Origin of the sequence: Isoptericola hypogeus (genome assembly GCF_039531145.1) — a bacterium.
GTDB classification, from domain to species: Bacteria; Actinomycetota; Actinomycetes; order Actinomycetales; family Cellulomonadaceae; genus Isoptericola; species Isoptericola hypogeus.
Genome location: NZ_BAAAPM010000008.1, coordinates 363,370 through 419,040, shown reverse-complemented (window position 1 = coordinate 419,040; position 55,671 = coordinate 363,370). Strand labels below are relative to the sequence as shown.

The following is a 55,671-nucleotide window of genomic DNA, read 5'->3' as shown; positions in this document are numbered from 1 at the left end:
CAGCCAGGAGCGACGCGCGGCGATGGAGCCCTCGAGCTCGGACACCCGACGCGCGTCCCCCGCCTCCCGAGCGCGTGCGAGTTCGGCCTCCATACCCTCGATCGCGGACTCGAGCTGCGACGCAGCCCCCTCGGCGCGGGCCCGGGTCTCCGGGTTGGAGCGGTCCCACCGAGCCTGATCCGCGTCGCGGACGGCGGACTCGACCGCGCGCAGGCGCCCCTCGACCCGCTGCAGGTCGCCACGCGGCACCTTGCCGGCCTCCTCCCAGCGCTCCTGGATGTCCCGCAGCGCGCTCTTGGCGGCCTGCAGGTCGGAGACCGGGAGCAGCGCCTCTGCCTGGGCGAGGAGCTCCTCCTTGACCACGAGGTTCTGCGCGTATTCGGCGTCGATGACGGCGTTCTCGGCGTCCCGCGCCGCGAAGAACGCGTCCTGGGCGCCGCGGAACCGTGCCCAGAGCGCGTCGTCGTCCTTCCGGTTGGCGCGGCCCGCCGCCTTCCATCGCGCCATGAGGTCGCGGTATGCGGCCGCGGTCGCGCCCCAGTCGGTGCTGTGCTGCAGCGCCTCGGCCTCGGCCACGAGCTGCTCCTTGGCGGACTTCGCAGCGCTGTTGCGCTGCTCGAGCTCGGCGAAGAAGTGGCGGCGCTCGCGGTCGAACGCCGTACGGGCGTGGCTGAACCGCTTCCAGAGCGACTCCTCCGTCGTCCGGTCGATGCGCGGCCCGTTCCGCTGGGACTCCTTCCACTGCTCGAGCAGGGAACGGAGCTCCTCCCCGGCGGGGCGCCACTGCATCTTGGCGGGGTCGGTCGCGGCGATCTTCTCCGCGGCCTCCACGACGGCGGTGCGTGCGGCGACGGCCTCGGCCTTCGCCGCGACGCGCTCCTGCTCGAGCGCGGACCGACGCTCGGCGGCCACCGAGCGCAGCCCCTCCACGCGCGTCCGCAGCGAGTCGAGGTCCCCGACGGCCGCGGGCTCGGCGGTCTCCTCGGAGAGCTTCGTGAGCGTCTGGTCGATCTCGCGGACCGACAGGTCCGCGGAGGACAACCGCGTCTCGAAGAGGGACACCTTGGCCGCGAGGTCGAGGTAGCGGCGCACGTACAGGCTCATCGCCTCCGCCGTCGGCACCCCCGGGAACTGGCCGACGGCACGCTCACCGGCGGCCTCGCGGACGTACACCGTGCCGTCGTCGTCGACCCGGCCGAAGGCCTCGGCGGCTGCCGCGTCCGCGGCGTCGTGCAGGACGGGCGCGACCGGGGCCACGGGCGCCGCGGCGGCGGGCTCCACGCCGGGCTTCGGCGCCTCCGCCGCCTTCGCGGGGCGTCGGACGGCCGACGGCTTGGGCGTGCCGGCGAGCGCCGACGGCTTCGGGGCCCCCGGCTTCGGGGCGCCAGGCCCGGGCGCGCCGGGCTTCGGCGCTGCCGGGACAGCGGGCGCGGCCGTCTCGGGCGTGGCCGTCGCTGTGGTCTCGTCCGGCGTCGTCTCGTCCGTCGCTGTGGCCTCGTCCGTCGCTGTGGCCTCGTCCGGCGTCGTCTCGTCCGTCGCTGTGGCCTCGCCCGACGTCGTGTCGTCCGACGTCGAGTCGTCAGTCGTCGTCTCGACCGTGGTTGCGGCGTCGGAGGTCGCTGCGCCCGTCTCGGTGGCGTCCGTCGCCGGCGCCTGTGGCGCCGGGGCGGCCGCGGCCGCGGCCGCGGCGTCGTCCGTCGTGTCGCCGGCGGGCTCGGTCCCGGCAGGCGCGGGGGCCTGGTCGTTCTCGGGGGTCGGAGTCTCGGCCTGCTCGGTCTCGACGGCCTCGGGCTGCTCGGGGCCGGTCGAGCCGGGGGTGCTCTCGCTCACTGGGTCTCCACTCCTTCGATGATGACGGGGGTGGCGGGGGAGACTTGGTCCTCCGCCAGGCCCGCGTCAGCGACTGCCTGGACGGCGTCCAGGCCGGACGTCACGGTGCCGAGCACCGTGTACCCACCCGCGGCGTCGGCCGGGATGGTCGAATCCTGGTACACGATGAAGAACTGCGAGCCCATCGACTCGCCGTCGTCGCCCACGCGGGCCATCGCGACCGTGCCCGCGGGGTACACGTCGTCGGCGGGGGCGTTCTCGACCGGGCCGTACGAGTAGCCGGGGTCGCCGGAGCCCGTGCCGGTGGGGTCGCCGCACTGCAGCACGTAGATGCCCGAGGTGGTGAGGCGGTGGCAGGCGGTGCCGTCGTAGTACCCCGCGTCCGCCAGCGACACGAAGCTGGCCACGGCCTGCGGCGCCGCCGCGCCGTCGAGCTCGATCACGACGGGCGACTCGACTCCTCCGGCGCACAGGTCGAGGGTCGCGGTCCAGGTGCGGTCCTCCGCGGCGGACGGGTCCGGCAGCGCGGGGCCGGTGCGGGCCTCCGTCGACGCGGCGGGGCAGTCGCCGGCGGCCTGCGGGCTCGCGGAGGGCGCGTCGTCCGACGGCGAGGCGCCGCCCAGGCCGGAGACCACCAGGGTGCCGCCGACCAGCGCGAGGACGGCGAAGATCGCCACGATCGCCCACGTCCGCCGCCGGCGCGCCCTCGTCTGCGCCCGCCGCGCCTCCCACTTCTCCTGCCGCTTGCGCGCCTGCTCGCGCTCGCGCTTGGTGGCCGCCACCGTCGGGGGCACCTCCTTGGTCGTCCGGTCACCGCACGTCGGATCCGCGTGCGCAGCACAGTCTAGGCGCCGGGGCGCAGGTCACACCCCCGAGCGTCCGGCGCGGGCCGCTAGCGTGTCCACCGTGCAGATCCACCCGGTCCAGATCCACGTGGTCGTCGCCCCCGTCTTCGGCACCAACTGCTGCGTCGTCGCCGTGGGAGGGCCCACCGCCGACGACGGAGCGCCCCGCGACTGCGTGGTGGTGGACGCGGGCGCCGGGGTGGCCGACGACGTGTCGCGTCTCGTGGACGCGCACGGCCTGCGGCCGCGCGCGGTGCTCGCCACGCACGGTCACGTGGACCACACGTGGGACGCCGCGGAGCTGTGCGACCGGTACGACGTGCCGATGCGCCTGGCCGCCGCCGACGCCTACCGGCTCGCCGACCCGTTCGGCACGCTGGGCCTCGTCGCCGCGGGTGGCGGAGCGGGCGGTCACGCGGGCGTGGGGGTCTCCGGCGCCCTGACCGCGGCGCTCGCGGCTGCGGGACGGCGACCGGAGGACTACCGCGCCCCCGGCCGCGTCGAGACCTTCGGGCCGGAACCCGCGACCGGCGAGGTCGAGCTCGCCGCCGGCGCGGTGCGCCTGCACGCCGTCGCCGCCCCCGGGCACACCGAGGGGTCGACCCTGTACGTCCTGGGCGCTGACGACACGGGGCGTGACGCGCCGCGCGGCGGGCCCGGCGCGACGGGGTCGGGCGTCGTCCTCGTCGGCGACGTGCTCTTCGCCGGCGGCGTCGGACGCACGGACCTCCCGGGCGGCGACCCGGCGGTGATGGCGCGCACGCTGCGCGACGTCGTCGCGCGGCTGGACCCCGGCCTCGCCGTCGTGCCCGGGCACGGTCCGGCGACCACCGTCGGCCGCGAGCTGGCCACCAACCCGTTCCTGCGCTGACACGATCGCGCGCCGCGGGGTGCGTGCGCGGGGCGCCGTCCGCGAGGCGGGAGCGGGTGCCGCCGCAGGCGCGTCGTCTGGGAAGATGGGGCGCATGGCACGCCCTACTCCTCTCTCCGGTTTCCCCGAATGGCTCCCCGACGGTCGCGCGGTCGAGCAGCACGTCCTCGACGTGCTGCGGCGCACCTTCGAGCTGCACGGGTTCGCCGGCATCGAGACCCGGGCGGTGGAGCCGCTGGACCAGCTGCTGCGCAAGGGGGAGACCTCGAAGGAGGTCTACGTGCTGCGTCGGCTCCAGGAGGAGGCCGACGGCGAGGAGACGCCGTCCGACCGCTCCGAGAAGCAACTGGGCCTGCACTTCGACCTCACCGTGCCGTTCGCGCGCTACGTGCTGGAGAACGCCGGCCGGCTCGCTTTCCCGTTCAAGCGCTACCAGATCCAGAAGGTGTGGCGCGGGGAGCGCCCGCAGGACGGCCGGTTCCGCGAGTTCGTGCAGGCGGACATCGACGTCGTGGGCGCCGGCGAGCTGCCGTACCACTTCGAGGTGGAGCTGCCGCTCGTCATGGCGGAGGCGCTCGGCGCGCTGCGTGACGTCGGCGTCCCCGAGGTCCGCATCCTCGTGAACAACCGCAAGGTGGCGGAGGGCTTCTACCGCGGCCTCGGGCTCGACGACGTCGAGGGCGTGCTGCGCCAGGTCGACAAGCTCGACAAGATCGGTCCCGAGGCCGTGGCCGACCTGCTGGTCGCCGAGCAGGGCGCCACCCCCGAGCAGGCCAAGGCCTGCCTCGAGCTCGCGGCGATCGCCGGCCAGGACGTCGCGGTCGTCGAGCGCGTGCGCTCGCTCGCGGCGTCCTACGACGCCGTCACCGAGCTGCTCGAGACCGGCCTGGGCGAGCTCGGGGCGCTGATCGAGGCGGCCGCCCGGCGCGCGCCCGGCGTCGTCGTCGCCGACCTCAAGATCGCGCGCGGCCTCGACTACTACACCGGCTCGGTGTACGAGACCGTCCTGGTGGGCCACGAGCAGCTCGGCTCGATCTGCTCGGGCGGCCGGTACGACACGCTCGCGTCCGACGGCAAGAACACCTACCCGGGCGTCGGCCTGTCGGTCGGCGTGTCCCGGCTGGTGTCGCGGCTGCTCGCGGCGGGCCTGGTCACGGCGACGCGCGGCGTCCCGACCGCCGTGCTCGTCGCGGTCGCCGACGAGGAGTCGCGCCCGCAGTCCGACGCCGTCGCCGCCGCCCTGCGCGGCCGCGGCGTCCCCGCCGACGTCGCGCCCTCCGCCGCGAAGTTCGGCAAGCAGATCAAGTACGCCGACCGTCGCGGCATCCCGTTCGTGTGGTTCCCCGCCGCGGCCGGCGAGGACGGTGAACCCGTCGCCGGCCCGCTGCTGGGGCAGGTCAAGGACATCCGGTCCGGCGACCAGGCCGACGCGGACGCGGCGTCGTGGGAGCCGCCCGCCCAGGACCTGTGGCCGAGGGTCGTGCCGGCGGGGGAATGAGGGGCGGGCGCTCCGGCTCAGCCCTGGATGAGGGCGAGCACGTTGCCCGCCGGGTCGCGGATCCAGCCGATGGTCGGGCCCTGCCGGGGGTCGTCGCTGCGCACGACACCGTCGGCGTCGTGCGCGAAGCCGGGGTAGCGCACGAGGTCCACGCCGCCGGTGTGCAGCGCGCTCGCCGCCTCGGCCACGTCCGGCACGACGAGGTTCAGGACGGTGTGGCCGGCGGGGACGTGCGCGTCGCCCTTGGGGTACACGAACACGGGCGTCCCGCCCGTGACGTCGAGCTCGAGGCCCATGGGCGTGCGCCGGACCGTCAACCCGACGGTGTCGCGATAGAACGCCTCGGCGGTGTCCAGGTCGTCGACGGAGTAGCTGCTGAACGCGCGCTGCACGGTGATCATGGTGTCTCCTTCGGACGTGGTCCCCGGGCCGGGGCCGGGTCTGTCCGGGTGGACCGGGGCACGCGGGCGAACTGAGCGGTGCGGAGGCGCGGCCGCGTCCGGACGCCCTCGGCGAGCGCCCGGCGACGTGTGCGACCGTGGACGGCATGCCGACGCGAGTTCACCTTCACGTGGGGGCGCCGAAGTCCGGCACGACCTACCTGCAGTCGCGCCTGTACGCCAACCGCCGCGCGCTGCGCCGGCACGACGTCTCCTACCCGGCCGGCCGGCTCGGTGACCCGCGGGCGCAGTACTGGGCGGCCCTCGAGGCGACCGCGGCCGACCACGGGGTCGACCAGCGGCGGGTCCGCGGCGCCTGGGCGCGCCTGGTGCGCGGGATCCGCCGGACGAGCGGCGACGTCGTCGTCAGCCACGAGGTGCTCGCCGCCGCGACGCCCCAGCAGGCGGACCGCGTCCTCGCCGACCTCGCGTCCACCGGGGCGGAGGTCCACCTGGTCCTCACGGCCCGCGACCTGGCGCGGGAGCTGACGAGCGGCTGGCAGGAGACGCTCAAGTTCGGCTCGAAGGCGTCGTTCGCGACCTACCTCGCGAACGCCCGCGACGGGAGGTCGGCGTTCATGGAGGGGTTCGACCCCGTCCGCGTGCTCACGACCTGGGGCGCGCGGCTGCCGGCCGAGCGGATCCACGTCGTGACCGCCCCGCCGGCGGGCGGGCCGCCGGACCTGTTGTGGCTCCGCTTCCTGGACGCGGTCGGCGTCCGGCCGTCGTGGGCGCCGCGCGAGGCGTCCCGGGCCAACGAGTCGGTCGGCGTCGCCGAGGCGCAGCTGCTGCGCCGGCTCAACCACCGGCTCGGGGATGGCGCGCGACGCGGGGGCGAGTACTCGCTGCTGGTCGACGGCATCGTGGTGGGCGAGGCGCTCGCGCCGCGGGCGTCGGCGCGGATCACGCTCGGCCCCGAGGACCATCCGTGGGTCGCCGCGCGCAGCGACGAGTGGATCCGCTGGCTGCGCGAGCGGGAAGTGCAGGTGCACGGCGACCTGGACGACCTCCGCCCGGCGCCTCCCGACCCCGGCTGGACGGACCCGGACGCGCCCGTTCCCCGGCAGGTCGCGGACGCAGCAGTGGACGTCATGGAGACCCTCCTCGAGGAGGTGCGGCGGCGGCCCCGGCCGGTGCTGCAGCGCGCGCGACGTGCCCTGGCACGGCTCTGGCGCTGAGCAGGGCGCTCCCGCGTTGACTCCCAAGTCGTACACGTGTTCGAATGGGCGGGTGAGATGGGACGGTCAGGCGGTCGGGGCGGACGACGGCGCGCTGCCCGGGCTGGAGCGCGCGGGCCTGGCGCGGCTGGGCCTGGTACGCAGCGTGAAGACGCCCGAGTTCGCGGGGGTGACCTTCCACGAGGTCATGTCCAAGAGTGCCCTGTCGAAAGTGCCCGCGGCGTCGCGCATGCCCTTCGGCTGGACGGTGAACCCGTACCGCGGATGCAGTCATGCTTGCCGCTACTGCACTAGTCCCGACACCTTGGTCATGATGGCCGACGGGCGCCAGAAGCCGATCAGAGACCTTCGGGTGGGCGAACGGATCGTCGGCACCGAGTCGCGTGGCAAGTACCGCCGCTACGTCCAGACCGAGGTGCTCGCATGGTGGGCGACGCGTCGGCCCGCCCACCGCGTGACGCTGGCCGACGGAACCGAGATCGTCGCGAGCGGCGACCACCGCTTCCTCGTCAGCGGTCGGGGGTGGAAGCACGTCGCCAGCGCGCTGCCGGGCGACGCTCAGCGGCCCTACCTCACCACCAACAATTCCCTCATGGGGTTCGGGACCGGGCCGCGGCCGAGTGTCCTCGAGCTTCCGGAGAGCTCGCCCGAGTATCGCCGGGGATACCTGACCGGGATGATCCGGGGCGACGGCATGCTGTTCGAGAAGAACTACGAGCGGCCCGGCCGGACAGGGCGGGTGACGCATTTCCGCCTGGCGCTCGTTGACGCCGAGGCCCTGGAACGGTCGACGGAGTACCTCGCCCTGGAAGGCATCCGTGTCCATCGCCGACCGTTCAGCCCGGCCACACCGGCCCGGCGCCCCATGGACGCCATCCACACGGCACGGCGGGCGGACTACCGCGCGATCCGCTCGATCATCGACTGGCCGGTGAACCCGTCCGTCGAGTGGAAGCGAGGTTTCCTCGCAGGCATCTTCGATGCCGAGGGCTCGTGCTCGCGCGGCATCCTGCGCATCGCGAACAAGGACGAGGAGATCCTCTCCCGTACGAGCGGCGCGATGGACGCGCTCGGCATCTCGAACGTGCGGGAGCGCGCCCGCGAGGGCGGCGTCGCCACGATTCGCGTGATCGGCGGAATGTCAGCGCGTCAGCGGTTCTTCCGGACTACCCGGCCCGCGATCTCGCGCAAGCTCGGGATTCTCGGAACCGCCGTCAAGACGTCGTGCGACCTTCGGGTGGTGAGCGTGGAAGACCTGGGGTTCGAGCAGGAGATGATCGACATCACGACGGGCACCGGCGACTTCATCGCCAACGGCGTCGTCTCGCACAACTGCTTCGCGCGGCCCACGCACGAGTACCTCGACCTCGACGCGGGCAAGGACTTCGACTCCGAGGTCGTGGTCAAGATGAACGTCGACCAGGTCCTGCGCGCGGAGCTTGCGAAGCCGTCCTGGCGGCGCGAGCCCGTCGCGCTGGGCACGAACACCGACCCGTACCAACGGGCCGAGGGGCGCTACCGGCTCATGCCGGGGATCATCGGGGCGCTCGCGGACTCCGGCACGCCGTTCTCGATCCTCACCAAGGGCACCCTCCTTCGCCGGGACCTGCCGCTGATCGCCGAGGCCGCGCAGCGGGTCGAGGTCGGGCTGGGGGTCTCGCTGGCCTTCGTCGACGATGAGCTGCAGCAGGCCGTGGAACCGGGGACGCCGACGCCGCGGGCCCGGCTCGACCTGATTCGGGCCGTCCGGGCCGCGGGGCTGCCGTGCGGCGTCATGGTGGCGCCCGTGCTGCCGTGGCTGACCGACTCGCGGGACCACCTGCGCCGGCTCCTCGACGCGGTCGCGGACGCCGGCGCGACCGGCGTCACCGTGGTGCCGCTCCACCTCAAGCCCGGCACGCGTGAGTGGTACCTGCAGTGGCTCGAGCGGGACCACCCGCGCGTCGTCGCGGGCTACGAGCGGGTGTTCGCCCGCGGCACCTACGCCCTGGAGGCCTACCGGCAGTGGTTGTGGGACCGGGTGCAGCCCCTGCTCGACGAGCGCGGCTTCGGCTCGTCGGGCCACCGGGCACGGTCGGGCGCGACCGGCCGCTTCCACGACGAGCTGCGGCCGCACGACGAGGGCGACTATCCCGCCGGCTCGATCGTGGAGCCGACGGGCGGCGCGCTCCCGGGCATGTCGCCCGACGGCGCGGGGCTGGAGGTGGCGGGTGCGGGCGTCGAGCAGGTGCTCTTCTGAGCGCCCCCCACGGTCAGCGCAGGAACGAGAACCAGAGGACGAAGCAGCAGATCAGGAACATCCCCGTCGCGTTGACGAAGAAGTTGCGCCCGAAGTCTCGGGCCCGCACGTGGAACGTGAGGGCGACGACGAAGTAGGCGACCAGCGCCACCGACGTGACCGCACCGAGCACGGGTATCCAGATGCCGGCGACGAGGCCGACCGCCGCGGCGGCCTTGAGCCAGGGCGTCACCCACCACCAGCGCTCGGGAAAGTTCACGTCGCGGAAGCACTGGGCGATGAACGCCACGGGCTTGACGCACAGGAGCGCGTCGCCGGCGCTGATGATCGCCAGGACGACGACCGGCCAGACGGGGTCGGGGAGCCACCGCATGCGGCAACCGTACCGGCGCTCGGCACGACGGACGACGCGTCAGCCGACCGGGCGCACCCGCAGGATCTCGGTACGGGAGATCGCGCGGTCGCGCACGTCGAGCCGAGCCTGCCGCTCGGGGTCGGCCAGGTAGTTCGCGAGCGCCTCCTCGTCGGGCATCTCGATGAGCTGCACCTCGGTGGGCTGCACCGCGCCGTGCGCCGCGTCGTCCGTGTGCGCGACGTTCGTCACGCGCTGCAGCACCCGGCCACCGTGCCGGGGGACGAGGGCGAGCACCTCGGTCTCGTAGTCCGCAAGGGCCGGGGCCTCGCCGTCCGCCGCCCACAGCAGCACGCACAGGGTGATCGCCATCGTTCGCCTCCCGTCGGAGGACCGGGCCGCCGTGGACCGGTCGTGGGCCCGATCCTGTCAGGCCTGCGCCAGCCGTGGGGGGAACCCGCCCGTGGCGACCGGTCCCCAGCGCTCGATCGTGACCTGCACGAGCGACTTGCCCTGGCGCACCATCGCCTCGCGGTACTCGTCCCAGTCGGGGTGCTCCTCGCCCGCGGCGACGCGGTAGTACTCGACGAGCGGCTCCACGGAGTCGGGCGCGTCCAGCACCTTCGCCGTGCCGTCGACCTGCACCCAGGCGTCGTCGAAGTCGTCGCCGAGGGCCAGGAACGACGCCTGCGGGCGGCGGCGCAGGTTCAGCGCCTTGGCCCGGTCGGGGTACGTGGAGATCACCACCCGCCCCTGGCCGTCGACGCCGTAGGTGACGGGGCTGAGCTGCGGCGTGCCGTCGCCGCGGGTCGTGACGAGCACGCCGTGCCGCCTCGCGCGCAGGAACTCCAGCAGCTCGTCGCGCTCGACACGCGTGGTGGTCGCGATCCGGGGGGCCATCGGCAGGCTCCTGTCGTTCGGGAGGCGGGACCGGTCCACCCTGGCACGAATCCGGTGGCGGGGCGGCCGGGCCCAGCGACTAGACTTCCCAGGGCGCGCGGCCCACCTGAGCGGGCGCGCGCACGACACCCGAACCCGAAAGGACTTCTCCGTGCTCCGCACCCATCCGGCCGGCTCCCTGCGGGCCGAGCACATCGGTCAGACCGTCACCCTCACGGGCTGGGTCGACCGGCGCCGGGATCACGGGGGAGTGGCCTTCATCGACCTGCGCGACGCCTCGGGCATCTCCCAGGTCGTCATCCGTGACGAGGCCGTCGCGCACCCGCTGCGCGCCGAGTTCGTCCTGCAGGTCACGGGCGAGGTGGGCGGGCGCCCGGAGGGCAACGCCAACCCGAACCTCGCCACCGGCGAGATCGAGGTCGTCGCCAAGGACGTCGTCGTGCTCAACGAGTCGGCCCCGCTGCCGTTCCAGGTCTCGACGGCGCTCGCGGACACCGAGACGATCGGCGAGGAGGCCAGGCTCAAGCACCGCTACCTCGACATCCGCCGCCCGGCGCAGGCGAACGCGCTGCGCCTGCGCTCGAAGGCCAACGCGGCCGCGCGCCGCGTGCTGGACGAGCACGACTTCGTCGAGGTCGAGACGCCCACGCTGACGCGCTCGACGCCGGAGGGCGCCCGCGACTTCCTCGTGCCCGCCCGCCTGGCGCCGGGCTCCTGGTACGCGCTGCCGCAGAGCCCGCAGCTGTTCAAGCAGCTCCTCATGGTCGGCGGCCTCGAGCGCTACTACCAGATCGCCCGCTGCTACCGCGACGAGGACTTCCGCGCCGACCGGCAGCCCGAGTTCACCCAGCTGGACGTCGAGCTGAGCTTCGTCGACCAGGACGACGTGATCGCGCTGGCCGAGCAGATCCTCGTCGCGCTCTGGAAGCTGATCGACGTCGAGATCCCGACGCCGATCGCGCGCATGACGTTCGCCGAGGCGATGCGCCTGTACGGGACGGACAAGCCCGACCTGCGCTTCGGCAACTCGCTCGTGGAGCTGACCGACTACTTCGCGCAGACGCCGTTCCGGGTCTTCCAGGCCGAGTACGTGGGCGCGGTCGTCATGACGGGCGGGGCGTCGCAGCCGCGCCGCCAGTTCGACGCGTGGCAGGAGTGGGCCAAGCAGCGCGGCGCCAAGGGTCTCGCGTACGTGACGTTCGCCGAGGACGGCACGCTGGGCGGCCCGGTCGCGAAGAACCTGTCCGACGCCGAGCGCGACGGCCTCGCCGCCGCGACGGGCGCCCAGCCGGGCGACGCGGTCTTCTTCGCCGCCGGCAGGACGGCAGCGAGCCGGGCCCTGCTCGGCGCGGCGCGCGTGGAGATCGCCGAGCGCACCGGCCAGATCGACGAGGACGCCTGGGCGTTCGTGTGGGTCGTGGACGCGCCGCTGTTCAAGCCGACCGGTGAGGACGACGACGTCGACCTGGGGCACTCCGCCTGGACGGCCGTGCACCACGCGTTCACGTCGCCCAAGCCGGAGTGGGTGGACAGCTTCGAGTCCGACCCCGCGAACGCACTGGCGTACGCCTACGACATCGTCTGCAACGGCAACGAGATCGGCGGCGGCTCGATCCGTATCCACCGCCGTGACGTGCAGGAGCGCGTCTTCGACGTCATGGGCATCGGCCACGACGAGGCGCAGGAGAAGTTCGGCTTCCTGCTCGACGCCTTCAAGTTCGGCGCCCCGCCGCACGGCGGCATCGCGTTCGGCTGGGACCGCATCGTCGCGCTGCTGACGAAGTCCCCGTCGATCCGCGACGTCATCGCGTTCCCGAAGTCGGGCGGCGGCTACGACCCGCTCACCGACGCGCCGGCGCCGATCACACCCGAGCAGCGCAAGGAGGCCGGGGTGGACGCCGAGCCTCCGGCCTCGCAGGAGTGACGCTCGCGCTCGACGCGCTCCACCCGCACGCGCTCGCCCCGGTCACGCAGGTGGCCGGGGTGCGCCTGTCTCCCCGCTGGGCAGCCCATCCCGTGGTCGTGGCCGAGCACGCGGCCGACGGGTGGGTCGCCAGCCACGCCTGGTGCGACGCCGACGCGTTCGTCGTGCGCCTGCGCTGGCGCGAACGCATCGACGGCGGGCGCCCGTTCGCCGTCGAGCACGACGCGTCCGGCGTCAGCGTCCTGGCCGTGGGCAGCGCCGAGGGTGCGGCGCGCCTCCTGATCGCTGCCGACGCGGGGCTGCAGGCCGCCGGCACGGCGCTGGGCCCGGTGGTGCGCGCGTCGGTGCCGCGAGGCACCCACGCCGTCCTGGCGGCCCAGGCACCGCCGGACGGCGGCGTCCCCGTCCCGTTCGACCGGCCCCCGTTCGACGCGTGGGACTGGTTCTGCGCGACCGCGCCGCCGGCCGCCCAGCCGGGTGAGGGCCGGGTCGCGGAGCTGGTCGGCCCGCAGGCGCGGGCGGAGGCGGCGGCGTGCCTGCGGGCCGCGAACCCGCACGGCGAGCTGCCCGTCGACGAGCCGCGCTCGCGCTGGTGGGGCTGGCGCGACCAGGACGGCGTGGTGCGCGGCGTTGCCGGGGCGTCGCGCCGGGTCCCGGGCCGGCCGTGGGTGCTCGGGTCGATCGGCACCGACCCGGCCTGGCGGGGCCGGGGGATCGCCGCCGCGGTGACGGCCGCGGCCACCCGCGCCGGCCTCGCCGAGGTGCCCATGGTCACCCTGGGCATGTACGCCCACAACGACGCCGCCCGCCGCGTCTACCAGCGGCTCGGCTTCGGGCTCGGGCAGGAGTTCGAGAGCTCCCGCCCCTGACGCCGGCGGCGTCGGTGGCGGGCATGGGCATCCTCTGGACCACCTCAAGTGGGTGTCGCCGTGGCGTCGGCCGACGTCATGATGGCCGTGCGACGACGACGTCGGGGGGCGTCGTCGCACGCCTGGAACCATGACGACGCGAGCAGAGGTGAGGACTTTCCCATGCGCATCCTGGTGACCGGGGGCGCGGGCTACCTGGGCTCGCACACGGTGGTGGCGCTGGTCGAGGCGGGCCACGACGTGGTCGTGGTCGACGACCTCTCCCGCGGGAACCCGGTGGCGGTGTCCCGGGCCGAGGTGCTCACGGGGCAGCGGATCCCGCTGCACGCCGTCGACGTCGCCGACATCGACGCCCTCGAGCGCATCTTCGACACCGAGCGGGTCGAGGCCGTCGTCCACCTCGCGGGCCGGCGGACGACCGGGTCGCGCGCGCAGGGGCCGCTGGACTTCTACGAGACGAACCTCGGCGCGACGTTCACGCTGCTGCGGTGCATGGTCTGGTACGGCGTCGACCGGCTCGTGGCGGCGTCGTCGGCGGCCGTGTACGGCGCCCGCGCTCGCGTGCCGTCCCGCGAGGACCAGACCGTGCGGACGGACTCCCCGTTCGGGCGGGCAGCCGGCATGACGGAACAGGTGCTGGCCGACGTGGCCCACGCGCAGCGCGGCCTGCGCGTCGGGATGCTGCGCTGCTTCACCACCGCGGGTGCCCACCCGTCCGGGACGATCGGCGAGCCCGCGGCCCGGGGCGAGGGGCTGCTCACGGCGATGGGGCAGGTGGCGCTCGGCCTGCGCGAGCGTCTGGACGTGCGCGGCGGTGACCACCCCACCCCGGACGGGACGCCGATGCGTGACGTCGTGCACGTCGACGACGTCGCGGCGGGGTTCGTGGCGGCGCTCGGTGCCCTCGACGAGACCGACGGGCCGTTCTCGGTCTGGAACGCGGGCTCCGGGCGGCCGGCGAGCGTCCTGGACGTGCTGCGCACGTTCGAGACCGTCACGGGGCACCGCGTGCCCTACCGCACGGTGGCCGCGCCGGCGGGCACGGCCGCGGTCTCCTACGCGGACCCCGCGCTGGCCGAGGACGAGCTGGGCTGGCGGCCCGTGCGCGACCTCGTCGACATCTGCGCCGACCACTGGCGCTGGCAGTCGCGGAACCCGGCGGGGTACCCCGGGTTGATCGGCGGCGAGCGGCCGTGGCGGGGTGGCGTGGGGCACCGCCTGCGGCTGGTGTCACCGTCCGCGCCGTGGGGCGCCTGACCCGCCCCCCGCGCCGTCGGCGGGTCAGCCCTTGGTCTCGCGGTAGTACTGCAGCGCGCCAGGGTGCAGCTCGACGGGCTCGGTGAAGATGGCGCGTGCCCGGTCGAGGTGCGCGGCGGCCGGTACGGTCTCGGCCACCTGTGACCGGGCGTCGAAGAGGGTCGCCACGAGCACGCGCGCCACCGGGTCCGGCATGTCGGCGCGCACCACCAGGAAGTTCGGCACGGCGAGGGTGGCGATCTCGCGCGTGGAGCCGTACATCCCCTGTGGCACGACGCCGTGCCGGTAGCCGCTGCCGTGCCGGTCGCGCACCTCCTCGACGAGGTCGCCGAGCGGGACGAGCCGGATCGGCTGCTCGTCCGCGAGCCCGTCGAGGCCCGGGGTGCGCAGCCCACCGGACCAGAAGAAGGCGTCGACGTCGCCGCTCCGCAGCGCGTCGATCGACTCGCCGAGCCCGAGCGCCCGGGCGTCCAGCGCGTCGCCGTCGACCCCGGCCGCGGTGAGCAGCCGATGGGCGATGAGGGCCGTCCCGGACTGCGACGCGCCGAGCGAGACGACGTGGCCCCGCAGGTCGTCGATCGTCCGGATGTCCGAGTCGGCGCGCACGACCAGGTGGACGAAGTCGTCGTACACGCGCGCCAGGGCACGCAGGGGCACCGGTTCGGGGAAGTCGCCGCGCCCGGCGACCGCGTCCGCGACCGCGTCCGCCGCGCTGAACCCCACCTGGGCGCTGCCGTCCGCCAGGCGCTGCAGGTTCTCGATCGAGCCGCCGGAGTCGAGCACCTCGACCGGCACGCCGTCCTGCTGGCTCAGGACGTCGCCGACGGCGGCGCCGTACCCGTGGTAGATCCCGGACGCGCCGCCCGTCGTGACCACGAGCGACGCGGGCCGTTCGCCCGCCCAGGGGTCGCCGCCGCGGCGACCCAGCGCGCCCCCGAGCACGAGCGCGGCCACCACCGCGACGAGGACGGCGACCACGGCGACGGTGACCGCCCGTCGCGACGCCCGCCGCCGGTCGGCCGTACCCGCTGCGGCCGGCGTCATCGGGATCATCCTCGGCACGCGATCACTCCTCGATCTCACGGTCGGCGACCCCACGGTCGGCGATCCCGTCGTCACCGGCGGGCTCGGGCGGCCCGTCGAGGCGGGGCAGCCGCAGCCGCACGCGCAGCCCGCCGCCGTCGGGCAGCTCGAGGCCGAGCGTCCCGTCCCCGGCGGCGAGCAGCTCGGCGGAGATCGCGAGGCCGAGGCCCGATCCGCGCACCCCGCCGTGCCCGGGGCTGCGCCAGAACCGTTCGGTGAGGTGGTCGAGCTGGTCGGCCGGGACGCCGGGCCCGTGGTCGCGGACCACGACCTCGACGGCGTCCGGCCGGGCCGCGACCGCGACCTCGACGGGCTCGCCGCGCGGCGCGAACTTCACGGCGTTGTCCAGCACCGCGTCGAAGGCGCACTCGAGCGCGGTGGCGTCCGCGCGCGCCCACGCCGGCCCACCGGGCAAATCGAGCACCACGGGCCGTCCCGGGGCGAGCGTCCGCCACGAGGAGACGCGCCGCTCCACCAGGCCGGCGACGTCGAGCGGGCGTACCCCGGTGCCGCGGTCGGCGTCGTCGGCCAAGAGCAGGAGCGCGTCGAGGATCTGCTTCATCCGGACCGCCTCGGCGCGGACGTGCGCGACCTCGTCGGCGTGCTCGGGCCCGGTGGTGAGGGCGAGGTCCTCGATCCGGAGCATGAGCGCGCCCAGGGGGTTGCGCAGCTCGTGCGAGGCGTTGGAGACGAACTCCTGCTGGCGGCCCATGAGGTGCTCGACGCGCGCAGCCATCTCGTTGAACCGGGTGACGACGGCCCGCAGCTCCGGCGGGCCGGTCGACGGCGGGATGCGGGCGTCGAGCCGCCCGGCGCCGATCTCGACCATCGCCCGGTCCACCGCCGCGACGGGTCGCAGCACCCACCCGGCCGTGCGGTGGGCGATCAGGGCCGCCAGCAGGCACAGGAGGAGCCCGCCGGCGGCGAGCATCCCCCAGCTCAGCCAGATGCCGCGCGACAGGTCGCGGGCGTCGGACACGGTGACGACGGCGCCGACCAGGTCACCGCCGTCGAACACCGGCTCGGCGACGACCACCTGGTCGACCGTCCACGGCAGCGGTCCGGTGCGCAGCTCGCTGCGTCGGCCCGCGAGGGCCGCCGCGCGCTCGTCGACGTCCGCGGCGTCGAGCCCGTTGGTCGCCCAGGTGGCGCCTGCCTGGTCGAGGACGGCGGCGTCGATCCCGTAGACGTCGCGGTAGCGCTCGAGGTCGCCGGCGACGATCGCGGGGTCGTCGGCGAGGAGCGACTGCCGTGCGGTGATGACGAGGTAGCCGGTGTCCGCGAGCCGGTCGAGGAAGACGGCCTGCTGGTCGGCGCGGGCGACGCTGGCGGCGTACGCCGTGCCGACGACGGCGAGCACGAGCAGCAGCGGGACGTACAGGATCACGGCGAGACGAGTGCGCACGGCGGCCTCAGGGACGGCCCGGCACGCGGTACCCGACGCCGCGCACGGTCTGCACGACGTCGACCGGGCTACCGGCGGCATCGGCGAGCTTGCGGCGCAGGGACGCCACGTGGACCTCCAGGGTGCGGCCGAGCCCCTTCCAGCTCGACCCCCACACCTCGCGCAGGATCTGCTCCCGGGGGAGGGCCACGCCCGCGTGCCGGGCCAGCAGCGCGAGCAGGTCGTACTCCTTGCGCGACAGCGGGACGGGCGCCCCGCGCGGGTCGCGGACCTCGTGGCCGGCGAGGTCGACGGTGAACCCGCCGACGTCGAGGCTCGGGGCCCGGGTGGGCTCGTCCCGCTCGCGGGCGCGGCTGCGGCGCAGCACGGCGTCGATGCGGGCGAGGACCTCGGGCACGTCGTAGGGCTTGGTCACGTAGTCGTCGGCGCCCAGGCGAAGGCCGCGCACGCGGGCGTCGAGCCGGGTGCGGGCGGTGACCATGATGACCGGCACGTCCGAGACGGCCCGGATGCGGCGGCAGACCTCGAAGCCGTCAATGTCGGGCAGGGTGAGGTCCAGGAGCACGAGGTCCGTGCCCGGCCCCAGGGCGCCGAGCGCGGCCGCGCCGTCCGGGGCGTGCACCACCTCGAAGCCGTGCCGGCGCAGGACGGACACGAGCGCCGCCGCGACGTGCTGGTCGTCCTCCACCACCAGCAGGCGCATGTGTCCCACCTCACTCCCGTCCGGCGTCCGAGGGTAGCGGAGCGGAGGCCGTCGCGGCGCCTCGCCCCAGATCCGTGCCGTCCGGGCCCGCGTGGCCGCGATCAGCGGGGACGCGCGTCGGCGAGGTAGCCGTCGGGGCGCACCAGCAGGGTGCTCGGCAGGCCGTCGGCGCGCACGACGACGACCCGGTCGGCGACGTCGGTCTCCCCGGGGGCGGCCGGCAGGTCCGTCGACGAGGCGACCCCGGGCCGTACGAGGACGAAGCGGCCCGCGCGGAGCGCCTCCGCCAGCCGGGTACCGGCGGTGCCGGCGGGGCCGCCGCGGCCGTCGGCGAGCGGGAGGTCGGGGACGCGGTGCCCGGCGCGGCGGTGCGCGCCCGGGGGAGCGTCGTACGCCACGCCGACGGCGGAGATCGTCGCGGCGGCGCGGCGCCGCGCCGCCGGGACCCGGGACAGGGCGGTCGTGAGCACGACGCGGGCGGCGGCGGCGAACGGGCCCGGGCGGGTGGCGAGCCGCAGGATGGTGCCGCTGGCCCGCAGCACCTGCGCGCCGACGGGATGCCGCTCGGACTGGTAGCCGTCGAGCAGCGCGGGCTCGGCGCCGCGGGTGACGGCGGCGAGCCGCCAGGAGAGGTTGGCCGCGTCCTGCAGGCCGGTGTTCATGCCCAGCCCGCCGGCGGGGCTGTGCGCGTGCGCGGCGTCGCCGGCGAGCAGGACCCGCCCCGCGCGGTAGGTCGGCGCCTGGCGCTCGTCGGCGGCGAACCGGTCGGCGAACCGCAGGTCGTGCATGCCGTGGTCGTCGCCCAGCGTCGCGCGGGCGACGGCGCGGACCTCGTCCAGCGTGACCGGCCGGTCGGGCTGCTCCTCGCCGGCCCAGCCGATGAACCGGTACCAGCCGTCGCCGAACGGTGCGAGGAAGCCGAGGGCGCCGCGCGCGGTCGCGACCGTCAGCACGTCGGGCGGGGGCGTCGCCAGGCGCACGTCGGCCAGGATCATCGCGCGGATCACCGTCTCGCCGGGGAACGGGATGCCGACCGCGTCGCGCACCGTGGAGCGCACGCCGTCCGTGCCGACGAGCCAGGGCGCGCGCAGGCTGACCGCGGACCCGCCCCGGCTCGTGGGCCCGGGCGCCGCGACCGCCTCGGCGGTGACCCCGCCGGCGTCCTGCGCGACGCCGGTCACGCGGACCTCGTGCCGGAACCGGACGCCGGCGTCCTCGGCGCGCCGACGCAGCAGCCTCTCCACCTCGTACTGTGGCGTGACGAGGACGAACGGGAACCGGCTCGGCAGCCCGTCCAGGCGCACCTCGAGCCGGTCGAAGAGCCGCACGGAGTCCACCCGCTGCCCGGTGGCCACGAGGGCGTCGGCCAGGCCGCGCGCGTCCAGCGTCTCGAGGCTGCGCGCGTGCACCGCGAACGCCCGCGTGAGGTTGCTCAGCCCGGCCGGCCGCCGGTCGACGACGACGGTGCGCACCCCCGCGGTCGCGAGGTCGCCCGCCAGCAGCAGCCCCGTCGGGCCCGCCCCGACGACGATCACGTCGGCGTCAGCCTCTCGGCCGCCGGAGGCAGGTCGGTCCCGGTCCACCCTGTCCACCTCTCGTCGCCCAGCCCTCTCGTCGGGCCCACTGTGGCGGCCGACGGCGGTCCTCGCCTGTCGGACGCGGTCCGTAGGCTGGGCGCATGGACCTGTTCGACGCGGTGACCACCGGAACCAAGGGGACCCCGGTGACCGCCCGGCCGGGCCCCGGCGCGCCCCTGGCGGTGCGGATGCGGCCCGCCACCCTCGACGAGGTCGCCGGCCAGGGGCACCTGCTCGTCGCGGGGTCGCCGCTGCGCCGGCTCGTGGAGCCGGTCGACGAGGCCGCGCGGCGGGCGGCGCCGGGCTCGGTGATCCTCTGGGGCCCGCCGGGCGTCGGCAAGACCACGCTCGCCTATCTGGTCGCGACCGTCTCTGGCCGCCGGTTCGTCGAGCTCTCCGCGGTGACGGCGGGCGTCAAGGACGTGCGCCAGGTGATCGAGGACGCGCGCCGCCGCCTCGTCGCGGGCGGCGAGGAGACGGTGCTGTTCATCGACGAGGTGCACCGGTTCTCCAAGACCCAGCAGGACGCGCTGCTGCCCAGCGTCGAGAACCGGTGGGTGACCCTGGTCGCCGCCACCACCGAGAACCCGTCGTTCTCCGTGAACTCCCCGCTGCTGAGCCGGTCGCTGCTGCTCACGCTCAGGCCGCTCACCGAGGACGACGTGCGGACGCTCGTGCGGCGCGCCGTGGCCGACGAGCGCGGGCTCGCCGGCACCGTCGAGCTCGCGGACGACGCCGAGACCCAGCTGCTGCGCATGGCGGGCGGCGACGCGCGCAAGGCCCTGACGATCCTCGAGGCCGCCGCGGGCGCGGCGCTCGCCGACGCCCCGGTCGCCGGCAGCGAGGCGGTGGTCGTCGACCTCGCGACCGTCGAACGGGCGGTCGACGTCGCCGCGGTGCGCTACGACCGCGACGGCGACCAGCACTACGACGTCGTCTCGGCGTTCATCAAGTCGATCCGCGGCTCCGACGTGGACGCGGCGCTGCACTACCTGGCCCGGATGGTCGCCGCGGGGGAGGACCCGCGGTTCATCGCTCGCCGGCTGGTGATCTCGGCCGCGGAGGACGTCGGCATGGCCGACCCGTCCGCGCTGCAGACGGCGGTCGCCGCGGCCCAGGCCGTCCAGCTCATCGGCATGCCCGAGGGCCGGATCGTGCTCGCCGAGGCGGTGGTGCACCTGGCGACGGCGCCCAAGTCGAACGCCGCGTACCTCGGCGTCGACGCGGCGCTCGCGGACGTGCGGGCCGGCCGGGCGGGCGTCGTGCCCCCGCACCTGCGCGACGCGCACTACGCCGGCGCGCAGGGGCTGGGGCACGGCAAGGGGTACCAGTACGCGCACGACGCGCCGCACGGCGTCGCCGCCCAGCAGTACCTGCCCGACGAGCTCGCCGGCGCCCGCTACTACACGCCCACTGACCGCGGCTTCGAGCGTCAGGTCACGGAGCGCCTGGACCGGATCCGGGAGATCCTCGGCGGCTGAACCGCGCCCAGGGCCTCACCGGGTCAGTTTCGCGCCTCGAGGTCGATGAGGGTGCGGGCCATGACCTGGTAGACGTCATTCCAGGCGGCCGCGACCTCCGGGGTCGCGGCGTCGCCCAGCACGTCGGCGATCGCGGCGAAGAGGTGCTCGTGCACGACGTCGTACTGCGGGGCCTGCACCCCGACGGCGCGGTGGCGACGCGCGACGGGGGCCAGGACCGTCGCGGGGTCGGCCGCGTCGTCGGCGACCAGCAGCGCCGCGCAGGAGGCGATCGCCGCGGCGAGGGCCCGCTGCTGGGTGCCGTCCGCGAGGCGCGCGGCGTCGAACATCTCGCGCACGAGGTCGGGGTGGGCCTCCTGGAGGGTGCGGTAGAACCGGTGGGTGATCTCGTCGATCGCACCGTCGACGGCGGGGAGGGTGGCGCGCACGACCTCGGCGGACGCGGGGGAGAGCATGGGGACGGACATCGGTGGAGACTCCTTCGTCGGTGATCGGCACACGGGCCGGCGGGGCCTTCGCCCCGGTGGCGCCCGAGGCTACCCGGGTCCGGATCGCCGGTGCCGGTGCGAGCTCGGGGCCGGCGTCGTCGGGCCCGCGTCGGGCGCCACCGCGATGCGTTAGGATGGTGCGGTTGCCGTTCGTCGGCGACCGCCTGGGACCTCGGCCCCGTGAGCGCCCCGTACGAGACGTGCGGGCGGCTCCATCGGCTGGTCCCGCACCCGACTCTCCCTCCTCGTGGGGGTCGCGTCGGGTGTGACCTCATCCATCACCACAGGACAGGAAGCAACCGTGACTGCTGTCACCAAGTCGCGCCGCCAGGTCCGCCTGAGCCGCAAGCTCGGCCTCGCGCTGACCCCCAAGGCCGTCAAGCACTTCGAGAAGCGCCCCTACCCCCCGGGCGAGCACGGCCGCGCCCGCCGCCGCACCGAGTCGGACTACGCGGTCCGCCTCCGCGAGAAGCAGCGCCTGCGCGCCCAGTACGCGCTGCGCGAGAAGCAGCTCGTCAAGGTGTACGAGACCGCCCGCAAGCACCCGGGCCTGACCGGTGAGGTCATGGTCGAGGACCTCGAGACGCGTCTCGACGCCCTCGTGCTGCGCGCCGGCTTCGGCCGCACCATGCTGCAGGCCCGCCAGGCCGTGACGCACCGTCACATCCTGGTCGACGGCAAGATCGTGGACCGCCCGTCGTTCCGCGTGAAGCCGGGCCAGACCATCCAGGTCAAGCCCAAGTCGCAGACCACGACGCCGTTCCAGGTCGCCGCCGCCGGCGCGCACCGCGACGTCCTGCCGGCCGTCCCGGGCTACCTGGAGGTCAGCCTGGAGAAGCTGTCGGCCACGCTGACCCGTGCGCCGAAGCGCGCCGAGGTCCCCGTGACCTGCGAGGTGCAGCTGGTCGTCGAGTTCTACGCTCGCTGACCCCAGCCTTGCCCGGACGCCCCGTCACCCGCCACGCGCGGGTGGCGGGGCGTCCGTCGTCCCGCCCCGGGATAGGGTGACGACCGTCTTGGGGTCCACAGTGCGAGGAGAGATCTGATGTCGGTGGGTGACGTGGCCGGGCTCATCGCGGCCGTCGCGTTCGTGCTGCTCGTGGGCCTGCTGGCAGTCCCGCTCGTCAAGCTCGGGCGCGTCTTCGACGAGGCGACCCGCAGCATCCGCGAGGTCACCGAGCACTCGGTGCCGATCCTCGACGAGGCGGCCACCACTGTCGCCTCGACGAACGACCAGCTCGTCAAGGTCGACACGATCACCACCGCGGCCGCGCAGGTGAGCGAGAACGTGTCGGCCCTCACCGGGTTGTACGCGGCCACGCTGGGCCGCCCGCTGGTGAAGGTCGCGGCGTTCTCCTACGGCGTGCGGCAGGCCTTCGCCGGAGCGACGCGCAAGGCGCGCGGCGGGGCCTCCGCCGGAGACGGCACGGGGACGAGCCGCTGATGCGCCGGCTGTTCTGGGTCGGCGTCGGCGTCGCCGTCACGGTCGTCGTGATCCGCCAGGGCAAGAAGGCGATCGCGCAGTACGCGCCCGAGGCCGTCGCCCAGCGGGTCGAGCGCGCGGCGCAGGACGCCGGGCGTCGCGCCGAGACGTTCGTGGGCACGTTCCGCAGCGAGTTCACGGTCGCCCGTGCCCGGCGCGAGGCCGAGCTGACGGCGGCGCTGCTCGCCGACGGGCAGCCCGACCCGCAGGTCGTGCGCGCCAGCGGCCTGCGCCCGGGCGACCTGCGCGTCGACCTGCACGGCGACCGGGGCCCCCACCCGCGGCACGCCGCCGGGCCGGCATCGGACGGCCGGGACGTGCCGACCGACGAGCAGGCCGACGCCGACGAGGCGGAGCTCGGCTACTCGTTCTGACAATTGAAGTTCCGACCATCTCCCGGCACGCGGGAGAATGGTCGCCGGGGTGGTGCTCGCCCGCCCCGACGACGCTCTGGCGTCACCACGGCCACACCTCGTCACACCACACGAAGGACACCATGCGCACCGCCGAGATCCGTCAGCGTTGGCTCGACTACTTCGGGTCGAAGGGGCACGAGATCGTGCCCAGCGTCCCGCTGGTGTCGCCTGACCCGTCGATCCTCTTCACCATCGCCGGCATGGTGCCGTTCATCCCCTACATCCTCGGCACCGAGGCCGCGCCGTGGCCGCGCGCCGCGAGCGTGCAGAAGTGCATCCGCACCAACGACATCGAGAACGTCGGGCGCACCACCCGCCACGGCACGTTCTTCCAGATGAACGGCAACTTCTCGTTCGGCGACTACTTCAAGCGCGAGGCCGTCGACTTCGCCTGGGAGCTGCTGACGACCTCCCAGGACGAGGGCGGCTACGGCCTCGACGGCGACCGGCTGTGGGTGACCATCTGGGAGAAGGACGCCGAGGCGTACGAGGCGCTCACCCGCGGCGTCGGGCTCGACCCGAAGCACATCGTGCGCCTGCCGCGCGAGGAGAACTTCTGGGACACGGGCCAGCCCGGCCCCGCCGGCCCGTGCGCGGAGTGGCACTACGACCGCGGCCCGGCCTACGGCCCCGACGCCGTCGGCGGCAACGTCGACCCGGGCGGCGACCGCTACCTCGAGATCTGGAACCTCGTCTTCGACGAGTTCGTCCGCGGCGAGGGGCAGGGCAAGGACTACCCGCTGCTCGGCGAGCTCGAGCACAAGAGCATCGACACCGGCGCCGGGCTGGAGCGCATCGCCTATCTGCTCCAGGGCAAGGAGAACCTGTACGAGATCGACGAGGTCTTCCCCGTCATCTCGCTCATGGAGGAGCTGAGCGGCAAGCGCTACGGCGCCGACGCCGAGGACGACGTGCGCCTGCGCGTCGTCGCCGACCACGTGCGCTCGTCGCTCATGGTCATCGGCGACGGGGTCCGCCCGTCGAACGAGGGCCGCGGCTACGTGCTGCGCCGCCTCATCCGCCGCGCCGTCCGCGCCGCCCGCCTGCTGGGCGTCGACGGCGTCACGCTGCCGGAGCTGCTGCCCGTCTCCAAGGACGCCATGAAGGCCTCCTACCCGGAGCTCGAGGCCGACTTCGGCCGGATCAGCGACGTGGCGTACGCCGAGGAGGACGCGTTCCGCCGCACCCTCGCGGCCGGCACCACGATCCTCGACACCGCCGTGGGCCGCGCCAAGTCCGGCACGTCCGCGGGCGCCACCCCCGTGCTCGGCGGCGCCGAGGCGTTCCAGCTCCACGACACCTACGGCTTCCCGATCGACCTCACCCTCGAGATGGCGGCCGAGCAGGGCGTGCAGGTCGACGAGAAGGCGTTCCGCGACCTCATGGCCACCCAGAAGCAGCGCGCCCGCGCCGACGCGCTGGCCAAGAAGACCGGCCACGCGGACCTGCGCGCCTACGAGACGCTGTCGAAGGACCTGGCCCGGCCGGTCGAGTTCCTCGGCTACACGCACACGGAGTCCGCGGTGTCGGTCGCCGGCCTGCTCGTCGACGGCGTGCCGGCCCCGGCGGCCACCGCGCCCGCCGCGGTGGAGGTCGTGCTCGACCGCACCCCGTTCTACGCCGAGGCCGGCGGCCAGCTCGCCGACCAGGGCACCATCGTGCTCGACGGCGGCGCCACCATCGAGGTCGACGACGTGCAGCGGCCCGTCGCGGGCCTGTCCGTGCACCGCGGCCGCCTCACCGAGGGCACCGTGGCGCTGGGCGACCCCGGCACGGCGACGATCGAGGTGGGCCGGCGCGTGGCCATCAGCCGCGCCCACTCCGCCACGCACATGATCCACAAGGCGCTGCACGAGCTCGTCGGGGAGGACCGGACGCAGGCCGGGTCGGAGAACGCGCCGAGCCGGGTGCGCTTCGACTTCCGCTCGCCCACCGCCGTCGACGGCTCGTCGCTCGGCGAGATCGAGGAGCGCGTCAACCAGCGTCTCGTCGAGAACCTCGAGGTCACCGACGACGTGATGTCGCTCGCGCAGGCCCGTGAGCTGGGCGCCATGGCGCTGTTCGGCGAGAAGTACGGGGACCGCGTGCGCGTCGTCTCGATCGGCGGCGACTGGTCGCGCGAGCTCTGCGGCGGCACGCACGTGAAGGCGACGGGCGAGGTCGGGCGCGTCGCGCTGCTCGGCGAGGCGTCGATCGGCTCCGGCGTGCGGCGCGTGGACGCGCTCGTCGGCGACGGCGCGTACGGCTTCCAGGCCAAGGAGCACGCCCTCGTGGGCCAGCTCACCGGACTGCTCGGCGCGCGGCCGGACGAGCTCGCCGACCGCGTCGGCTCGCTCCTGACGCGGCTCAAGGACACCGAGAAGGAGCTGGCCGGCCTGCGCCTGTCCCGGCTGCTCGCCGCCGCCGGACAGCTCGCGGCGCAGGCGCCGCAGGTCGGTGCCGCGCGCGTCGTGGCGCACGACGCCGGCGAGGTCGGGTCCGCGGACGACCTGCGCGCCCTCGCGCTGGACGTGCGGGGCCGGCTCGGCGACGCCGACCCCGTCGTCGTCGCCGTCGGGGGCGTCGCGGGCGGTCGCCCGCTGGTCGTCGTCGCGACGAACGCGGGCGCCCGGGACGCGGGGCTGCGCGCGGGCGACTTCGTGAAGTCAGCCGCGAAGACTCTCGGCGGCGGGGGCGGCGGCAAGCCGGACCTCGCCCAGGGCGGCGGCACCGACGCGTCGGCGCTGCCGGGCGCGCTGGCCGGCGTCACCGAGGCCGTGCGGGCCGCGCTCGCGGGCGCGTGACGGGTCGGTCGACGGTCGTGCCTGTCGAGACAGTCGAGTCGGCGGGGCTGCCCCGCGGCGCCCGCCTCGGGGTCGACGTCGGCAAGGTCCGCGTGGGCCTCGCCGGCAGCGACCCCGACGGCCTCGTCGCGACGCCCGTCGAGACGGTGCCGCGTGTGCTCGAGGTGCCGTCGGGCGCCGACGACACGCCGGCCGTGACCGCGGACGTCGCGCGCATCGCCGCGGAGGTCACCGACCGGCTCGCGGCCGTCGTGTACGTCGGGCTGCCGCGCCACCTCTCGGGCGCGGAGGGCGGCGCGACCGCCGACGCGCGCGAGTTCGCAGGCCGGCTGGCCGCGGCGGTGGCGCCCGTCGAGGTGCGGCTGGTGGACGAGCGGATGACGACCGTCACCGCGCACGCGCAGCTCCGCTCGGCAGGACGGCGAACAAAAACCCACCGGTCTGTCATCGACCAGGCCGCAGCCGTTATCATTCTGCAATCTGCACTCGACGCGGAGCGGGCGACCCGAAGGCGCGCCGGCGAGCACGTCGGGGTACAGGCGGCCGACGCGTGACCGCTCGGCGACGCACCAGCACCGACCAGCACCTGACCATCTCCGGCTCTCGCACAAGGAAGATCCCGGCGTGACGGACCTCTTCGAGCACCCCGCCCTGCAGCAGGCGCCTGCACCCTCCACGCGGCGCCGCTCGGCGGCCAGCAAGCGTGCCGCGGCCAAGCGCCGCCGGCGCCGCCGCCAGCGCACCGCGGTGGTGATGGTGGTGGTCCTCGGCGTCGTCGGGGCCGGCGGCTATCTCCTGTGGGACCAGGTGGACGACCTCGTCGGCGACCTGCCCTTCGTCGGGTCGCAGGCCGAGGACTACCCCGGCCCGGGCGTCGAGCCGGTGCAGGTCGTCATCCCCGAGGGGGCCACGGGGACGCAGATGGGCTCCGTGCTCCTCGACGCCGACGTCGTGGCGAGCACCGGCGCGTTCAGCGACGCGTTCGGCGCCAACCCCGCGGCGGCGGGCATCCAGCCCGGCACCTACCAGCTGCTGACCCAGATGAAGGCGTCGGACGCCGTGGCCGCCCTGGTCAAGAACGAGAAGATCCAGACCGACGTCACCATCCCCGAGGGGTACACGGTCGACCAGATCGTGGACCGCGTCGCGTCGGTCACCACGATCACCGCCGACGAGCTCGCGGCCGCGCTGGACAAGCCCAAGTCGATCGGTCTGCCCGCGAGCGCCGACGGCAACGCCGAGGGCTGGCTGTTCCCGAAGACGTACACCGTGCAGCCGGGCGACGACGCCACGTCGCTGCTCACGTCGATGATCGCGCAGACGCGGAGCGAGCTCGAGTCCGCCGGCGTCGCCAAGGGGGACTGGGAGGAAACCCTGATCAAGGCGTCGCTCGTCGAGCGCGAGGCGAAGCACGACGAGGACCGGCCGAAGATGGCGCGGGCGATCGAGAACCGCCTCGACCAGGAGGTCCCGCTAGGGATCGACGCCTCCACCGCCTACGGCCTCGGCAAGCCCGGAACGCAGCTGACGCGGGATGACAACTACGACCTCGACAACCCGTACTCGTTGTACGCGCGCATCGGGCTCCCCCCGACGCCGATCTCGAATCCGGGTGCAGCGTCGATCGAGGCAGTCGGAAGCCCTGCCGATGGGGACTGGCTCTTCTGGGTGACCGTCAACCTCGACACGGGGGAGACGAAGTTCTCGGAGACCAACGAGGAGCACGAGCAGTACGTGGCCGAGCTACGGGCCTGGGAAGCGGAGAACGGGTACTGAGCCGGTGACCACGTCCCGACGCGCGGCGGTGCTGGGGCACCCCGTCGCGCACTCGCTGTCGCCCGCGCTGCACGCGGCGGCGTACCACGCCCTCGCTCTGGACGGCTGGCAGTACACCGCGATCGACACGACGATCGACGACCTGCCGGCGCGCGTCCGGGACCTCGACCTGGGGTGGACGGGCCTGAGCCTGACGATGCCGCTCAAGCAGGCGATCATCCCGCTGGTGGACCACGTCGACCCGCTGGCGCTGGCGGTGGGCGCCGTGAACACGGTGCTGGTCGCTCCGGCGCAGTGCGGCGTCGTCCTCACGGGCACGAACACCGACGTCCACGGGCTCGTGGCGGCGCTGCGGGAGGGCCGTGCCGAGCGCGGCCTCGGCGGGGACGTGACCGTCGGTCGCGCCGTCGTCCTGGGCGGCGGGGCCACCGCCGCGTCGACGCTCGCGGCGCTGGGCGAGCTGGGCTGCACGTCGCCCCGGGTGCTCGTCCGCTCGCTGGGGCGCACGGGCGCGCTGCAGGAGGCCGCGGCACGCATGGGCGTGACGCCGCGCTTCGAGGTGCTCGACGCGACGGCGTCGTTGGCTTCGCTGCTGGTCGCCGACGTCGTGGTCTCCACCATGCCGGCCTACGCGGCCGACCCGGTGGCGTCGGCCCTGGCCGCGCACGGCGGCGGTCCGTCGGGCGTGCTGCTGGACGTCGTCTACGACCCGCGACCCACGGCCCTCTCGGCGGCCTGGGCCGCCGCGGGCGGCACCGTCGTCGGCGGCGAGCGGATGCTGCTGCACCAGGCGGCCGAGCAGGTCCGGCTCATGACCGGCCGGCCGGCGCCCCTGGCGGCGATGGACGCCGCGCTCGGGGCGGCCCTGGGCGCCCCCGCCGCGACCTGACCGCGGCGCCGCCCGACGGGGCGCGCGCGGGTGCGGGGTGGACGCCGTCCCGCACCGTGGCCGCCCGGTCCGGCGCTTCGTCGCCCCGTGGAAGAATCGGACCCATGCTGCGCTGGATGACGTCGGGGGAGTCGCACGGTCCGTCGCTGGTGGGGGTGATGGAGGGGCTGCCCGCCGGGGTCGAGGTCGGCACCGCCGACATCCAGGCGGCGCTGGCCCGCCGCCGCCTCGGCTACGGCCGCGGCGCCCGGATGAAGTTCGAGCAAGACGCGGTGCGCGTGCTCGGCGGCCTGCGGCACGGGCTCACCCAGGGCGGGCCGCTCGCCGTCGAGATCGGCAACACCGAGTGGCCCAAGTGGACCGACGTCATGTCGCCCGACCCGGTGCCGCGCGAGTCCCTGATGGTCGACGCCGGCACGGGCGACGAGCGCGAGATCGCCCGCAACCGGCCGCTCACGCGGCCCCGGCCCGGCCACGCCGACCTGGTGGGCATGCGCAAGTACGGCTTCGACGACGCCCGCCCGGTGCTGGAGCGGGCGTCGGCGCGCGAGACGGCGACCCGGGTGGCGCTCGGGCTCGTGGCGGCCAGGTTCCTCGAGCAGGCGCTCGGGGTGCGGCTCTTGTCGCACGTGGTCGCGATCGGCCCGGTCGAGGTGCCCGAGGGCGCGCCGCTGCCGGCCCCCGACGACGCGGCGGCGCTCGACGCCGACCCGGTGCGCTGCTTCGACGCGGCCGCGAGCGCCGCGATGGTGGCGGAGATCGACGAGTGCCGCAAGGACGGGGACACCCTCGGCGGCGTCGTCGAGGTGCTGGCCTACGGCGTGCCGTCGGGCCTCGGGTCCTACGTGCACGGCGACCGCCGGCTCGACGCCCGCCTCGCCGCTGCGCTCATGGGCATCCAGGCGATCAAGGGCGTCGAGGTCGGAGACGGCTTCCGCACCGCCCGGCGCCGCGGCTCGGCCGCGCACGACGAGATCGACCGCGGCCCCGACGGGCGCATCGAGCGCCGCTCCAACCGCGCCGGCGGCATCGAGGGCGGCATGACCAACGGCGAGGTCGTGCGCGTGCGGGCCGCGATGAAGCCCATCTCGACCGTGCCGCGCGCCCTGGCGACCGTCGACGTCGCCACCGGCGAGGCGGTGACCGCCCACCACCAGCGCTCCGACGTCTGCGCGGTGCCGCCGGCGGCCGTCGTCGCCGAGGCGATGGTGGCGCTCGAGCTCGCGCAGGCGGCCGTGGAGAAGTTCGGCGGCGACTCCGTGACCGAGGTGCGGCGCAACGCCGACGCGTACCTCGCGTCGATCCCCGAGCTGCTGCGATGACCGCGAGCGTGCCCCGGGCCGTCCTCATCGGGCCGCCCGGCAGCGGCAAGACGACGATCGGCCGGCTGCTCGCACAGCGCTGGGGCGTCGCCTTCCGGGACACCGACGCCGACGTCGAGGCGACGGCGGGCAAGTCCGTCGCCGACGTCTTCGTCGACGACGGCGAGCCGCGGTTCCGCGAGCTCGAGCGGGAGGCGGTGACGACGGCGCTCGCCTCGCACCCGGGCGTGCTGGCGCTCGGGGGCGGAGCCGTGATGGACGCCCACACGCAGCGCGCGCTCGAGGGCTACGCCGCCGGCGGCGGCGTGGTCGTGTTCCTCGACGTCGCGCTCGCGCACGCGGCCCCGCGGGTGGGCTTCAACCAGTCCCGGCCGCTGCTCGTGGGCAACCCCCGCGCGCGCTGGGTGGAGCTCATGGCGGCCCGGCGTCCCACCTACGAACGGCTGGCCACGGTCCACGTGGTCTCCGACGAGCGCGACCCGCAGGAGGTCGCGCACCAGGTCGCACAGGAGGTTCAGGCATGTCGGTCCGCGTGACCGTGAACGGGGACGCCCCGTACGACGTCGTCATCGGGCGGCACCTGCTCGGCGAGCTGCCGGGGATGCTCGGCGACGGCGTGCGCCGCGTGCTGGTGATGCACCCGGCGTCGCTGGCGGCGACCGGCGAGACGGTCCGGGAGGACCTCGTGGCCCAGGGCTACGAGGCGTTCGCCGTCGAGCTGCCCGACGCCGAGGAGCAGAAGACGGCGCAGGTCGCGGCCTTCTGCTGGCAGGTGCTGGGGCAGGCGGACTTCACCCGCTCGGACGCGATCGTCTCCGTCGGCGGGGGCGCGACGACGGACCTCGCCGGGTTCGTCGCGGCCACCTGGCTGCGGGGCCTGAAGGTCGTGCACGTGCCGACCACGCTGCTCGCAATGGTGGACGCCGCCGTCGGCGGCAAGACGGGCATCAACACGGCCGAGGGCAAGAACCTCGTCGGGGCCTTCCACCCGCCGGCCGGCGTGCTGTGCGACCTGGCGGCGCTGGAGTCCCTCGACCGCTGGGACCTCGTGGCCGGGATGGCGGAGGTCGTCAAGACGGGCTTCATCGCCGACCCGCGGATCCTCGAGCTGGTGGAGGCGCACGCCGACGAGCTGCGGGGCTGGAAGGGCGGCGACGCGACCGACGAGACGTGGGACGTGCTGGCCGAGCTGGTCGAGCGGTCCGTGCGGGTCAAGGCGCGCGTCGTGGGGGAGGACCTCACCGAGCAGGGGCTGCGGGAGATCCTCAACTACGGGCACACGCTGGGGCACGCGATCGAGCTCACCGAGCGGTATCAGTGGCGTCACGGCGCCGCCGTCGCCGTCGGCATGGTCTTCGTGGCGGAGCTCGCGCGCCTGGCCGGAAAGCTCGACGACGCGGTGGTGGACCGGCACCGGGAGATCCTCGAGTCGCTCGGGCTTCCGACCACCTACCGCGGCGACCGCTGGGACCAGCTCCTGTCCGCGATGCGCCGGGACAAGAAGACGCGCGGCGACCTGCTGCGCTTCGTCGTCCTCGACGACGTCGCCAAGCCCGTGCGGCTCGAGGGACCCGACCCGACGCTGCTCGCCGCCGCCTACGCGGAGGTCTCCAAGGAGCCGCCGACCGGCCGCCCGGGGGTCCAGGTCCAGCTCGGCCTCTGACGCGGTCGCCGGTCGAGCCTGTCGAGACCAACTGCCCTCGGTCGGGCCCGTCGTGGCCACGGCCCTGGTCTCGACGGGCCCGACCGGTGGTTCAGGCGGGCCAGAGGCGTCGCTCGCGCAGCACGTCGCGCAGGAGGTCGGCGCGGTCGGTGACGATGCCGTCGACGCCGAGGTCGAGCAGGCGCCGCATCTCGTGGGCGTCGTTGACGGTCCACACGTGCACGGCACGACCGGCGCGGTGGGCGGCGGCCACGGTGGTGGCGTCGACGACGGTGAGCGGGCCGTCGGTGACCGGTACCTGGAGGGCGTGCGCGTCGCGCAGCGCCCACCGGGCGAGCGGGTCGACGCGCAGCCGTGCGGCCGCCAGGAACGCCGCGACCTCCCGCCTGCCGGCGGACGTCGCCACCGGCCGCGACAGCCGTGCGACGGTGGCCCGGCGCCGCCCGACGTCGAACGACGTCACGCACACCCGGTCGTGCGCCGCCGTGCGCTCGACGGCGTCCGCGACGGGCGCCACGCCGGAGTCGCCCTTGACGTCGACGTTGACGCGCAGGTCGGGCCACGTGCCGAGCAGGTCCTCCAGCCGCGGGACGGCCTCGGTGCCGCCGATCCGGGCCCGTCGCACGACGGACCAGGGAAGGTCGGCCACCAGCCCCCTGGAGTCCGTGGTGCGGTCGAGCGACTCGTCGTGCAGGGCGACGGCGACGCCGTCGGACGTCCCGTGCGCGTCGGTCTCCACGTAGCGGAAGCCGAGGTCGACGGCGGCGGCGAACGCGGCCATCGAGTTCTCGAGACCGTTGTCGACGCCGCCGGGCCGGGCGAACCCGCGGTGGGCGAGGGCGGCGACGCCGCGCCGTGCGCCGGGCGGGCGGGGCGCGTCGAAGTAGGCCGGCAGGCCGGGCGACGCGGTGCTCACGAGGCGTCCCGCTCCGCGATGCCGGGCGCGATGCCGGGCGGGGTGCCGGGCGGGGGGCCGGGCGCGGCGACGGGAAGGCGCCCGAGGACCCACCCCAGCATGCCGTCGACGTAGACGCCCCGGGGGCCGTCCGCGGACAGGGTGAGGTCGTGCACGCCGCCGTCCACGACAAGCTGCGTGACGTCCGCCCCGAGCCGCGGCGCCAGGGCGGCGATGCGGGCCACGTCCAGCACCGTGTCCTGGGAGTCCAGGTGCGGGTTGGCGGGGCTGTCCGCGCCGGACGCCGCGGCCCGGGCCACGAGGACCGGGCACGGGACGCCCAGCCCGCGGGCCAGCCGCAGCTGGGCGCGCCGCACGGCCCGCAGCCAGCCGGCCCGCACCGGCTGGCCCGACGGCCGCTTGAGGTCGGTGTCGAAGTCCCACCGGCCGCCCGACGACGCGTGCTGGTAGGTCGCATACATGGACGGCGCGGCGCTGACGACCGCCATCGGGCGGCGGCGGCCGAGCACCTCCAGCACCGGGGTGCGCGCCGCACGCTGCAGCCACGACCCGGTGAGGTCGAGGAACGGCGAGTCCAGCACGAGCAGGTCCGGGGCGCAGGCCGGGTCGTCGCGCACGGCGTGCGCCCACAGGGCGGCGGTGAGCCCGCCGGTGGAGTGCGCGTGCACGACGAGCGGCAGCCCGGGCTCCAGCGCGCGGACGGCCCGCGCCGCCGCGCTGAGGTCCGCGCCCGGCTCCCGCAGGCTCGCCGCGTAGTGCGCGGGCAGCGGGTTGTGGGCGGGCGGCGGGTCGTGGGCGGGTCCGTCCTCGGGGGCCGCCTCCGGGGTGCCGCCGACGGGCGGCAGGAGCGAGCGCCCGGCGCGCCGGAGGTCGACCGCGTAGAACGCGAGGCCCGCCTCGGCGCACGCCGCGGCCAGGTGGGCCTGGAAGAAGTAGTCGTTGTACCCGTGCACGTGCAGCACCGCGGCCGCGGGGGCGGGCGGCCGCCCGGCCGCGCGCACGAGCGTCGCGGGGCCGAGCCTCGACTCCTCGAAGCCGGCGCCCAGCAGGCGGTCCGCCGTCCAGGCCCGGACAGAGTCCCCCGCAGCGGGAGGGACCGGGACGGCAGCAGGCACAGGCCGAGCGTAGCCGCGGGGATCCGGCGCCGCCCGGCCGCAGGTCCGGCCGCAGACCCCTCTCGCCCCTGCGACGCCGGTGACGGGCACGTGTCCTGTCGATGGCCGCCACGTGGCGTGGCCCCTCCCGCGCGGTCACCCGGGTGGTGCACACTTCCGGGCATGAGCGACACGACCCCGGCGCCGCCGCCGGGCACCGCCCCTTCCGGTGGTCCTGCCGGCCCGGCCGCCGACGGGGGGACCGTGGCGCGTCGTCAGGTCGTGTCGTGGGCACTGTGGGACTGGGCGACCCAGCCGTTCAACACGGTGATCCTCACCTTCGTCTTCACGGCCCTGTACCTGACGACGGACGCGTTCCTCGACCCCGCGGTGGCGGGCCTCGCCGAGGACGACCCGGCGCGACAGCGGGCGCTCGCGGACCTCACGAGCGGGCTGGGCGCGTGGATCGCCGTGGGCGGGGTGCTCATCGCGGTGCTCGCGCCCGTGCTCGGCCGCCGGGCCGACGTCGCGGGCCGGCGCAAGGCATGGCTGGGCGGGGCGACGCTGCTGCTGGTGGCGTGCATGCTCGGGCTCGGGGCGGTGCGCGCCGACCCGGCGTACTTCGTGCTCGGCGCGGCGCTCATCTCGCTCGGCAGCGTCGCGAGCGAGATCGCCGGGGTGAACTACAACGCGATGCTCGTGCAGGTGTCGACCCCGCGGACCGTCGGGAAGGTGTCCGGTCTCGGGTGGGGGCTCGGGTACGTGGGCGGCATCCTGGCCCTCGTCGCGGTCGTCGTCGCGACGGAGCTCGACTGGTGGGGCATGCCCACCGACGACGGCCTCGCCTACCGGGTCATCGCCGTCGGCTGCGCCGTGTGGGCGGCCGCGTTCGCGTGGCCCCTGTTCCGGTTCGTGCCGGAGGCGCCGCCCGCGGCCGACCGGCCGCGCCTCGGGTTCTTCGCGAGCTACGGCGCGCTGGTGCGCGACGTCGTCGAGCTGTTCCGCACCGCGCGGCCCACGTTCTGGTTCCTGCTGGCGAGCGCCGTCTACCGCGACGGGCTCGCGGCGGTGTTCACGTTCGGCGCAGTCATCGCCTCGGTCTCGTTCGGCTTCGGCGACCGGCAGGTGCTCGCCTTCGGCATCGCGGCGAACCTGCTGGCCGGCGTCAGCACCATCCTCGCGGGCCGGCTCGACGACCGGTTCGGGCCGCGGGCCGTCATCGTCGCCTCGCTCGTCGGCCTCGTCACCTGCGGGCTGGTGGTCGTGGCCCTGCACGCCTCGGGCCAGGCCGTGTTCTGGGTGGCCGGCCTGCTGCTCACCTGCTTCGTCGGCCCGGCACAGGCGGCGTCCCGGTCCATGCTGGCGCGCATGAGCCCGCCCGGGCGCGAGGCCGAGATCTTCGGGCTCTACGCCACGACCGGGCGGGCCGCGTCGTTCCTCGCCCCGTCGCTGTGGACCGTGATCGTCGCCGCCACCGGCGCCACCATCTGGGGCACGCTCGGCATCGTCGGGGTGCTGACGGCCGGTCTCGTGCTGATGGTGCTGGTCACGCCTCCGGGCCGGGTCGTTCGGCCGACCGCCGCCGAGCCGCCGACCTCCTGAGCGCGGTCGCCATCGCGTCCAGGTCGGCCAGGGGCCCGAGGTGGCGCAGCTTCTCGGGGTTGACGACGCCGCGCAGCGCGGCGACGCGCCCGCCGGAGAGCTCGATCGCGAACGTGCCGATCAGCCCGCCGCCGGTCGGGTCGTCCGCGTACGCCACCATGCCCGGCAGGCCGTTGACGGTGGCCGGCTCCAGCCGGGCCGGGACGCCGCGGCGGACGAACCCGACCAGCAGACGCGCCACCGCCTCGCGCCCCGCCACCGGCCGGGTGACGGCCATGCCCGGCGGGACGTTGCCGCCCCCGTCGCCGACGAACTCGACGTCGTCGGCGAGCAGCTCGAGCAGCGCGTCCAGGTCGCCCTCGACCGTCGCCGCGATGAAGCGCTCCACGAGCTCGGCGGCGTGCGGGTCGCGGGACGCGGGCGCACCGGAGGCCTCCGCGACACCGGCCTGTCGCCGGGCGGCCACCCGCCGCCGGGCCCGCGACGCGAGCTGGCGGGCCGCGAGCTCGGTCGTGCCGATGACGCGCGCGGCCTCCCTGTGCGGATACCCGAGCACGTCGTGCAGCAGGAAGGCCGCGCGCTCGGACGGCGTCAGCGTCTCCAGGAGCACGAGGAACGCCGTCGACAGGTCGTCGGCGAGCTCCGCGTGGGCGGCGGCGTCGGCGGGCGGGGTTCCCGTCGCCACCGCCTCGGAGACCAGCGGCTCCGGCAGCCACTCGCCCACGTAGCTCTCCCGACGCACCCGCGCCGAGCGCAGGAGGTCGAGCGCGATCCGCGTGGCGACGGTCGTCGTGAACGCCTCGGGGTTGCGCACGTCGGGCGGCACCGCGCCGTCGGGGGCGACCCGCAGCATGGCGTCCTGGGCGACGTCCTCGGCCTCGGTGACGCTGCCGAGCATGCGGTACGCGGCGGAGAAGGCGACCGACCGCAGCCGGCCGAGGTCGTCGGCGCCCGCGGGCCGGGCGGGAGCGGACGTGCGAGAGCTCGTGCGGGCGGACGACGGGGAGGTCGCGCGGAGGGTCATGGACACATCGTGGCTCATGCCCTCCCGACGAGGCGGCGACCGCGGACGTGACGGCGCGGCGCGTGGCGACGACGCCGCCCGGGTCGCGGGAGCGCCCGTCCCGCGGCACGATCGGGCGCATGACCGACGACGACGCCGTCACCGAGTACGTCGCCACGCTCTCCGGCGCGCACCGGGACGCGGTCGCCCGCGTCTACGACCGCGCCCGCGCGCTCGTCCCGGACGCCACGGAGGGCCGCAGCTACGGGATGGCGGCCCTGCGGTATCGGGGGAGCCCGCTCGTCAGCGCGCAGATGACGAAGCAGCACATCGGGCTCTACCCCTTCAGCCCGCCGGTGATCGAGGCGTTCGCGGCGGAGCTCACGGGCTTCCGGGTCACCAAGGGGTCGATCTCCTTCCAGCCCGGCGCGCCGCTGCCGGACGACCTGCTCGACCGCATCGTCGCCGCGCGCCGCGACGAGATCGACGCCATGCGGTCCCGGTGAGCCCGGCGCGGACCCGTAGCGAGCCGCCCGCGATGCCCCGCCTGGACCCCGCCGAGTGCCGCCGCCGGCTCGCCGCCGCGCGGCACGCGTACCTCGCCACGGCGAGCGGCGACGGCCGGCCCCACGTCGTGCCCGTGACGTTCGCCGTCGTCGGCAGGGAGGGCACGGCCGGTGCGGACGGCGGGTGGGACGTCGTGTCCGCCGTCGACCACAAGCCCAAGGCCGGCGGCGACGCGCGCCGGCTGCGCCGCCTGCGGAACCTCGCCGACAACCCCCGCGCCGCCGTCCTCGCCGACGCCTACGACGACGACTGGGACCGGCTGTGGTGGGTGCGGGCGGACGGCAGCGCGACGGTCGAGGACGTCGTGGCGCCGTCCGGGGCAGACGGGGAGGGCGGGGCCGCGGCGACGCGAGCAGCCCTCGAGGCGCTCGCGGACCGCTACCCGCAGTACCGCGAGCGCCCGCCCGCGGGCCCGGTGGTCCGGGTGCGCGTGGCGCGCTGGACGGGCTGGGAGGCGGCCGCCACGGGCGCGGCAGGCGCTACGCCGGCAGCACGTTGACGTTCCCCCGGAAGACGTTGTCGGGGTCGTAGGTGCGCTTCACCGCGGCGAGCCTGTCCCAGGTGGCTCCGGGGTAGGCGGCGCGTGCGGTGTCGGGTCCGCCGTCGAGCGCGAAGTTCGCGTAGAGGCCGTCGTGCCCCCCGCGGAGGCGTTCCGCGAGCGCGGAGACCCAGGGCGTGTAGCCCGCGGCGGCCTCGGCGGTCGGGGCGAGGGCGGCGACGTTGCCCAGGACGGCGGCTTCCCGGTGGGCGTAGGCGGTCTCGTCGCGCGGGACGTCCGCGACCGCCCCGCCGAGCACGCGCAGCTGCACGGCGCGCATCATCGCGTCGGTGGCCTCGAGCTCCGCGAGCAGGTGGGCGGCGGCCGCCTCGTCGACGCCGTCGGTGAAGAACGTCCGGCCGGTGGCGACGACGGACCCGCCCTGCGGCCCGCCCTCGAGGAGCCCGGCGTACGGGCCGGCGTGCACGCCGTCGAAGATGGCGCCGCCCGCCTCGGCGGCCACGTCGCGCACGGGAGCGAGGGCGGCGTCGGCGGCCGCGGGGGAACCGGACCAGCACAGGTTCGCCATGACCACGAGCCGCCCGTGCCACTCGGCGGGGATCATCGGCATGGGCGGCGCGGTCATCACCATGAGGATGACCGTGAGCTCTCGCGGTGCCGACTCCGCCGCGGCGACCAGCCCGGCGACGCTCGCCGGCGTCGCGGGCAGCAGCAGCACGCCACCGACGACGTCGGACACCTCGCCGAGCGCGTACCGGAACCGGGTGACGACGCCGAAGTTGCCGCCGCCGCCGCGCAGCGCCCAGAAGAGGTCGGGGTGCTGCTCCGCGTCCACCTGCAGCACGTCGCCGTCGGCGGTCACGACCTCGGCGCCGAGCAGGCTGTCGATGGTCATGCCGCGGGAACGGGCGAGCAGGCCGACCCCGCCGCCGAGGGTGATCCCGCCGATGCCAACCCCGCCGGTGTCGCCGAACGGCGTGGCCAGCCCGCGAGTGCCGGCGGCGGTGGAGTAGGCGCCGGCGGTCATGCCGCCGCCCGCCCAGGCGGTGCGGGTCGCGACGTCCAGGTCGAGGGCGTCGAGCCCGCGCAGGTCGATCGTGAGGGCGCCCGTGCTCCGGCCGAGGCCGAACACGGAGTGCCCGCCGGCGCGGACGGAGACCTCCGCGCCAGCGTCGTGGGCGAACCGCACGGCGCGCGCGACGCCCGCGGTGTCGGCGGGCCGCACGATCGCGGCCGGACGGTGGTCGATGCCGCCGGGCTCGACGGCGCGCGCGGTCTCGTAGCCGTCGTCGTCGGGGACGAGCACGGACGCGGCGGGCTCGAGCGCGGCGCGCAGGCCGGCGACGGACAGGGCGGATGGTGCGGGTGACGCGGACATGGAGCCTCCAGGATGTGCCGGGTGGGTGCCGGGTAGTGCCGGGTCGTCGTCTCGCTGGGGGGTGCTGTCAGGGGGACGCCGCGGTGGCGGCGGACTCATCGGTAGCCTCGCCGAGGCTCGACGAGATCGCGAGCGAATTCGTGACCGCCGGCGAGAATCTCGGGGGCCCGAAGGCGTGGTGTCGGATGGCGTCCACACCGGTATCCTCAAACCTCAACTTCCGTTGAGGTCAAGGAGGTGGGGGCATGTCGCCGGAGGGGTCCAACCCGGTGCCGTGGGACCACGTCGAGCTGAGCGTCGGCGAGGTCGCGGCACGCAGCGGGGTGTCGGTCTCCGCGCTGCACTTCTACGAGCGTCAGGGGCTCATCACCAGCAGGCGCACCCCGGGCAACCAGCGGCGCTACCGGCGCGACGTGCTGCGCCGGGTCGCCTTCGTCCGGGTCTCCCAGCGCGTCGGGATCCCGCTCGCGCGCATCGCCGAGGCCCTGGCGACCCTGCCGGAGGACCGGGCGCCGAACGTGCGGGACTGGGAGCGGCTGTCGCGGGCGTGGCGCACGGACCTCGACGTGCGGATCACCCAGCTCCAGCGGCTGCGCGACGACCTCACGGACTGCATCGGCTGCGGCTGCCTGTCGCTGAGCCGGTGCGTCCTCGCCAACACGCACGACGAGCTGGGCAGGGCGGGGCCCGGGCCGCGCCGGCTGCTCGTGGACGACGCCGGCTGAACGCGGTCTCCGGCGGCGGGCCGCCGGCGTGGTCGCGGCGTCGTGCGACCGTGCCGTGGTCGTACCCTCGGCAGCATGACGACGGTCCTCATCCTCAACGGTCCCAACCTCGGCCGGCTCGGCGTGCGTGAGCCGGAGATCTACGGGCACGCCTCCATGGCCGACCTCGAGCGGGAGGGCGCGCGCTGGGGCGCGGAGCTCGGCCTGACGGTCGACGTGCGGCAGACCGACGACGAGTCGACCCTCGTCGGGTGGCTCCACGAGGCGGTGGACTCCCGCGCGCACGTCGTGCTCAACCCGGCGGCCTTCACGCACTACAGCTATGCGCTGCGGGACGCGGCCGCGCAGGTCACGACGTCGGGCCTGCTGCTCGTCGAGGTGCACCTGTCCAACCCTGCGTCGCGGGAGTCGTTCCGGCACTACTCCGTGGTGGCGGGGATCGCGACGGGCACCGTGGCGGGCTTCGGGTTCGACTCCTACCGCCTCGCTCTCGCGGCCCTCGCGCACAAGCTCGAGGACTAGATCGAGGGCCAACAAGGGAACAGCCTGGAGTGGATATCAAGAGTCAGACCTTGAGGCTGCAGCATCAAGGTCGTAGGCTTGACCGATGATCGTCGTGACGGCGGACCAGCGGGGCAGCACGCGGGGCGGCGCCGACCGCGTGCCCGAGGTGCTCGAGCTCCTCGCCGGGCGCGCCCGGGGCCGTCCCGGCGTGGCGCTGCCGTTCGAGCGCACCGTGGGCGACGAGGTCCAGGGGGTGCTCGCCGGGGACGACGACGGGGCCCGGCTGGCGGTCGACCTCGTGCTCGACCTGGTGCGCGACGGCGGCTGGTCCGTGGGGATCGGCCTCGGCCCGGTCGGGGAGCCGCTGCCCGCGACCACCCGCGCGGCCTCGGGGCCCGCGTTCGTCCGAGCCCGGGACGCGGTCGAACGGGCCAAGCGGCGGGGCCGGGGGAGCGTGCCGCTCGCGGTCGTCGGCTCGGGCTCCGAGCCTCGTGCGACGGTCGCCGCCGACGCGCAGGCCCTCCTGCAGCTCCTGGGCGCCGTCGTGGCGCGGCGGTCCGACGCCGGGTGGGAGGCGGTCGATACCCTCGTGGCGCACGAGGGGGCGCGGGCGCCGCAGCGGGCCACGGCGGCCGCGCTCGGCGTCTCCGAGCAGGCCGTCAGCCAGCGGCTGCGCGCCGCGCAGTGGGCGGAGGAGGCGGCCGTGCGGCCGCTCGCGGCCCGGCTCCTGCGTGCGGGGGCGCGGGACGACGTGGAGCCCGCGGAGCGCGCCGACGGCGAGGACGACGGTGACCAGGACGACGGTGACCAGGACGACGAGGAGGCGAGGGGCGCGTGAGCGGTGCGGACGTGACGTGGGTCGCGGTGGTCTGGCTGGCGACCCTGGCGCTTGGCGTGGGCGTGGGCGCGTGGCTGGTGCCGTGGGTGCTGCGGCACGCGGAGCCCGAGCCGCTGGTCGCGGCGGAGGCGCTGACCGTGCTGCGCGGCGGCACCTGGATCGGGCTGCTCGAGCGGCTGTCCGTGACGGGCACCCTGCTGGCGGGCTTCCCCGAGGGCATCGCGATCGTCGTGGCGGTGAAGGGGCTGGGGCGGTTCTCGGAGCTGCGCGAGCACCCGGTCGCCAGCGAGCGGTTCGTCGTCGGTACCCTCGCCTCGCTCGTCTGGGCGGTGGCGATCGGGCTGGTCGGTCGCGTGGTCGTGCACCTCGTGGTCACCGGCGAGGTGCCGCTGGACCTGTTCCGGTACGACGAGGTGTCCGTCGACGTGCCGCTCTGACCCGGTGACCGAGCGGGTAGACTTGTGCGGGCCCTCTGCGGCCCACGACCTTTGACAACGCGCGGCCGGCCCAGCGTCGGCGCGCGCGAGACCCTGCACCCGATCCTGAGGACTTCGACAACGTGGCTACCTCCAACGACATCAAGAACGGCACCGTGCTCCGCATCGACGGTCAGCTCTGGACCATCATCGAGTTCCAGCACGTCAAGCCGGGCAAGGGTGGCGCGTTCGTCCGGACCAAGATGAAGAACGTCCTCTCGGGCAAGGTCGTCGACAAGACCTTCAACGCGGGCATCAAGGTCGAGACCGCGAACGTGGACCGCCGCGACTTCCAGTACCTGTACATGGACGGCGAGGACTTCGTCTTCATGGACAACGACACGTACGACCAGATCACCGTCCCGGGGACCACCGTCGGCGACGCGAAGGACTACATGCTCGAGGGCATGACCATCATGGTCGCCTCGAACGACGGCACCCCGCTGTACGTCGAGCTCCCGTCCTCGGTGGTCCTCGAGATCACCTACACGGAGCCGGGCCTGCAGGGCGACCGCTCCACGGGCGGCACCAAGCCCGCGACCCTCGAGACCGGTGCCGAGATCCAGGTGCCGCTGTTCCTCGAGCAGGGCACCAAGGTCAAGGTCGACACGCGCGACGGGTCGTACCTCGGCCGCGTGAACGACTGACGGCCGGACGGGCTGGCGGACTGACATGGGAGCACGGACCAAGGCGCGCAAGCGCGCCGTCGACATCCTCTTCGAGGCCGAGCAGCGCGGCGTCGACCCGCAGGTGCTGCTGGCCGACCGCGTGATCGAGCCGCACACCGAGGCGGCGGTGCCGCAGTACACGGTCGACCTCGTCGAGGGCGTGGTCCAGCAGCGCGAGCGGATCGACGAGCTGCTGGCGACGTACTCCCACGGCTGGACGGTCGAGCGCATGCCGGCGGTCGACCGTGCGCTGCTGCGCGTGGGCACGTGGGAGCTGCTGTACAACGACGAGGTGCCGGACGCCGTCGCGGTCGACGAGGCGGTCGACCTCGCCGGGCAGCTCTCGACGGACGAGTCGCCGAGCTTCGTCAACGGCCTCCTCGGACGGCTGATGGAGATCAAGCCGACGCTCCTGGCCTGACTGATCTGCACACCGGACAGGCGGTCGCCCCCATCCGCAGCCGTGCGCGGCCGGACGGGGCCGGCCGCCTGTTCGCGTCCCCGAGGGCGTGTGACGGACGTCGCGCCCGGATCGTGAGCCGGTCGGCCGCCGCGAGGCTGCGGAGGGCTAGGCTGGGCCCGTCACAGAGAAACCTCTGAGCACAGAGACACCCTTTAACCCCGTCCCGTGAGGCGGAGAAGGAGGTCGCCAGTGCACGCTGGCACCGGCATGCCCGGAACACCCGACAGCTCGGCCGCAGCGGACGCCCAGTCGTCCGGCAACGGCGGCATCCCCCACGACAGCGACGACGGCACCACCGTCCTCGGCGCGAGCGACGTCGCCCGCGCGCTGACCCGCATCGCCCACGAGATCGTGGAGCGTGCGAAGGGGGCCCAGGACGTCGTCCTGCTCGGCATCCCCACCCGCGGCGTGACCCTCGCGGCCCGCCTCGCCACGCGCCTCGCCGCGATCGACCCGGTCTTCGACCCGGCCCGCGACGTCGGCGAGCTCGACGTCACGATGTACCGCGACGACCTGCGCCGCCAGCCCACCCGCGCCGTCGGCCCCACGCGGCTGCCGGAGGCCGGCATCGAGGGCAAGACCGTCGTGCTGGTCGACGACGTGCTCTTCTCCGGCCGCACCATCCGCGCCGCGCTCGACGCGATCGGCGACCTCGGCCGGCCGCGCGCCGTGCGGCTCGCCTGCCTGGTGGACCGCGGGCACCGCGAGCTGCCCATCCGTCCCGACTTCGTCGGCAAGAACCTGCCGACGGCCACCTCCGAGCGCGTCCGCGTGCGGCTCGCCGAGGTCGACGGCGGCGAGGACGCCGTCCTGATCAGCGGCCGGGCCGTCGTCGACCACGCCGACGACCGTGCCTCCGACACGGGGAGGGGCACCCGATGAAGCACCTGCTGTCGACCGCCGACCTCAGCAAGGACGACGCGATCCTGCTCCTGGACACCTCGGCGCAGATGGCGGCCACGCAGTCGCGGGAGAACAAGAAGCTCCCGACGCTGCGCGGGCGCACCGTGGTGAACCTGTTCTTCGAGGACTCCACCCGTACCCGGCTCTCGTTCGAGACGGCGGCCAAGCGCCTGAGCGCGGACGTCATCAACTTCTCCGCCAAGGGCTCCAGCGTCTCCAAGGGGGAGTCCCTCAAGGACACCGCCCTGACGCTGCACGCGATGGGCGCCGACGCCGTGGTCGTGCGGCACTGGGCGTCGGGGGCGCCGCAGCAGCTCGCCCACGGCGGCTGGCTGGACGCCGCCGTCCTCAACGCGGGCGACGGCACGCACATGCACCCCACCCAGGCGCTGCTCGACGCGTTCACGATGCGGCGTCACCTCGTCGGGCTGCGCGGCGGCGCCGGCGAGGGCGTCGGCGCGGACCTCGCCGGGCTCAAGATCGCGATCGTCGGCGACGTGCTGCACTCGCGGGTGGCCCGGGCGAACGTGCGCCTGCTGCACACCCTCGGCGCGCAGGTCACGCTCGTGTCCCCGCCCACGCTGCTGCCGGTCGGCGTCGAGACGTGGCCGTGCCGCACGGCCTACGACCTGGACGCGACGCTGGCGGACTGGCAGCCGGACGCCGTGATGATGCTGCGGGTGCAGCGCGAGCGGATGTCCGGCGGCGCGGGGGCGTTCTTCCCGAGCACGCTGGAGTACACCCGCTACTACGGCCTCGACGGGCGGCGGCTGGGCCTGCTGCCCGAGCACGCCATCGTCATGCACCCCGGCCCCATGAACCGCGGCCTCGAGATCTCCGCCGAGGCCGCCGACTCCGACCGGGCCGTCATCGTCGAGCAGGTCGCCAACGGCGTCGCCGTGCGCATGGCGGCCCTCTACCTGCTCCTGGCCCACACCGAGGCCAGCACCGAGGCCCACACCGAAGGGACCAGCCTGTGACCACCACCTACGTGCTGCGCGGGGCGCGCCCCCTCGGCGGCGAGCCGGCCGACGTCGTCCTGTCCGGCGGCGTGATCACCGAGATCGCCGCCCCGGGCGCGGCCGCCGTGCCCGACGACGCCGCGGCCGACGTCGTCGAGATCGACGCCGCCGACCACGTGCTGCTGCCGGGCCTCGTCGACCTGCACACCCACCTGCGCGAGCCCGGGCGGGAGGACGCCGAGACGGTGGCCTCCGGCACGCGCGCCGCCGCCGCGGGCGGGTTCACCGCGGTGCACGCGATGGCGAACACCTCCCCGGTGGCCGACACCGCGGGCGTCGTGGAGCAGGTGTGGCGCCTCGGCCAGGAGGCGGGCTGGGTCGACGTGCACCCCGTGGGCGCCGTGACCGTCGGCCTGGGCGGCGAGCGCCTCGCCGAGCTCGGCGCGATGGCCGACTCGGCCGCCCGCGTGCGGGTCTTCTCCGACGACGGCAAGTGCGTGCACGACCCGATCCTCATGCGCCGCGCCCTGGAGTACGTCAAGGCGTTCGACGGCGTCGTCGCCCAGCACGCCCAGGAGCCGCGCCTCACGGACGGCGCGCAGATGAACGAGGGCGTCGTGTCCGCGGAGATCGGCCTGGCCGGCTGGCCCGCCGTCGCGGAGGAGGCGATCATCGCTCGCGACGTGCTGCTCGCCGAGCACGTCGGCTCGCGGCTGCACGTGTGCCACCTGTCGACCGCGGGCTCGGTCGAGATCATCCGCTGGGCCAAGGGCCGCGGCATCGACGTCACCGCGGAGGTGACGCCCCACCACCTGATCCTCACCGACGAGCTGGCCCGCACCTACGACCCGACCTACAAGGTGAACCCGCCGCTGCGCACCGCGAAGGACGTCGAGGCGGTCCGCGCGGGCCTGGCCGACGGCACCATCGACATCGTCGCGACCGACCACGCCCCGCACACCCGTGAGGACAAGGACTGCGAGTGGGGCGCGGCCGCGTTCGGGATGACCGGCCTCGAGACCGCCCTCGCCGTCGTGCAGCAGACCATGGTCGACACCGGCCGCATGACGTGGGCCGACGTCGCCCGCGTCCTGTCGGCGAACCCGGCGCGGATCGGGCGGATCGACGCCACGCAGGGCCGCCCGGTCGCCGTAGGCGAGCCCGCGAACCTCACGCTGGTCGACCCGGCCGCGACCCGCACCGTCGACGGCGCCGCGCAGGCCACGGCCAGCGGCAACACGCCGTTCGCGGGCCGCGAGCTGCCGGGCCGCGTCGTCGCCACGTTCCTGCGGGGCCGGGCCACCGTCCTGGACGGCGCCCCGGTCGCCGCCCCGGCGGGCGCGACCAGGGGAGGTGCCCGGTGAACCTGCCGCTGCCCGTGGCCGTCGGCGTCTGGGTCGTCCTCGGCGTCGTGCTGCTCCTGCTGGTCCTCGTGGGGCGCCGGCGTCTCGTGTCCCGCACCCGGCAGTCCGTGCCAGCTCCGCCCGCGCCGCCGGCCGACCTCGGGGAGCTGCGGCTCGGGCCGATCGACGCCACCTACGTCTCCAGCACCCTCACCGGCGACTGGCTGGCCCGCGTCGGGGCGCACTCCCTCGGCGACCGCTCGACAGCCCGGGTGAGCGTGCACGACGCCGGCGTCCTGGTCGAGCGCGGCGGCGCACCCGCCGTCTTCGCCCCGAAGGACGCGCTGCGCGGCGTCGGGCTCGCCCCCGGCATGGCCGGCAAGTACGTCGGCGCCGACGGCCTGGTCGTGGTGACCTGGGAGGACCCGGCCGCGGGCGACGTCGCCGCCGTCACCCTGGACACCGGCCTGCGCACCCGGCTCGCGACCGACCGCTCCCGGCTCGTGGACGCCGTCCGGCACCTCATGACCTCCGCCCCCGCACCGAAGGACCCCCAGTGACCACCACTGCCGCAACCAGCCCAGCACCCGCCCCCGGTCCCGGCCCGGCCGTCCTGGTCCTCGAGGACGGCACCGTCGCCCGCGGGCGCGCCTACGGCGCCCGCGGCGCCACGTTCGGCGAGATCGTGTTCTCCACCGGCATGACCGGCTACCAGGAGACGCTCACCGACCCCTCCTACCACCGGCAGATCGTCGTGATGACGGCCCCGCACGTGGGCAACACCGGCGTCAACGACGAGGACCCGGAGTCGGGCCGGATCTGGGTGTCCGGCTACGTGCTGCGCGACCCCGCACGCCGCGTCTCCTCGTGGCGCGCCGACCGCTCCCTGGAGGACGAGCTCGCGGCACAGGGCGTCGTCGGGATCAGCGAGGTCGACACCCGCGCCCTGACCCGCCACCTGCGCGAGCTCGGCGTCATGCGCGCCGGCGTCTTCTCCGGGGACTCGCTGGTAGGCGCGGGCGGGCTCGAGCGGCCGGTCGCCGAGCTGCTGGCCGAGGTGCAGGCCTCGCCGCAGATGGCCGGCGCCAACCTCGCGCCCGAGGTCACGACCGCGCAGGCGTACGTCGTCGAGCCGGCCGGCGAGTTCGCCGGCGCCGAGCCCGTCGCCACCGTCGTCGCCGTCGACCTCGGCATCAAGGCCATGACCCCCGCCCGGCTCGCCGAGCGCGGCGTGCGCGTGCACGTCGTGCCGCAGTCCGCCACGATCGACGAGGTCGCGGCGCTGCTGCCCGCCGACGGGGCGCCCGCCGGGGTGTTCTTCTCCAACGGCCCCGGCGACCCGTCGTCCGCCACGCACGAGATCGAGCTGCTGCGCGGCGTGCTGGACCGCGGCATCCCGTTCTTCGGGATCTGCTTCGGCAACCAGCTCCTGGGCCGCGCGCTGGGCTACGGCACCTACAAGCTGGGCTACGGCCACCGCGGCATCAACCAGCCGGTCATGGACCGCACCACCGGCAAGGTCGAGGTCACCGCCCACAACCACGGGTTCGCCGTCGACGCGCCGGTCGACGCCGTGAGCACCGCGCCGTACGACGACGAGCGGTCGGACGACGGCCGCTACGGTCGCGTGATCGTCTCCCACGTGGGCCTCAACGACCGCGTGGTCGAGGGGCTCACCGCGCTGGACGTGCCCGCCTTCTCCGTGCAGTACCACCCCGAGGCCGCCGCCGGCCCGCACGACAGCGCCTACCTGTTCGACCGCTTCGTCGCGCTCATGACCTCCCGCGAGCCCGTGACCGTCCCGGACGAGGCGCTCGCCGCCCTCTCCGGTCAGAAGGAGAACTGATGCCCCGCCGTACCGACATCTCGTCCGTCCTGGTCATCGGGTCCGGCCCGATCGTCATCGGCCAGGCGTGCGAGTTCGACTACTCCGGCACCCAGGCGTGCCGCGTGCTGCGCGAGGAGGGCCTGCGGGTCGTCCTGGTGAACTCCAACCCGGCCACGATCATGACCGACCCGGAGTTCGCCGACGCCACCTACGTCGAGCCGATCACCACCGAGGTGCTCACCTCGATCATCGCCAAGGAGCGCCCCGACGCCCTGCTGCCGACCCTCGGCGGGCAGACGGCGCTCAACGCCGCCATCGCCCTCGACGAGGCCGGCGTGCTCGCGCAGTACGACGTGGAGCTCATCGGCGCGAACATCCCCGCCATCCAGAAGGGCGAGGACCGCCAGCAGTTCAAGGACGTCGTCGCCACGTGCGGCGGGGAGTCCGCACGCTCCGTCATCGTGCACACGATCGACGAGGCCGTCGCCGCGGCGGGCGACCTCGGCTACCCGATGGTCGTGCGCCCGTCCTTCACCATGGGCGGGCTCGGCTCGGGCTTCGCCTACGACGAGGCCGAGCTGCGCCGCATCGTCGGGCAGGGGCTGCACTACTCGCCGACCACCGAGGTGCTCCTCGAGGAGTCCATCCTCGGCTGGAAGGAGTACGAGCTGGAGCTCATGCGCGACAAGGACGACAACGTCGTCGTGGTGTGCTCCATCGAGAACGTCGACCCGGTGGGCGTGCACACCGGCGACTCGGTCACGGTCGCGCCGGCCATGACGCTCACCGACCGCGAGTACCAGCGGCTGCGCGACATCGGCATCGCCGTCATCCGCGAGGTCGGCGTCGACACCGGCGGCTGCAACATCCAGTTCGCCGTCGACCCGGACACCGGGCGGATCATCGTCATCGAGATGAACCCGCGCGTGTCGCGCTCGTCCGCGCTCGCGTCGAAGGCCACCGGGTTCCCGATCGCGAAGATCGCCGCGAAGCTCGCCGTCGGGTACACGCTCGACGAGATCCCGAACGACATCACCCGCGTCACCCCCGCCAGCTTCGAGCCCACGCTCGACTACGTGGTCGTCAAGGTGCCGCGGTTCGCGTTCGAGAAGTTCCCCGCCGCCGACCCCACGCTCACCACCACCATGAAGTCCGTGGGCGAGGCCATGGCGCTGGGACGCAACTTCACCGAGGCGCTCGGCAAGGCGCTGCGGTCCATCGACAAGGGCGGCGTCGGGTTCCACTGGGACGGCACGGCACCGTCGGGCGCCGACCTGGAGCAGCTGCTCACCGAGATCCGCCGCCCGACCGAGCACCGGCTCGTCGGGGTGCAGCAGGCGCTGCGCGCGGCGCTCGCGGGCCACACCACGCTCGAGGCCGTGTTCGACGCGACCAAGATCGACCCCTGGTTCCTCGACCAGATCCTGCTGATGAACGAGGTCGCCGCGGAGGTCGCCGCCAGTCCCACGCTCACCGAGGACGTGCTGCGCCGCGCCAAGAAGCACGGCCTGTCCGACGCCCAGGTCGCGCGCCTGCGCGGCATGGGCGCGGCGGGGGAGTCCACCGTCCGCGAGGTGCGGCACGCCCTGGGCGTGCGCCCCGTCTACAAGACGGTCGACACCTGCGCCGCCGAGTTCGCCGCCACGACGCCGTACCACTACTCGACGTACGACTCCGAGACCGAGGTGGCGCCCCGCGAGCGCGAGGCCGTGATCATCCTCGGCTCGGGGCCGAACCGGATCGGCCAGGGCATCGAGTTCGACTACTCGTGCGTGCACGCGGCGCTGACCCTCTCCGAGCGGTACGAGACGGTCATGGTCAACTGCAACCCGGAGACGGTCTCCACGGACTACGACACGTCCGACCGGCTCTACTTCGAGCCGCTCACCTTCGAGGACGTGCTCGAGGTCTACGCCGCCGAGCTCGCCGCCGGCCCCGTCAAGGGCATCATCGTCCAGCTCGGCGGTCAGACCCCGCTGGCGCTGGCCCAGCGCCTCGCCGACGCCGGCCTGCCGATCCTCGGCACCTCGCCCGAGGCCATCGACGCCGCCGAGGACCGCGGCATCTTCGGCCAGGTGCTCATGGACGCGGGCCTGCCCGCGCCCGCGTTCGGCACCGCCCGCTCGCTCGGCCAGGCCCGCGAGGTCGCCGAGCGCATCGGCTACCCCGTGCTGGTGCGCCCGTCGTACGTGCTGGGCGGCCGCGGCATGGAGATCGTGTACTCCGTCGAGCAGCTCACCGAGTATGTCGAGCGGGCGCTCGCGGCTGCCGCGGCGGACGAGCGCACCGCGGGCGGCCTGCTGCCCGCGCCGCTGCTCATCGACCGGTTCCTCGACGACGCGATGGAGATCGACGTCGACGCCCTGTACGACGGCACCGAGCTGTTCCTCGGCGGCGTGATGGAGCACATCGAGGAGGCCGGCATCCACTCCGGCGACTCGGCGTGCGTGCTGCCGCCGGTGTCGCTGTCCGAGACGGAGATCGAGCGCATCCGCCGCTCCACCGAGGCGATCGCCGAGGGCGTGGGCGTGCGCGGGCTGCTCAACGTCCAGTACGCGCTCGTCTCCGACGTCCTCTACGTGCTGGAGGCCAACCCCCGCGCGTCGCGTACGGTGCCGTTCGTCTCGAAGGCGACGGGCACGTCGCTCGCCAAGGCGGCGGCGCGCGTCATGGTGGGCGAGTCGATCGCCGACCTGCGCGCCGAGGGCGTGCTGCCCGCCACCGGCGACGGCGGCACCCTTGACCTCGGCGCCCCGCTCGCGGTGAAGGAGGCGGTGCTGCCGTTCAAGCGGTTCCGCACCGCCGAGGGGCTCGTCGTCGACACCGTGCTCGGCCCGGAGATGCGCTCCACCGGCGAGGTCATGGGCTTCGACAAGGACTTCCCGCACGCCTTCGCGAAGTCGCAGGCGGCGGCGTTCGGCGGGCTGCCGACCTCGGGCCGGGTGTTCGTGTCGGTCGCCGACCGCGACAAGCGCTCGATCGTCTTCCCGGTCAAGCGGCTGTCGGAGCTGGGCTTCGAGGTGCTCGCCACGGCGGGCACCGCACAGGTGCTGCGCCGCAACGGCATCGGCTGCCAGGTGGTGCGCAAGTTCTCCGCCGGCCGCGGGGCCGACGGCGAGCCGACGGTGGTCGACCTCATCACCGCGGGCGAGGTGGACCTGGTGGTCAACTCGCCCTCGGGCCAGGGGGCGCGCGCGGACGGCTACGAGATCCGCGCGGCCACGACCGCGGCCGACAAGCCGATGATCACCACGGTGGACCAGCTCGCGGCCGCGGTGCAGGGCATCGAGGTGGTGCGCGCCGGGGCGTTCGACGTCGCCAGCCTGCAGGAGCACACCGAGGCCACGCGGGCCCGGCACGCCGGCGAGCGCGCCGCCGGGGCCGACGTCGCCGCGGGGGTGCCGGCATGACGGCGCCGTTCGGGACGCGGCTCGCCGCGGCGATGGACGGGCTCGGGCCCCTGTGCGTCGGCATCGACCCGCACGCCACGCTGCTGGACGCGTGGGGGCTGGCCGACGACGCGGCCGGGGTGCGCGAGTTCGGGCTCCGCGTGGTCGACGCGCTCGGGGGGCGGGTGGCGGCGTTCAAGCCGCAGGCCGCGTTCTTCGAGCGCCACGGCTCGGCCGGGGTCGCCGCGCTCGAGGACGTGATCGCCGCAGCCCGCGCCGCGGGCACGCTGACGATCGTCGACGCCAAGCGGGGCGACATCGGCTCGACCATGGCGGGGTACGCGGACGCCTTCCTCGCCGACGGCTCGCCCCTGGCGGGCGACGCCGTGACGCTGTCGCCCTACCTGGGCTTCGGCTCGCTCACGCCCGCGGCCGACCTGGCCGCCCGGACGGGGCGCGGCATCTTCGTGCTGTGCCTCACGTCCAACAAGGAGGGACACGAGGTGCAGCACGCCGTCGGGCGCGACGGCGTGAGCGTCGCCGCGTCGGTCGCGGCGCAGGCCGCGGTGCTCAACGCGGGCCCGGTGTCGGACGGGGAGCCGATGGGCTCCGTGGGACTCGTCGTCGGCGCCACGGTCGGCGACGCGGCGCAGGAGACCGGCACGGACCTCGCGGCCGTGCACGGGCCGTTCCTGGCGCCCGGGGTGGGCGCCCAGGGCGCGGGGGAGCGGGAGTTGGCGGCGGTCTTCGGTGCCGCCCGCCGGAACGTCCTCGCGTCGTCGTCGCGGGGCGTGCTCGCCGCCGGCCCGGACCCGGACGGCCTGCGGGACGCCGCCCGACGGGCCGCCCGCGAGGTCACGGCGGCGCTGCGGGGCTGACCGCAGACCCGCGTCCCGGTGCCCGGCCTCCCGTTCCGACGGGGTGCCGGGCCCCGGTACGTCCGGCTTCGGGCGGTATGGCCCGCTCCGGGCGGCGATCGGGGCACGAAGATCACGTGCCCCGATTGCCGACCGTGCAGGTCGTGGCTACTTTCGAGAGTGCAGTTCACACTTCCAGCGGCTCGAGATGAGTAGGTGACTTGCGTGGCTCTCCCCCCTCTGACCCCGGAACAGCGTGCGGCGGCACTCGAGAAGGCGGCCGAGGCTCGGCGCGTGCGCGCGGAGATCAAGAACCGGTTGAAGTACTCCCAGGGTTCGCTCAAGGACGTGATCACCAAGGGCCAGACCGACGACGTCGTGGGCAAGCTCAAGGTGGTCTCCCTGCTGGAGTCGCTCCCGGGTGTCGGTAAGGTGAAGGCCCGGGCGATCATGGAGGAGATCGGGATCGCCGAGACTCGTCGTGTCCGCGGCCTCGGGCCGCACCAGAGGGACGCGCTCATCGAGAGGTTTGGCTGACATTTCCGCTCCACCCGCCGGGCGCCCGGCACCGCATGACATCCCCGGCACGCCCGCGTCGGGCGAGCCGGACGCCCGCGGGGGCGGTGGTGCACCCACGCGGCTGACCGTCCTCGCCGGGCCGACCGCGGTGGGCAAGGGCACCGTGTCGGCCGACATCCGCGCGCGATACCCGAACGTGTGGCTGTCCGTCTCCGCGACGACCCGGCCGCCGCGTCCCGGCGAGGTGCACGGCGTGCACTACCTCTTCGTCTCCGCCGAGGAGTTCGACCGCATGGTCGACGCCGGCGAGATGCTCGAGTGGGCGGTGGTGCACGGTCGGCACCGGTACGGCACGCCGCGCGGGCCCGTGTCCGAGCACCTCGCGGCGGGCGTCCCGACGCTGCTGGAGATCGACCTGCAGGGCGCGCGCCAGGTGCGCGAGGCCGTGCATGCCCAGGGCGTGGACGCGCAGTTCGTCTTCCTGTCGCCGCCGAGCTTCGACGAGCTGGTGCGCCGGCTGGTCGGGCGCGGCACGGAGAGCGCCGAGGAGCGCGAGCGGCGGCTCGCCACCGCCCGCACCGAGATCGCCGCCGAGCGGGAGTTCGACGTCACGATCATCAACGACGACGTCACCCGCGCCACCGACGAGCTCGCCCGCGTGATGGGCGTGACGTCGCAGGCCCCGCAGGTGGCCGGCTGACGGCGGGTAGAATGACCTGCTGACCCCGAATCTTTTTCTTTGGAGAGTGACCCATGGCCGGAACCGTGGCCCAGCCCATCGGCATCACCGACCCGCCCATCGACGAGCTGCTCGAGCGCACCGACTCGAAGTACGGCCTCGTGCTCTACGCGGCCCAGCGTGCGCGGCAGATCAACGCCTACTACTCGCAGCTCAACGAGGGCCTGCTGGAGAACGTCGGCCCGCTGGTGGAGACGCGCAACCAGGAGAAGCCGCTCTCGATCGCCATGCGCGAGATCAACCAGGGGCTGCTCTCCTCGACGCCCGTCGAGGAGAAGCCCGAGGTCGCCGCCGCGGAGCCCGTGCTGGACTTCGGCGACGCCGGCACCACCGGGCTCGGCGACGAGCCGACCCTCTGAGCCAGCCGTCCTGATCGGTCGAGGGCCCGCATGAGGATCCTGCTCGGCGTCAGCGGGGGCATCGCCGCGTACAAGTCGGTGCTCCTGCTGCGCCTGCTCCGCGAGCAGGGGCACGCGGTGCGCGTGCTGCCGACGGCGTCCGCCTTGCGCTTCGTCGGCGCGCCGACCTTCGAGGCGCTGTCGGGCGAGCCCGCCACCCCGGAGGTCTTCGAGGACGTCGCCCACGTGCCGCACGTGGCGCTGGGGCAGGGCGCGGACCTGGTCGTGGTCGCGCCGGCGACGGCCGACCTGCTGGCCCGCGCCGCGACGGGCCGCGCGGACGACCTGCTGACGTCCACGCTGCTCACCGCCCGGTGTCCCGTGGTGATGGCCCCCGCGATGCACACGGAGATGTGGGAGCACCGGGCCACGCGGGCGAACGTCGCCACCCTGCGCGAGCGCGGGGTCGTCGTGATGGACCCCGACAGCGGGCGGCTCACCGGCGTGGACACCGGGCCCGGACGGCTGCCGGAGCCGGAAGAGATCGCGCGCGTGGCGCTGGCGGCGGTGGTGCCCGCCGGGCGCGCGCCCGGCGTCGACGCGGGCACCGGCGCTGAGCCCGACGCCGCCGGCGACCTCGCGGGCCGCGCGGTCGTCGTCTCGGCCGGGGGCACCCGCGAGCCGATCGACCCGGTGCGGTTCATCGGCAACCGGTCCAGCGGCCGCCAGGGCGTGGCCCTGGCGGAGGCGGCCCGGGCGCGCGGCGCGGAGGTGACGCTGGTCGCCGCCAACCTCGACGAGGCGGTGACCGCCCCGGCGCGCGCGGCCGGCGTCCACGTCGAGGCCGTGGAGACGACGGCCGAGCTGCGCGACGCCGTCCGGCGGGCCGCGGCAGGCGCCGACGTCGTGGTGATGGCCGCCGCGGTCGCCGACTTCCGTCCCTCGGTAACCCCCGACGCGAAGATCAAGAAGGTGCCGGGCGCCGGCCCCGCCCCGATCGCGCTGGTGGAGAACCCCGACGTGCTCGCGGAGCTGGCGGCCGACCGGCTGCGCCCTGGGCAGGTCGTCGTCGGCTTCGCCGCCGAGACCGGGGACGCCGACGGGTCGGTGCTGGAGCACGGCCGGGACAAGGCCCGGCGCAAGGGCGCCGACCTGCTCGCGGTGAACGCCGTCGGCGCGGGGCGGGGCTTCGGCGTCGCGACGAACGAGGTCACGATGCTCGACGCCCGGGGCGAGGTCGTCGCGGAGGCGGCCGGCACCAAGCGGGAGGTCGCGGACGCCATCTGGGGCGTCGTGACCAAGAACCTGCCCAGCATCTGAGATCGTCTCGCGATGTGGCCCACGTGTCGCGGCGTTTCCCGTGACCGCGGCGGGTCATGCCCGTAGGCTGTCGGCCATGACCGAAGCGCTGCGCCTCTTCACGTCCGAGTCCGTGACCGAGGGCCACCCGGACAAGGTGTGCGACCAGATCTCCGACGCGATCCTCGACGCCCTGCTCGCTCAGGACCCGCACTCGCGCGTCGCGGTCGAGACGATGGTCACCACGGGCCTGGTGCACGTGGCGGGCGAGGTGACCACCGACGCGTACGTCGAGATCCCGCAGATCGTGCGCGAGGTGGTGCGCCGCATCGGTTACACGTCCTCGGCGATCGGGTTCGACGGCGACTCGTGCGGCGTGTCCGTGTCGATCGGCCAGCAGTCGCCCGACATCGCGCAGGGTGTCGACAAGAGCCTCGAGGAGCGGGACGACTCGTCCGGCCCGGGGATCACGCACGACCCGCTCGACGCCCAGGGCGCCGGCGACCAGGGCCTGATGTTCGGGTACGCCAGCGACGAGACGCCGTCCCTCATGCCGCTGCCGGTCTGGACGGCGCACCGGCTCGCCGAGCGGCTCGCGGCGGTCCGGCGGTCCGGGGAGCTGCCCGGGCTGCGCCCGGACGGCAAGACGCAGGTCACCATCGGCTACGACGGCGACCGCCCCGTGGCCGTGGACACGGTCGTGCTCTCCACCCAGCACGACGCCGACGTCGTGCAGGAGAAGCTGCAGCGCGAGGTGGCCGAGTGGGTCATCGACCCGGTGCTGGCCGACATCGCCGGCCAGGTCGGGATCGAGACCACGAGGGCGCGCCTGATCGTCAACCCGACGGGCAAGTTCGTCGTCGGCGGGCCGCAGGGCGACGCCGGCCTCACCGGGCGCAAGATCATCGTCGACACGTACGGCGGCATGGCCCGCCACGGCGGCGGCGCGTTCTCCGGCAAGGACCCGTCGAAGGTGGACCGGTCCGCGGCGTACGCGATGCGCTGGGTCGCCAAGAACGTCGTGGCGGCGGGCCTGGCCCGCCGCTGCGAGGTGCAGGTCGCGTACGCGATCGGCAAGGCGCACCCCGTCGGGCTGTACGTCGAGACGTTCGGCACCGAGACGGTGCCGACCGAGCGGATCTCCGCCGCGATCGGCGAGGTCTTCGACCTGCGCCCCGCCGCGATCATCCGCGACCTGGACCTCCTGCGCCCCGTCTACGCCGCCACGGCCGCGTACGGGCACTTCGGGCGCGAGCTGCCGGGGTTCACCTGGGAGCGCACCGACCGCGTGGACGCCCTGCGCGCGGCGGTCTGAGCCCCACCCGCCGGTCGAGCCTGTCGAGACCCGCGTCCGCAACCCTGGTTGCGTCCGCGTGGCGACGACGTTCCTTCGTGCGGACGCGTTCACGGGCGCCAGGGCGCCCTCCACTTCGGGAGGGATACGTCCGCGCGAAGAACACGACAGGGCGCGACGCCCGTTGGGGTGCGG

The 55,671-nt window shown here is 74.9% G+C and carries 54 protein-coding genes (1 of these 54 only partly in view); 39 read left to right on the top strand and 15 right to left on the bottom strand.

Annotated elements, in window-relative coordinates; genetic code table 11:
- Both ABD254_RS17615 and ABD254_RS17610 read right to left on the bottom strand, forming a co-directional pair.
- Window positions 1-1,830 carry the 5' portion of a DUF349 domain-containing protein gene (locus tag ABD254_RS17615; RefSeq protein ID WP_344249953.1) on the bottom strand. The gene continues 39 nt to the left of window position 1, outside the view, so 1,830 of the gene's 1,869 nt are visible here — the first part of the coding sequence; the start codon lies at window positions 1,828-1,830; its stop codon lies off the left edge, out of view.
- A complete protein-coding gene (locus ABD254_RS17610; protein WP_344249952.1) occupies window positions 1,827-2,612 on the bottom strand; it encodes a peptidylprolyl isomerase in 786 nt (261 codons plus the stop codon). The genes ABD254_RS17615 and ABD254_RS17610 overlap by 4 nt, the downstream gene beginning before the upstream one ends.
- A gap of 124 nt (window positions 2,613-2,736) precedes the next feature.
- Between ABD254_RS17610 and ABD254_RS17605 the strand changes: the two genes are divergently transcribed.
- Together ABD254_RS17605 and hisS are read left to right on the top strand one after the other, a co-directional pair.
- On the top strand, window positions 2,737-3,546 hold the full coding sequence (locus tag ABD254_RS17605; RefSeq protein WP_344249951.1) for an MBL fold metallo-hydrolase: 810 nt from the start codon (window positions 2,737-2,739) through the stop codon (window positions 3,544-3,546).
- A 94-nt stretch (window positions 3,547-3,640) separates the two neighbouring features.
- Entirely contained in the window at window positions 3,641-5,044 is a 1,404-nt protein-coding gene (hisS, locus tag ABD254_RS17600; RefSeq protein WP_344249950.1) for a histidine--tRNA ligase, read from the top strand.
- A 17-nt stretch (window positions 5,045-5,061) separates the two neighbouring features.
- On the opposite strand, the gene ABD254_RS17595 is transcribed toward hisS, so the two are convergent.
- Complete coding sequence (locus ABD254_RS17595) at window positions 5,062-5,445, bottom strand: VOC family protein (protein ID WP_344249949.1); 384 nt, start codon at window positions 5,443-5,445, stop codon at window positions 5,062-5,064.
- A gap of 146 nt (window positions 5,446-5,591) precedes the next feature.
- On the opposite strand from ABD254_RS17595, the gene ABD254_RS17590 reads away from it, so the two are divergent.
- Together ABD254_RS17590 and ABD254_RS17585 are read left to right on the top strand one after the other, a co-directional pair.
- Complete coding sequence (locus tag ABD254_RS17590; RefSeq protein ID WP_344249948.1) at window positions 5,592-6,662, top strand: hypothetical protein; 1,071 nt, start codon at window positions 5,592-5,594, stop codon at window positions 6,660-6,662.
- A gap of 52 nt (window positions 6,663-6,714) precedes the next feature.
- On the top strand, window positions 6,715-8,901 hold the full coding sequence (locus ABD254_RS17585; protein ID WP_344249947.1) for an intein-containing Rv2578c family radical SAM protein: 2,187 nt from the start codon (window positions 6,715-6,717) through the stop codon (window positions 8,899-8,901).
- Window positions 8,902-8,914: 13 nt separating this feature from the next.
- On the opposite strand, the gene ABD254_RS17580 is transcribed toward ABD254_RS17585, so the two are convergent.
- Genes ABD254_RS17580 through ABD254_RS17570 form a run of 3 tightly spaced genes read right to left on the bottom strand, consistent with a single transcriptional unit; the run spans window position 8,915 to window position 10,153 of the window.
- Window positions 8,915-9,274, bottom strand: coding sequence for a DoxX family protein (locus ABD254_RS17580; RefSeq protein ID WP_344249946.1), 360 nt, complete (start codon window positions 9,272-9,274; stop codon window positions 8,915-8,917).
- 39 nt (window positions 9,275-9,313) lie between these two features.
- The gene (locus ABD254_RS17575) at window positions 9,314-9,625 is read right to left on the bottom strand and encodes a DUF1330 domain-containing protein (RefSeq protein ID WP_344249945.1); all 312 of its coding nucleotides are present in this window, start codon (window positions 9,623-9,625) and stop codon (window positions 9,314-9,316) included.
- 57 nt (window positions 9,626-9,682) lie between these two features.
- Window positions 9,683-10,153, bottom strand: a complete 471-nt coding sequence (locus tag ABD254_RS17570) for a PPOX class F420-dependent oxidoreductase (RefSeq protein ID WP_344249944.1) — start codon at window positions 10,151-10,153, stop codon at window positions 9,683-9,685.
- A gap of 151 nt (window positions 10,154-10,304) precedes the next feature.
- Here ABD254_RS17570 and aspS point away from each other — a divergent pair, with 151 nt between their 5' ends.
- The 3 genes from aspS to galE all read left to right on the top strand — a co-directional run bounded on the left by aspS (window position 10,305) and on the right by galE (window position 14,203).
- Window positions 10,305-12,077 carry an aspartate--tRNA ligase gene (aspS, locus tag ABD254_RS17565; protein WP_344249943.1) on the top strand — a complete coding sequence of 591 codons (1,773 nt, stop codon included), beginning with the start codon at window positions 10,305-10,307 and terminating at the stop codon, window positions 12,075-12,077.
- Window positions 12,074-12,946, top strand: a complete 873-nt coding sequence (locus ABD254_RS17560) for a GNAT family N-acetyltransferase (RefSeq protein ID WP_344249942.1) — start codon at window positions 12,074-12,076, stop codon at window positions 12,944-12,946. The genes aspS and ABD254_RS17560 overlap by 4 nt, the downstream gene beginning before the upstream one ends.
- A 162-nt stretch (window positions 12,947-13,108) precedes the next feature.
- On the top strand, window positions 13,109-14,203 hold the full coding sequence (gene galE, locus ABD254_RS17555; protein WP_344249941.1) for a UDP-glucose 4-epimerase GalE: 1,095 nt from the start codon (window positions 13,109-13,111) through the stop codon (window positions 14,201-14,203).
- A 24-nt stretch (window positions 14,204-14,227) separates the two neighbouring features.
- On the opposite strand, the gene ABD254_RS17550 is transcribed toward galE, so the two are convergent.
- The 4 genes from ABD254_RS17550 to ABD254_RS17535 form a co-directional block, all read right to left on the bottom strand.
- The gene (locus ABD254_RS17550) at window positions 14,228-15,247 is read right to left on the bottom strand and encodes a TAXI family TRAP transporter solute-binding subunit (RefSeq protein WP_344249939.1); all 1,020 of its coding nucleotides are present in this window, start codon (window positions 15,245-15,247) and stop codon (window positions 14,228-14,230) included.
- Between the two features lie 22 nt (window positions 15,248-15,269).
- Window positions 15,270-16,691 carry a sensor histidine kinase gene (locus ABD254_RS17545; RefSeq protein WP_344249938.1) on the bottom strand — a complete coding sequence of 474 codons (1,422 nt, stop codon included), beginning with the start codon at window positions 16,689-16,691 and terminating at the stop codon, window positions 15,270-15,272.
- A gap of 7 nt (window positions 16,692-16,698) precedes the next feature.
- The gene (locus ABD254_RS17540) at window positions 16,699-17,394 is read right to left on the bottom strand and encodes a response regulator transcription factor (RefSeq protein WP_344249937.1); all 696 of its coding nucleotides are present in this window, start codon (window positions 17,392-17,394) and stop codon (window positions 16,699-16,701) included.
- Window positions 17,395-17,495: 101 nt separating this feature from the next.
- Window positions 17,496-18,977, bottom strand: a complete 1,482-nt coding sequence (locus ABD254_RS17535; protein WP_344249936.1) for an FAD-dependent monooxygenase — start codon at window positions 18,975-18,977, stop codon at window positions 17,496-17,498.
- 95 nt (window positions 18,978-19,072) lie between these two features.
- Between ABD254_RS17535 and ABD254_RS17530 the strand changes: the two genes are divergently transcribed.
- Window positions 19,073-20,452 (top strand): replication-associated recombination protein A, encoded by a 1,380-nt coding sequence (locus ABD254_RS17530; protein ID WP_344249935.1) that lies wholly within the window; start codon window positions 19,073-19,075, stop codon window positions 20,450-20,452.
- A 23-nt stretch (window positions 20,453-20,475) separates the two neighbouring features.
- Here the strand turns inward: ABD254_RS17530 and ABD254_RS17525 are convergent, their stop codons facing one another.
- Window positions 20,476-20,919 carry a globin domain-containing protein gene (locus tag ABD254_RS17525; protein ID WP_344249934.1) on the bottom strand — a complete coding sequence of 148 codons (444 nt, stop codon included), beginning with the start codon at window positions 20,917-20,919 and terminating at the stop codon, window positions 20,476-20,478.
- Window positions 20,920-21,241: 322 nt separating this feature from the next.
- Between ABD254_RS17525 and rpsD the strand changes: the two genes are divergently transcribed.
- The 10 genes from rpsD to aroB all read left to right on the top strand — a co-directional run bounded on the left by rpsD (window position 21,242) and on the right by aroB (window position 31,272).
- A complete protein-coding gene (gene rpsD, locus ABD254_RS17520) occupies window positions 21,242-21,868 on the top strand; it encodes a 30S ribosomal protein S4 (RefSeq protein WP_344249933.1) in 627 nt (208 codons plus the stop codon).
- Between the two features lie 117 nt (window positions 21,869-21,985).
- The gene (locus tag ABD254_RS17515) at window positions 21,986-22,384 is read left to right on the top strand and encodes a DUF948 domain-containing protein (protein ID WP_344249932.1); all 399 of its coding nucleotides are present in this window, start codon (window positions 21,986-21,988) and stop codon (window positions 22,382-22,384) included.
- The gene (locus ABD254_RS17510) at window positions 22,384-22,797 is read left to right on the top strand and encodes a hypothetical protein (RefSeq protein ID WP_344249931.1); all 414 of its coding nucleotides are present in this window, start codon (window positions 22,384-22,386) and stop codon (window positions 22,795-22,797) included. Before ABD254_RS17515 ends, ABD254_RS17510 begins: the two co-directional genes overlap by 1 nt.
- A 122-nt stretch (window positions 22,798-22,919) precedes the next feature.
- A complete protein-coding gene (gene alaS, locus ABD254_RS17505) occupies window positions 22,920-25,622 on the top strand; it encodes an alanine--tRNA ligase (RefSeq protein ID WP_344249930.1) in 2,703 nt (900 codons plus the stop codon).
- Window positions 25,623-25,639: 17 nt separating this feature from the next.
- A complete protein-coding gene (gene ruvX, locus ABD254_RS17500) occupies window positions 25,640-26,176 on the top strand; it encodes a Holliday junction resolvase RuvX (protein WP_344249929.1) in 537 nt (178 codons plus the stop codon).
- A gap of 70 nt (window positions 26,177-26,246) precedes the next feature.
- Window positions 26,247-27,398 carry an endolytic transglycosylase MltG gene (gene mltG / locus ABD254_RS17495; RefSeq protein WP_344249928.1) on the top strand — a complete coding sequence of 384 codons (1,152 nt, stop codon included), beginning with the start codon at window positions 26,247-26,249 and terminating at the stop codon, window positions 27,396-27,398.
- Between the two features lie 4 nt (window positions 27,399-27,402).
- Window positions 27,403-28,287, top strand: a complete 885-nt coding sequence (locus ABD254_RS17490) for a shikimate dehydrogenase (protein WP_344249927.1) — start codon at window positions 27,403-27,405, stop codon at window positions 28,285-28,287.
- Window positions 28,288-28,391: 104 nt separating this feature from the next.
- A complete protein-coding gene (gene aroC, locus ABD254_RS17485; RefSeq protein ID WP_344249926.1) occupies window positions 28,392-29,609 on the top strand; it encodes a chorismate synthase in 1,218 nt (405 codons plus the stop codon).
- Window positions 29,606-30,145: a shikimate kinase gene (locus ABD254_RS17480; RefSeq protein ID WP_344249925.1), complete on the top strand. Its 540-nt coding sequence runs from the start codon at window positions 29,606-29,608 to the stop codon at window positions 30,143-30,145. The genes aroC and ABD254_RS17480 overlap by 4 nt, the downstream gene beginning before the upstream one ends.
- Window positions 30,130-31,272, top strand: coding sequence for a 3-dehydroquinate synthase (aroB, locus tag ABD254_RS17475; protein WP_344249924.1), 1,143 nt, complete (start codon window positions 30,130-30,132; stop codon window positions 31,270-31,272). Before ABD254_RS17480 ends, aroB begins: the two co-directional genes overlap by 16 nt.
- Window positions 31,273-31,363: 91 nt before the next feature.
- Here aroB and ABD254_RS17470 read toward each other — a convergent pair whose 3' ends face one another.
- Window positions 31,364-32,188 carry a glycerophosphodiester phosphodiesterase family protein gene (locus ABD254_RS17470; protein ID WP_344249923.1) on the bottom strand — a complete coding sequence of 275 codons (825 nt, stop codon included), beginning with the start codon at window positions 32,186-32,188 and terminating at the stop codon, window positions 31,364-31,366.
- A complete protein-coding gene (locus ABD254_RS17465) occupies window positions 32,185-33,303 on the bottom strand; it encodes a serine aminopeptidase domain-containing protein (protein WP_344249922.1) in 1,119 nt (372 codons plus the stop codon). The genes ABD254_RS17470 and ABD254_RS17465 overlap by 4 nt, the downstream gene beginning before the upstream one ends.
- Window positions 33,304-33,465: 162 nt before the next feature.
- Between ABD254_RS17465 and ABD254_RS17460 the strand changes: the two genes are divergently transcribed.
- Entirely contained in the window at window positions 33,466-34,884 is a 1,419-nt protein-coding gene (locus ABD254_RS17460; protein WP_344249920.1) for an MFS transporter, read from the top strand.
- On the opposite strand, the gene sigJ is transcribed toward ABD254_RS17460, so the two are convergent.
- The gene (sigJ, locus tag ABD254_RS17455; protein ID WP_344249919.1) at window positions 34,829-35,908 is read right to left on the bottom strand and encodes an RNA polymerase sigma factor SigJ; all 1,080 of its coding nucleotides are present in this window, start codon (window positions 35,906-35,908) and stop codon (window positions 34,829-34,831) included. The genes ABD254_RS17460 and sigJ overlap by 56 nt on opposite strands.
- A 119-nt stretch (window positions 35,909-36,027) precedes the next feature.
- Between sigJ and ABD254_RS17450 the strand changes: the two genes are divergently transcribed.
- Together ABD254_RS17450 and ABD254_RS17445 are read left to right on the top strand one after the other, a co-directional pair.
- Entirely contained in the window at window positions 36,028-36,393 is a 366-nt protein-coding gene (locus tag ABD254_RS17450; protein ID WP_344249918.1) for an iron chaperone, read from the top strand.
- A gap of 32 nt (window positions 36,394-36,425) precedes the next feature.
- The gene (locus ABD254_RS17445; RefSeq protein WP_344249917.1) at window positions 36,426-36,953 is read left to right on the top strand and encodes a TIGR03668 family PPOX class F420-dependent oxidoreductase; all 528 of its coding nucleotides are present in this window, start codon (window positions 36,426-36,428) and stop codon (window positions 36,951-36,953) included.
- Here ABD254_RS17445 and ABD254_RS17440 read toward each other — a convergent pair.
- Complete coding sequence (locus tag ABD254_RS17440) at window positions 36,934-38,331, bottom strand: FAD-binding oxidoreductase (RefSeq protein WP_344249916.1); 1,398 nt, start codon at window positions 38,329-38,331, stop codon at window positions 36,934-36,936. The genes ABD254_RS17445 and ABD254_RS17440 overlap by 20 nt on opposite strands.
- 245 nt (window positions 38,332-38,576) lie before the next feature.
- Between ABD254_RS17440 and soxR the strand changes: the two genes are divergently transcribed.
- From soxR to metK, 18 genes are all read left to right on the top strand, one after another.
- The gene (soxR, locus tag ABD254_RS17435; protein ID WP_344249915.1) at window positions 38,577-39,056 is read left to right on the top strand and encodes a redox-sensitive transcriptional activator SoxR; all 480 of its coding nucleotides are present in this window, start codon (window positions 38,577-38,579) and stop codon (window positions 39,054-39,056) included.
- A 75-nt stretch (window positions 39,057-39,131) separates the two neighbouring features.
- Complete coding sequence (locus ABD254_RS17430; RefSeq protein WP_344249914.1) at window positions 39,132-39,578, top strand: type II 3-dehydroquinate dehydratase; 447 nt, start codon at window positions 39,132-39,134, stop codon at window positions 39,576-39,578.
- Window positions 39,579-39,663: 85 nt separating this feature from the next.
- On the top strand, window positions 39,664-40,398 hold the full coding sequence (locus tag ABD254_RS17425) for a hypothetical protein (RefSeq protein WP_344249913.1): 735 nt from the start codon (window positions 39,664-39,666) through the stop codon (window positions 40,396-40,398).
- Entirely contained in the window at window positions 40,395-40,835 is a 441-nt protein-coding gene (locus tag ABD254_RS17420) for a hypothetical protein (protein WP_344249912.1), read from the top strand. Before ABD254_RS17425 ends, ABD254_RS17420 begins: the two co-directional genes overlap by 4 nt.
- Window positions 40,836-40,957: 122 nt before the next feature.
- Window positions 40,958-41,521: an elongation factor P gene (gene efp / locus ABD254_RS17415; protein ID WP_344249910.1), complete on the top strand. Its 564-nt coding sequence runs from the start codon at window positions 40,958-40,960 to the stop codon at window positions 41,519-41,521.
- A gap of 25 nt (window positions 41,522-41,546) precedes the next feature.
- Complete coding sequence (gene nusB / locus ABD254_RS17410) at window positions 41,547-41,963, top strand: transcription antitermination factor NusB (protein WP_344249909.1); 417 nt, start codon at window positions 41,547-41,549, stop codon at window positions 41,961-41,963.
- Window positions 41,964-42,212: 249 nt separating this feature from the next.
- Window positions 42,213-42,887, top strand: a complete 675-nt coding sequence (pyrR, locus tag ABD254_RS17405; RefSeq protein WP_344249908.1) for a bifunctional pyr operon transcriptional regulator/uracil phosphoribosyltransferase PyrR — start codon at window positions 42,213-42,215, stop codon at window positions 42,885-42,887.
- Window positions 42,884-43,888, top strand: a complete 1,005-nt coding sequence (locus ABD254_RS17400) for an aspartate carbamoyltransferase catalytic subunit (protein WP_344249907.1) — start codon at window positions 42,884-42,886, stop codon at window positions 43,886-43,888. The genes pyrR and ABD254_RS17400 overlap by 4 nt, the downstream gene beginning before the upstream one ends.
- Window positions 43,885-45,234, top strand: a complete 1,350-nt coding sequence (locus ABD254_RS17395; RefSeq protein ID WP_344249906.1) for a dihydroorotase — start codon at window positions 43,885-43,887, stop codon at window positions 45,232-45,234. Before ABD254_RS17400 ends, ABD254_RS17395 begins: the two co-directional genes overlap by 4 nt.
- Window positions 45,231-45,773 carry a PH-like domain-containing protein gene (locus ABD254_RS17390; protein ID WP_344249905.1) on the top strand — a complete coding sequence of 181 codons (543 nt, stop codon included), beginning with the start codon at window positions 45,231-45,233 and terminating at the stop codon, window positions 45,771-45,773. The genes ABD254_RS17395 and ABD254_RS17390 overlap by 4 nt, the downstream gene beginning before the upstream one ends.
- Entirely contained in the window at window positions 45,770-47,059 is a 1,290-nt protein-coding gene (gene carA / locus ABD254_RS17385; protein ID WP_344249904.1) for a glutamine-hydrolyzing carbamoyl-phosphate synthase small subunit, read from the top strand. Before ABD254_RS17390 ends, carA begins: the two co-directional genes overlap by 4 nt.
- Window positions 47,059-50,451, top strand: coding sequence for a carbamoyl-phosphate synthase large subunit (carB, locus tag ABD254_RS17380; protein ID WP_344249903.1), 3,393 nt, complete (start codon window positions 47,059-47,061; stop codon window positions 50,449-50,451). Before carA ends, carB begins: the two co-directional genes overlap by 1 nt.
- Window positions 50,448-51,308 carry an orotidine-5'-phosphate decarboxylase gene (gene pyrF / locus ABD254_RS17375; protein WP_344249902.1) on the top strand — a complete coding sequence of 287 codons (861 nt, stop codon included), beginning with the start codon at window positions 50,448-50,450 and terminating at the stop codon, window positions 51,306-51,308. Before carB ends, pyrF begins: the two co-directional genes overlap by 4 nt.
- Before the next feature lie 204 nt (window positions 51,309-51,512).
- Window positions 51,513-51,824 (top strand): integration host factor, actinobacterial type, encoded by a 312-nt coding sequence (gene mihF / locus ABD254_RS17370; protein ID WP_344249901.1) that lies wholly within the window; start codon window positions 51,513-51,515, stop codon window positions 51,822-51,824.
- 40 nt (window positions 51,825-51,864) lie between these two features.
- Window positions 51,865-52,506, top strand: coding sequence for a guanylate kinase (gene gmk / locus ABD254_RS17365; RefSeq protein WP_425553853.1), 642 nt, complete (start codon window positions 51,865-51,867; stop codon window positions 52,504-52,506).
- A gap of 53 nt (window positions 52,507-52,559) precedes the next feature.
- Window positions 52,560-52,904, top strand: a complete 345-nt coding sequence (gene rpoZ, locus ABD254_RS17360; protein WP_344249900.1) for a DNA-directed RNA polymerase subunit omega — start codon at window positions 52,560-52,562, stop codon at window positions 52,902-52,904.
- A gap of 30 nt (window positions 52,905-52,934) precedes the next feature.
- Window positions 52,935-54,203: a bifunctional phosphopantothenoylcysteine decarboxylase/phosphopantothenate--cysteine ligase CoaBC gene (coaBC, locus tag ABD254_RS17355; RefSeq protein ID WP_344249899.1), complete on the top strand. Its 1,269-nt coding sequence runs from the start codon at window positions 52,935-52,937 to the stop codon at window positions 54,201-54,203.
- A gap of 76 nt (window positions 54,204-54,279) precedes the next feature.
- Entirely contained in the window at window positions 54,280-55,497 is a 1,218-nt protein-coding gene (metK, locus tag ABD254_RS17350) for a methionine adenosyltransferase (RefSeq protein WP_344249898.1), read from the top strand.
- Window positions 55,498-55,671: the final 174 nt, after the last annotated feature.

Excerpts from the sequence above, each read along its gene's own strand:
- ABD254_RS17550 (WP_344249939.1), bottom strand. The coding sequence starts at position 15,247 with ATGACGCCGGCCGCAGCGGGTACGGCCGACCGGCGGCGGGCGTCGCGA.
- pyrR (WP_344249908.1), top strand. The coding sequence starts at position 42,213 with ATGCCCGGAACACCCGACAGCTCGGCCGCAGCGGACGCCCAGTCGTCC.
- ABD254_RS17425 (WP_344249913.1), top strand. The coding sequence starts at position 39,664 with ATGATCGTCGTGACGGCGGACCAGCGGGGCAGCACGCGGGGCGGCGCC.
- aroC (WP_344249926.1), top strand. The coding sequence starts at position 28,392 with ATGCTGCGCTGGATGACGTCGGGGGAGTCGCACGGTCCGTCGCTGGTG.
- aroB (WP_344249924.1), top strand. The coding sequence starts at position 30,130 with ATGTCGGTCCGCGTGACCGTGAACGGGGACGCCCCGTACGACGTCGTC.
- metK (WP_344249898.1), top strand. The coding sequence starts at position 54,280 with ATGACCGAAGCGCTGCGCCTCTTCACGTCCGAGTCCGTGACCGAGGGC.
- ABD254_RS17540 (WP_344249937.1), bottom strand. The coding sequence starts at position 17,394 with ATGCGCCTGCTGGTGGTGGAGGACGACCAGCACGTCGCGGCGGCGCTC.
- rpoZ (WP_344249900.1), top strand. The coding sequence starts at position 52,560 with ATGGCCGGAACCGTGGCCCAGCCCATCGGCATCACCGACCCGCCCATC.
- hisS (WP_344249950.1), top strand. The coding sequence starts at position 3,641 with ATGGCACGCCCTACTCCTCTCTCCGGTTTCCCCGAATGGCTCCCCGAC.
- carB (WP_344249903.1), top strand. The coding sequence starts at position 47,059 with ATGCCCCGCCGTACCGACATCTCGTCCGTCCTGGTCATCGGGTCCGGC.
- nusB (WP_344249909.1), top strand. The coding sequence starts at position 41,547 with ATGGGAGCACGGACCAAGGCGCGCAAGCGCGCCGTCGACATCCTCTTC.
- ABD254_RS17595 (WP_344249949.1), bottom strand. The coding sequence starts at position 5,445 with ATGATCACCGTGCAGCGCGCGTTCAGCAGCTACTCCGTCGACGACCTG.
- ABD254_RS17525 (WP_344249934.1), bottom strand. The coding sequence starts at position 20,919 with ATGTCCGTCCCCATGCTCTCCCCCGCGTCCGCCGAGGTCGTGCGCGCC.
- ABD254_RS17570 (WP_344249944.1), bottom strand. The coding sequence starts at position 10,153 with ATGGCCCCCCGGATCGCGACCACCACGCGTGTCGAGCGCGACGAGCTG.
- alaS (WP_344249930.1), top strand. The coding sequence starts at position 22,920 with ATGCGCACCGCCGAGATCCGTCAGCGTTGGCTCGACTACTTCGGGTCG.
- ABD254_RS17445 (WP_344249917.1), top strand. The coding sequence starts at position 36,426 with ATGCCCCGCCTGGACCCCGCCGAGTGCCGCCGCCGGCTCGCCGCCGCG.
- ABD254_RS17510 (WP_344249931.1), top strand. The coding sequence starts at position 22,384 with ATGCGCCGGCTGTTCTGGGTCGGCGTCGGCGTCGCCGTCACGGTCGTC.
- ABD254_RS17515 (WP_344249932.1), top strand. The coding sequence starts at position 21,986 with ATGTCGGTGGGTGACGTGGCCGGGCTCATCGCGGCCGTCGCGTTCGTG.
- ABD254_RS17580 (WP_344249946.1), bottom strand. The coding sequence starts at position 9,274 with ATGCGGTGGCTCCCCGACCCCGTCTGGCCGGTCGTCGTCCTGGCGATC.
- galE (WP_344249941.1), top strand. The coding sequence starts at position 13,109 with ATGCGCATCCTGGTGACCGGGGGCGCGGGCTACCTGGGCTCGCACACG.
- ABD254_RS17575 (WP_344249945.1), bottom strand. The coding sequence starts at position 9,625 with ATGGCGATCACCCTGTGCGTGCTGCTGTGGGCGGCGGACGGCGAGGCC.
- ABD254_RS17460 (WP_344249920.1), top strand. The coding sequence starts at position 33,466 with ATGAGCGACACGACCCCGGCGCCGCCGCCGGGCACCGCCCCTTCCGGT.
- ABD254_RS17590 (WP_344249948.1), top strand. The coding sequence starts at position 5,592 with ATGCCGACGCGAGTTCACCTTCACGTGGGGGCGCCGAAGTCCGGCACG.
- ABD254_RS17440 (WP_344249916.1), bottom strand. The coding sequence starts at position 38,331 with ATGTCCGCGTCACCCGCACCATCCGCCCTGTCCGTCGCCGGCCTGCGC.
- ABD254_RS17530 (WP_344249935.1), top strand. The coding sequence starts at position 19,073 with ATGGACCTGTTCGACGCGGTGACCACCGGAACCAAGGGGACCCCGGTG.
- ABD254_RS17430 (WP_344249914.1), top strand. The coding sequence starts at position 39,132 with ATGACGACGGTCCTCATCCTCAACGGTCCCAACCTCGGCCGGCTCGGC.
- sigJ (WP_344249919.1), bottom strand. The coding sequence starts at position 35,908 with ATGACCCTCCGCGCGACCTCCCCGTCGTCCGCCCGCACGAGCTCTCGC.
- ABD254_RS17400 (WP_344249907.1), top strand. The coding sequence starts at position 42,884 with ATGAAGCACCTGCTGTCGACCGCCGACCTCAGCAAGGACGACGCGATC.
- ABD254_RS17450 (WP_344249918.1), top strand. The coding sequence starts at position 36,028 with ATGACCGACGACGACGCCGTCACCGAGTACGTCGCCACGCTCTCCGGC.
- coaBC (WP_344249899.1), top strand. The coding sequence starts at position 52,935 with ATGAGGATCCTGCTCGGCGTCAGCGGGGGCATCGCCGCGTACAAGTCG.
- pyrF (WP_344249902.1), top strand. The coding sequence starts at position 50,448 with ATGACGGCGCCGTTCGGGACGCGGCTCGCCGCGGCGATGGACGGGCTC.
- ABD254_RS17480 (WP_344249925.1), top strand. The coding sequence starts at position 29,606 with ATGACCGCGAGCGTGCCCCGGGCCGTCCTCATCGGGCCGCCCGGCAGC.
- soxR (WP_344249915.1), top strand. The coding sequence starts at position 38,577 with ATGTCGCCGGAGGGGTCCAACCCGGTGCCGTGGGACCACGTCGAGCTG.